At 72.3% G+C, this 57,671-nt stretch carries 12 protein-coding genes and 3 pseudogenes (1 of these 15 running past the window's edge); 7 read left to right on the top strand and 8 right to left on the bottom strand.

The annotated features are described in order from the left end of the window. Positions 1-484, top strand: partial view of a hypothetical protein gene (locus ABH935_RS30120; protein WP_370381321.1) — the 3' portion only. The gene continues 263 nt to the left of window position 1, outside the view; the window shows 484 of its 747 coding nt (coding positions 264-747); the start codon falls outside the window, past its left edge; its stop codon occupies positions 482-484. Here the strand turns inward: ABH935_RS30120 and ABH935_RS30115 are convergent. Beyond that, positions 471-1,571, bottom strand: coding sequence for a hypothetical protein (locus tag ABH935_RS30115; RefSeq protein ID WP_370381320.1), 1,101 nt, complete (start codon positions 1,569-1,571; stop codon positions 471-473). The genes ABH935_RS30120 and ABH935_RS30115 overlap by 14 nt on opposite strands. Positions 1,572-1,904: 333 nt before the next feature. Here ABH935_RS30115 and ABH935_RS30110 point away from each other — a divergent pair, with 333 nt between their 5' ends. The 3 genes from ABH935_RS30110 (at position 1,905) to ABH935_RS30100 (ending at position 4,783) form a co-directional block, all read left to right on the top strand. Beyond that, positions 1,905-2,960, top strand: coding sequence for a hypothetical protein (locus ABH935_RS30110; RefSeq protein WP_370381319.1), 1,056 nt, complete (start codon positions 1,905-1,907; stop codon positions 2,958-2,960). 354 nt (positions 2,961-3,314) lie between these two features. Then, entirely contained in the window at positions 3,315-4,025 is a 711-nt protein-coding gene (locus tag ABH935_RS30105) for a BTAD domain-containing putative transcriptional regulator (RefSeq protein WP_370381318.1), read from the top strand. A gap of 17 nt (positions 4,026-4,042) precedes the next feature. Next, on the top strand, positions 4,043-4,783 hold the full coding sequence (locus ABH935_RS30100) for a thioesterase II family protein (RefSeq protein ID WP_370381317.1): 741 nt from the start codon (positions 4,043-4,045) through the stop codon (positions 4,781-4,783). 354 nt (positions 4,784-5,137) lie between these two features. Here the strand turns inward: ABH935_RS30100 and ABH935_RS30095 are convergent, their stop codons facing one another. Both ABH935_RS30095 and ABH935_RS30090 read right to left on the bottom strand, forming a co-directional pair. Next, complete coding sequence (locus ABH935_RS30095; protein ID WP_370381316.1) at positions 5,138-6,679, bottom strand: FAD-binding oxidoreductase; 1,542 nt, start codon at positions 6,677-6,679, stop codon at positions 5,138-5,140. Between the two features lie 16 nt (positions 6,680-6,695). Continuing rightward, on the bottom strand, positions 6,696-8,663 hold the full coding sequence (locus ABH935_RS30090; protein ID WP_370381315.1) for an HAD-IIIC family phosphatase: 1,968 nt from the start codon (positions 8,661-8,663) through the stop codon (positions 6,696-6,698). A 544-nt stretch (positions 8,664-9,207) separates the two neighbouring features. On the opposite strand from ABH935_RS30090, the gene ABH935_RS30085 reads away from it, so the two are divergent. Beyond that, complete coding sequence (locus tag ABH935_RS30085; RefSeq protein ID WP_370381314.1) at positions 9,208-12,102, top strand: AAA family ATPase; 2,895 nt, start codon at positions 9,208-9,210, stop codon at positions 12,100-12,102. A gap of 86 nt (positions 12,103-12,188) precedes the next feature. Here the strand turns inward: ABH935_RS30085 and ABH935_RS30080 are convergent. From ABH935_RS30080 to ABH935_RS30060, 5 genes and pseudogenes are all read right to left on the bottom strand, one after another. Continuing rightward, positions 12,189-16,808, bottom strand: a pseudogene (locus ABH935_RS30080) (beta-ketoacyl synthase N-terminal-like domain-containing protein); the annotation flags it as partial. 41 nt (positions 16,809-16,849) lie between these two features. After that, entirely contained in the window at positions 16,850-23,416 is a 6,567-nt protein-coding gene (locus ABH935_RS30075; RefSeq protein WP_370381313.1) for an SDR family NAD(P)-dependent oxidoreductase, read from the bottom strand. A gap of 26 nt (positions 23,417-23,442) precedes the next feature. Beyond that, positions 23,443-30,078 (bottom strand): SDR family NAD(P)-dependent oxidoreductase, encoded by a 6,636-nt coding sequence (locus ABH935_RS30070; RefSeq protein WP_370381429.1) that lies wholly within the window; start codon positions 30,076-30,078, stop codon positions 23,443-23,445. A gap of 44 nt (positions 30,079-30,122) precedes the next feature. Next, a pseudogene (locus ABH935_RS30065) lies at positions 30,123-41,981 on the bottom strand (SDR family NAD(P)-dependent oxidoreductase); the annotation flags it as partial. A 30-nt stretch (positions 41,982-42,011) separates the two neighbouring features. Continuing rightward, complete coding sequence (locus ABH935_RS30060; protein ID WP_370381312.1) at positions 42,012-56,417, bottom strand: SDR family NAD(P)-dependent oxidoreductase; 14,406 nt, start codon at positions 56,415-56,417, stop codon at positions 42,012-42,014. A gap of 253 nt (positions 56,418-56,670) precedes the next feature. Here ABH935_RS30060 and ABH935_RS30055 point away from each other — a divergent pair, with 253 nt between their 5' ends. Both ABH935_RS30055 and ABH935_RS30050 read left to right on the top strand, forming a co-directional pair. Further along, a complete protein-coding gene (locus tag ABH935_RS30055) occupies positions 56,671-57,177 on the top strand; it encodes a hypothetical protein (protein WP_370381311.1) in 507 nt (168 codons plus the stop codon). Between the two features lie 4 nt (positions 57,178-57,181). Next, a pseudogene (locus tag ABH935_RS30050) lies at positions 57,182-57,671 on the top strand (cytochrome P450); the annotation flags it as partial.

The following is a 57,671-nucleotide window of genomic DNA, read 5'->3' as shown; positions in this document are numbered from 1 at the left end:
CGATCTGAACGCGGCCCGCGCCAACGCGTCAGGTCATATGCAGGACGGCTCGAACAAGTCGCTCGTGCCCGGACATCCTGTCATCGGTGCCTACTGCGACTACGTGTCCACTGTCACGGCGCCTATGAGGTCGTCGACCTCGCTGAAGAAATCCGGGACGTTGTCCGGGCCGGACTTCACCACTGTCCTCAGCGCCGTGCGCACGAAGCTGGTCGTCGGAGAGGTCGGCTGCGCGCCCACTCTGACTGGCGAGCACCTGCTGGTGCTGTTCCGATACGCATCCGGCCCTGATGTCACAGTCTCTTTGGACCTCCGCGGGTGCCCGGGGGTGAGCAACGGCGCTGTGAGCGGCATGTTCGCTCCGGCCGGTCAGACGCCGCCGGCGTTGGCGGCGCTGGGTGTCGACCCAGGGGCCACGAGCTCGCCGAGCGGCGGGCAGACCCCTGGATCGACTCCCCTTGGAGGGCCTTCTACAACGCCGTAGCGTGCCCGGCCGGTGAGAGATCCGGAGCGCTGTCCGTGATTCCCCAGTCGGTGACCTGCCCCGTCGCCGCACTGACCGTGACCGTCATGGTCGTACCGGTCGGCACGCGCCCCTTCGCCGCCAACCCCGCGTTCTTGGCGGCGAAGTGGCCCGTCATCTTGATCACGTAGACGGCGTTGTCGCCGGTCGTGGCCGTGTTGAGGAGTTTGTCCGCCTGGGCCCTCGTCGTCGTGACGAAGGAGATCGAGCTGGGCTTCGACTCACCCGAAATCTGGGCCTGGGCCAGACCTATGGTCCGCAGTGCCGACGGTGCCGCGGCCGCGGACAGCGGCTTCGCCGCGGGCGCTGCGACGGTCGTCGCGCTGGAACAGTTCCCTCCCCAGGCCATCATGCCCGAGTAGCCCGGGGTGCTGCCATCACTCGACAGACCCCCGTAGAGCGGACCGCTGTACTGGTCGAACAGCGACTCCGGGACAGGGTGCCATGTCCAGTTGGGGTCCGCGTACTCGAAGTTGTAGGCACGTGCTTGGAGTGCCAAGGTGTTGGTCGTGCTCTCGGCACCGACCTGACCACCCTCGGCCCAGTCGCCGTTGTAGGTCGACTCGCCGATGTACGACCCGGCACGGTAGACGTTCCAGTTGCCGTTCCCGAGCCACTTGAAGTAGACCTGGGTGTCGGTCGTCGTACCCCCGCTGATGTAGTGGCCGTGGTAGCCCCCGCCGTTGGGCCGGTTGTCGGCCCAGAACCAGTGCCAGCCGGCGGGCACGCCCTGGCTCTCTCCGGCCTGCAGGCCCTCCTCGACCCAGGTTCCGGCCCCGGTGTTGTCGTTCGTGTCCATCCACAGTTCGAAGTTGAGTTCGCTGTTGTTGACGTCGCCCACCTTGAGGCAGGGGGCGTGCAAGTCCGCTGCGATCTCGTTCAGTGGGTACGCGGGTCCTCCGAACCGCGGACCGAACACGGCTATCTCATAGCAGTGATACACGCCGTCCAACCCGCTGTACTCGCCCCCTGAGCAGCTCGTGAGTGCCGCCGCGGGGCTCGCGGAGCCCACACCCATCGCCGCCATCAGCGCCGCGAAGGCCGACAACGCCGCCAGCCGAGGCCGCAGGCGTCCTGTCCGAACGAGCGATTTACTGCGCCTCGATATACCAGACACAGGCCAAGTCCTTCCGTCCTGACGGAACGCCCCCCAAGGGCACCCCGCAGCCCCCGTCCGACGCCGGCCGGCATCGAATCGAAAATTAGTTCCCTGCGAAGGTATAGCAGTGGCCTGCTTTTGAGAAGATCTCAGCTTTCGCTCCGGCCGACCTGGTCGACGCGCTCGTCGAGTAACCCGCGTCCCTATCAGTCAGCGAGACGAGATCCGGGCCGTGGCCGGACAGGCCGGCGCGGCTCGACCCCTCCACGAAAGGGACCATCGATGACTCGCATCCGTCTGGGCGCGCTGGCCGCCGCGGCGGCGCTCGCCGCCCCAGCGTTCGCAGCACCCGCACATGCGGCGACGACGCCGCGGTACAAGCTGACTGTCGTCGGCGGTGCCGGCACGGAACTGTTCGGGATCGACAAGAACGGAGACGTCTTCGGCATCGCCGACGAAACGGGAGCCAGGGTGCAGGAGGGCTTCCTGCTGCGCGCCGGCACCACGAAGATGGTGTTCCTCGGCTCGCCGGGCGATCCGGCGAATTCGAACTCTGTCTCCAGCCCCGAGGCGATCAACAACAACGCGGCCGTCGTCGGTACGGCCACGTCGTTCACGACCGGCAACCAGGCCGCGGTCGAGTGGGCCGGCACCGCCACCCCGATCGACGTCGGCGCGAAGGTCGGGCTCCAGAACCTCGTCGCCACGCCCGCGTTGACGGCCATCAACGACAACGGCCTGATCACCGGGTTCGGCTCCAACCGGGGCGATGTCGGCTTCACAATCAGCGGGAGCACCGTCACCAGGCTGCCGGCGCTGCCGGGCGGCGGCGTGGACGTCGAGCCGATCGCCGTCAACGACTCGGGCCTGATCGTCGGCCAGGCCGACACCAGCACCTCGGACTTCCAAGCTGCCGCATGGCAGAACGGCACCGTCAAGACGCTCGGCATGCTGCCCGGCAGCTTCACCTCCGAGGCGCTGGCGGTCAACTCGGCAGGGCAGGCCGTCGGCGCCGATGTGGAGACCGCGGACACCGACGCGCACGCCGTGCTCTTCGCCAACGGCACGGTCACCGACCTCGACGCCCCGGGCACCGGAGCCGGCGACGCCGTGGCGCACGCGATCAACGACAGCGGTGTGATCGTCGGCGTCGGCGGCAACGGTCACGCGTTCGTCTACCAGGGCGGCCAGGCCGCCGACCTGAACGGCCTGATCGCCCCGGGATCCGGGTTCACGCTGCTCAACGCCGAGGGGATCAACAACGGCGGCGTGATCGTCGGGACCGCCTCCAACAGCGCCGGCCAGACGGTCGGCTTCGAACTCACCCCGATCGCGTAGGGAGTCTTTCGATACCGGGTTCGGCACCGTGGTCGGCCGGGCGCCGCGCATTTCACGGAATCGGGTGTGAGCTGCGCCACGCGGGTAGGCCGTTTGTGCCGGGCGCGGTGCCTCCGGGGCCGAGTATTCGCAGGTCAATGCTCTGTGATACTCGGCTTCGAGGTTGGGGGTGCGCGGGTATGTCCGAATTACCTATGCAATGCATACGCAGTTTTGCAGACGACACGGGAACTGCCGATTTGCGAGTGTGGCTTGGGCAAGTTACTTGCTCGCCACTACGGGTTGAGGGGGACATTCATGCGATTCGAAGTCCTTGGACCGCTACGGGTCATCGATCGTGGTGAGGCGGTGGTCATGACCGCCCGCAAGATCGAGACCGTACTCGCCACCTTACTCATCAAGTCCGGCCAGATCGTCTCGGTCGACCAGCTGGTCACCGAGATCTGGAGTCAGGATCCACCGCGGCGCGCCGTCAACAGTGTCTACGTATACATCTCACAATTGCGCAAGATGCTCGGGCGGCTCAGTGGGGAACCACGGATCCTGACGCACGCTCCCGGCTACTCACTCGACATCCACGACGAGGAGTTCGATCTCCTCATCTTCCAGCGGCTGCTCGCTCAGGGCCGCGAGCGGGCGCGCGCCGGGCGCCACGAGGCGGCCGACCGCTTGTTCACCGAGGCGCTCGGGCTCTGGCGGGGCCCGACGCTGTCCGGCCTCTACGACGGCCCGGTCGCCACCAGCTTCGCCGCGTGGACCGAGGCGATGCGCATGGAATGCACGGAGAACATGATCGACTCCCGGCTGGCCCTGGGCCGGCATCGGGAGCTGGTCGGCCTGCTGTCCAACCTGATCTCGGAGTTCCCGCTGCGCGAGGGGTTCTACCGCCAGCTCATGCTCACGCTGGAGCGCTGTGAGCGGCGGGCCGACGCGCTGGAGGTCTACCAATCCGCCCGGCGTACGCTGCGCGGCGAACTCGGGCTCGCACCCGGGCCCGCGCTGCAGGCCGTGCAGCTCAGCATCCTGCGTGCCGACGATCTCGTCGGCGCGCCCGTGGCGGCATGAGAGGACGGTGCCGCGCCATGCCTGATTCCCGTTGGTTCCGTACGTTCCACCCCGGCCCCGAGGCCGGCCCCCGGCTGGTGTGTCTGCCGCACGCGGGCGGCGCGGCCAGCGCCTTCTTCCCGCTGTCGACCGCGCTGGCCGGGCGGGTCGAGGTGCTCGCCGTGCAGTACCCGGGCCGCCAGGAGCGGCGGGCCGAACCGGCGATCGAGAGCATCCCGGGCCTGGCCGAACACCTCGCCGGGCTGCTCGAACCGCTCACCGGGCGGCCGCTGGGGCTGCTCGGCCACAGCATGGGCGCCTCGGTGGCCTTCGAGCTCGCGTCCCTGCTCGGCGACCGGGTCGCGGCCCTGTTCGTCTCCGCGCGCCGCCCGCCCTCGCGCGCACTGCCCGAGACCGTGCACATGCTCGACGACCACGGCATCCTGGCGAACATCAGGGAGCTGAGCGGCACCGACGCCCGGTTGTTCGCGAACGAGGACCTGGTCCGGCTGGCGATGCCGGCACTGCGGGCCGACTACCGCGCGCTCGGGGCCTACCGGCCGGACCGCCAGGCGCGGCTGGACGTCCCGATCAGCGTGCTGGTCGGCGACGACGACCCGCTCACGCCGGTGGACTCGGCCCGGGGGTGGGCCGCGCACACCGACGGCCCCTGCGACACCCATGTGTTCCCCGGCGGCCATTTCTACATCAACGGATGGACGACGCACGTGGCCGAGATCGTCGCGCGCACGCTCCAGACGGTGGCCGTCACGGCCTGAGGCGACGGCCGGCGGCGTTCGGCGGGGACCGGCTGGTCCCCGCCGAACACTGTCGACCGCTCGAACGCCGGAGTGCTCGAATACCGGAGCACCTGACACCGGGAGTGCTCGGACACCGGAGCACCGGAGCGCCTGGACACGGGAGCGCTCGAACACCGGAGCGCCCTAACGCCGGAGTGCCCGAATACTGGAGTGCCCGAGCACGGAGCACCGGAGCGCCCGAACGCCGGGACCGCCGCAGCACCGGAGTGCCCGAGCACCGGAGCACCGGAGCGCCCCAACGCCGGAGTGCCTGAGCACCGGAGCGCCCGAACACCGTCGAACGTGCGCTCCGGGCGCCGGTCAGACCGCGCGCTACTGCTGTGTGCTGCCGATGCTGCGGGCGAAGCTGAAGATGTTGTGCGGGTCGTAGGTGTTCTTGATCTCCAGCAGGCGCGGATAGTTGCCGCCGTAGTACGAGGTCTGCCAGTCCGTCAGGCGCATGTCCGGGAAGTTCAGGTAGGACTCGCCGGTGGAGACCGGGTCGAGGGTCGCGAAGCCGCGGTCGGACCAGGTGTCGAGCAGCTGCTGTTCGGCGGCGGGCGGGGCGGGGTTCAGGGTGTGGCCGGAGAAGATGGTGATGAACTGCGCGTCGCGATGCCAGTAGGCGGTGTCGGTCCGGCCGACCTCGTTGGCCACGCCGCCGGTGGCGGTGAAGGCGATGTAGCGCTCCTCGCCGGCGTAGCGGTCGGCGTCGAAGGCTTCGAGGGTGGCGGTGAGGGCGGAGCCCTGCAGCGGCTGGTTGAAGATGCGGTTGCGCTGGCTCAGCCAGCCGGTGCGGGGCAGCTGGGCGACCGGGTTCACCCCCACCCGGTGGCACTGGTCCACGCTCAGATCGCCGCAGCCGTAGTTGTTCATCATCACGTCCTGATACGGCATCGTCTGCACGTGGCTGCTGGTCGGCGTGGTGCCGGTGGCCGCGGCCATGGCGGCCAGGCCCTGCTCGATCTCGTCCTGCGCGCCCCAGTAGCCGCCGGACAGCACGACGACGGGGGTGTTCGCCGGCGCCGCGTCCGGAAGCAGCACGAGCATCGTCGAGCCGAAGTCGTGGGTGCTCTGGATGCTCCACTGCTGCCAGTACTCCAGCAGCGCCTGCGCCTTGTCCCAGCTCCACACGGTGCTGAAGTAGACCCCGGTGGGCTGGTCGATGGGTTCGACCTCGAAGTCGAGCACGACGCCGAAATTGCCCCCGCCGCCGCCGCGCAGCGCCCAGAACAGGTCCGGCTCCTCGGTCGCCGAGGTCCGCACGACCCGCCCGTCGGCGAGTACCACCAGCGCGGAGCGCAGCCGGTCGGCGCCGATGCCGAATTTGCGGGTCTGGAAGCCGACGCCGCCGCCGGAGATGAACCCGCCCGGGCACACGTCGGGGCACGCGCCGGTGACCACCTGCTTGCCGTACGGGGCCAGCGCGTTGAGCTCGTCCACACCGGGCAGGCCCGGGCCCAGGTGCACGGTGTCGCCGGTGACCTTCGCGTGGTTGAACTTCGAGGTGTCGATGATCAGGCCGGTGCAGGTCGACCAGCCGCACAGGTTGTGCCCGCCGCTGCGCACCCGGAACGGCACCGCGTTGTTCTGCACGAAGGCCAGACAGGTCTGGACGTCGGCGACGGTCTCGCAGTAGGCGATGCCGGCCGGGTTCACCGCGTCGTACTCGGCCAGATAGAGCTGTTTGGCCTGGGGATAGGCGGAGTCGCCGGGCAGCACCAGGGTGCCGGTCAGGCACGCCGCGAGCTGCTGCCAGACGCCCGTCGGCGGCGAGGCGGACGCGGTGGCCGCGAGCGAGCCGGTCACGGCGAGCGCCGACGCGCCGACGCCCAACTTGAGGACCTGCCTGCGGTCGAGTCGTGGGTTGAGCACTACTCCTCCTACGGTGTCAGGTGCCCGCGACGGGCACGGGACCGGAAACCTCGTCGGTGAGCCGCAGATGCGCGGGGATCGGGGGTGGATCGGCCAGGTCGTGCCGGAACGTCTTCGTCTCGGTCTTCGTTCCGGTCTTTGTTTCGGCCTTCGTTTCGGCCTCGGCCTCGTCCTCGGCGAGGACGGAGAAGCCGTTCGCTGGGTAGAAGCCGCTGAACGCGGAGTTCTTCGCGGTCGGCCGGTATTGCGCGAGCACCTGCCGGGCGCCCAGCCCGGGGGCCGTGTGCAGCAGCCAGGCCAGGACCGCCTGCTCGACGCCGCGGGCGAAGACCCGGCAGCTGAGCAAGAAGTTCTCCAACCGCAGCGTGTCCCCCTCGCGCCGGGCGAACACGGCGCCGACCAGCCCGCTGTCCCCGAACCTGTCGCCGACGTGCACGCCGAGGACGAGGTGATCGGGATCCTGCGCCCGCCGGGCCACCTCGGCCGGGTCGAGCCGGGCGCCGGTGAGGTTGAACTGGTTGGTGCGCAGGGTGATCTGCGAGATCCTGGGCAGCTCGGCGGCAGTCGGCCGGGCCACCCGGACGTGCAGCTGGAGCTGGTCGAGGTAGTCGTCCAGGCCGTCGAAGGACGCCCGGAAGTCCTGGCGGCTGACCTCCTCCCGGTACCTGGCGGGCCGCGCGTGGTCCTCGGCGGTCAGCTCGCGCACGTCGAACCAGCCCTCGCGCAGCAGCCGGCCGGCGTGCTCGGCCGGATCGGATCCGAGCTCGACGACGGCGACCTCGGGCAGCACGGTGCGGACCAGGCCGCACTCGGTCGGGCTGTCGTCGGCGAACACCAGGGCGTCCAGGCCGATGTTGAGCTCGGCGGCCAGGTCCCGCAGATTGCGCGGCTTGGCCGACCAGTTCGCCGTGACGCGCACGAAGTCCTGCTCGCGCAGCGTCATCCGGGGCCCGCGGAGCATGTCCAGGACGGGGTCGAGGTCGTTCTTGCTCGCGACGGCGAGCAGCACGCCCTGCGCGCCGATCTGCCGGGCCAGCCGCTGGAACGAGCTGAACGCCTCGCCGCGCAGGCCGTGCCCGACTTCCACGCCGTCCGGGCCGTCCTCGCCGAGCACGCCGCCCCACAGCGTGCCGTCGAGGTCGAGCACGAGGCACTTGCGGGTCCGCCCCGCCAGGTGCGCGCCGAGGTGGCCCAGTTCGCGGGCGAGCCGGCCGAGCAGCGCGTCGGACAGATGCGCCTTGGCGTAGGCGTCGAGCCTGGCGTCCTGGACCGCGACGCCTTCGGCGACAAGGGTGTCCAGGTCCAGGACGAGCACCGCGGGGTGCCGCTCGCTCAGCCGCAGCAGCCGGGCGTTGGCCTCGCGCCAGACGGCGCCGAGGCGGGCCCGCGAGCGGTGGTCGATCAGCTGTGCGGCCAGCGAGCGCGGCAGCGGCATCGTGGTGAGCGCCAGCGTCCCGGAGTTGCGCGCGGCGAACCGCTCGCAGAGGCCTTCGATCACGCCGAGCCGGCGCTCGAAGACCTCGGCGACGTCGTCCGGGCCCCACGGCAGAGGCAGCTCGTCGGCGATTACCGCGGCGTCCAGCACCGCCACGGTCAGCTGCGGCTCGGCGGCGTAGAGCCGGGAGTCCGGATCGCCGAGTTCGAAGACGTAGCCGTCGAAGGCCGCCTGGTAGGGCTCGATCAGCACGCCGTGCCCGGCCAGCCGCGCGCTGAGCGCGGGCAGGAGCGCCGGCAGGGTGCCGTGGCCGGTCAGGGCGACGCGCAGGGTCGGGGTGGCCGGATGCTCGGCGCGCACCTGCCGCGGATCGAGCCGGGTGAGCAGTCGGCCGGCCTGGAGCACCTGCTCGTCGGTCAGATCGCGCAACAGCGCGGGCAGGCGCGGGAAGGCGGCGGCCAGTGCGCCCTCGCGGTGCAGCGCGAGGAGTGCGGCCGGCGCGTCGGTGGCGCCGGCCAACGGGTCTGGGGATGCTGCTGTGGTGGTCACTTCCGCCCCTCGCCGGTGGATTCCTGGTGGCGGAAACCATCCTCGGCAGGGGTGCTAAAGCGGTCCTTGCGCCCGGGCACGCCCGCGGTACGCGACCGATATCGCACCGTAACAATAATCTGAGACGCTCAGCGGTGCGGGACGGAATCGTACAGTGATGACCGCAGCTCGCGAAGCTGATTCATCGTGCGTTCGCCCCGTCTGGACAGAGGGTTTGGTGTACGAACCAATACTGCTCTGTTGCGGTGGGTAAGCGAACGGCTGATAATAGGGCTATGACAGGGCCCTGACGGCCCTACGGGGACGGCGGCATAACGGGGTGCCGCCGGGGATGCGGTTCAGGCACGCCGACGCCGTGAACGGGAGACATACCCGGCGCCGATGGCGGCACAGCCCAGGCGAGCCGGGACTTCCGCTGCCGCCTCGCCGAACGGCGACGGCCGGCAGCCGGTTTCCCGACCCCGCGGCCGTATGCCGCGAGCGTGCCGCCTCGACCCGTTCGGCGGCTGCCCGCCGGGCGGGCAGCTGAGAGGACCGGGAGCTGATGACCGATTCACCGTCCGCCGCATCATGCCGCACCGCGACCCCATCCGAGGCCATCAGATCCGCCAGATCCGCGGAGAACGCCCGCCTGCTGGGCACGCTCGACACTCTGGTGCCCCACGGGGGCCGCATCGCGCAGCTCATCGGCGAGGCGGGTTCGGGCAAGAGCCGGCTGCTCACCGACCTGGCCCGGGAAGCCGACCGGCGGGGATTCAGGGTGCTGCGCGCACACTGTGCCGAGCCGACGCGGCAGGTACAGTTCGCGACGCTGCTCAGCGCCCTGACGAGCGCCGCGGAGGCGGACGTGCCGAACGACGGCGCGCCGCCGGCGATCTGCACGGTGCTGCGGGAGCTGACCGGGATCGCCACCGAGCGCACGGACCCGGCCGGCGTCGAGCACGCCGTGCTGGCCGTGCGCGCTCTGCTGCAGGAATGGGCCGAGGGCGACGGGGCGGGCCTGGTCCTCATACTCGACGACTTCCACTGGGCGGACGAGGCCTCGGTGGCCCTCATCGAGTGCCTGATCCAACGCCCGGTGACCGCTCCGCTGGTGGTCGCGCTCGGGCTGCGGCCGCGGCAGCTGTCCGCGCGGCAGGTCGGCGTGCTCGGCGAGGGGGTGAAACTGGGGCGGGTCGACGTGACCGAACTCGGCCCGCTCACCCTGGCCCAGTCCGCCGAACTACTCGAACTGCCCGAGACCGACCCGGTCCTGCGACGGCTGCACGAACAGGCCGAGGGTAATCCGCTCTATCTACAAACCCTGTGGGACCGGCGGACGGCCGACGGCGGACGGGACCGGGGCGACGCCTTCACCCAGCGGCTGCTCAGCGAGACCGCGCTGCTGTCCCCGCACGAGTCGCAGGTGGCCGCCGCGGCCTCGGTGCTCGGCGAGCGCTTCGACCCCGACGCCCTGGCCACGGTCGCGCAACTGGACCTGGAGCAGGTCGGAGTCGCCGTGGACGCGCTGTGCGGGCGGGACCTGCTGCGTCCGTCCTACCGCGGCTTCGAGCTGGCCTTCCGCCACCCGCTCGTCCAGCAGGCGTTCTACGACCAGACCGACTACCGCTGGCGCGCGCAGGCGCACCGCCGCGCCGTGCAGCTGCTGCGTGAACGGTGGACCCCCAGCACCGAGCTGGCCTGGCACATCGAGCACTCGGCCGACCCCGCCGAACCCGCGGACGAGGAGGACATCCAGGTCCTGATGCGGGCGGCGGCGGACGTCGTGGGCTACGACCCGTCCACCGCCGACCGATGGATGCGCTCGCTGCTCGGCCTGCTACAGAACGCCGGGGACGGACAGGCGGTGGCCGACCTCCGGGTGCGCGCCACCATCATGCGGACCACGGCCCTGACGGCCTCAGCCGGCGCGCCCGAGCTCAGCCGCCAGGTGCGTCTCATCCTCGGGCTGCTGCCCGGTGCCTCCGCGCGCGCCCGCGCCGAAGCGATCGTGTTCTGCTGCCTGCTCGAAGCCGCGCTCACCCGGCACGTGGAGGCCAGGACCCTGCTCTACCAGGAGCTCAGCGACCTGCGCGGCCTAGACCCGGCGGACGCGGGCCGGCTGATGATCACCCGGGCCACCGTGGAGGTCCTCACCGGACGGCTGCCGGACCGCGCGGGGCTGGCCGAGGCGCTGGAGCTCGCGCGGCGGCACGGGCTGACCGCGCTCCAGGCGGGGGCGCTGGCGCTGACCGGTCTGTGCGAGCTCTGGTTCGAGGGCTCGGCGGCGGCCGTGGCCACCCTCGGCGAGTGCGCCGAACTGCTCGACGGCCTCGCCGACGCGGACGTCGCCGCACACCCGGAGTTCCTCGCCCTGCTCGGCTGGTCCGAGGCGCTCGCGCTCCGGCTCCCGGCCGCCGAACGCCATCTGACCCGGGCGTTCTTCGTCGCGCGGCAGGCCGGTAACCGGCACCTGTTCCCGGTCGTGCTCAACGGCCTGTGCTTCACCTTCCTGCACGCGGGCCGGCTGGCCGAGGCCCGCCGGATCCTGGGATACATCGACCGGATGCTGGTCGACGTCAACCGGGGCACCCAGCGCGCGGTCACCCGGGCGCTGCGGGTGCACGGCGCGGTGCTGGCCGAGCCGGCGCAGCACGAAACCGACCAGGCGAACCCGTCCGCGCGGATCGCCGACGCCTTCGTGCCGCTGGACCTGGGCTGGGCCCAGATCGCCGCGCTGTGCCTGTCGCAGGCCGCGCTGATCGCCGGGGACGCCGAGCTGTGCGCCGCGCTCGTCTCCGGCGGCGGCGGTCCGGACCTGGCGAACATCCCCGCGGTGCGCCGGCCCGCCGCGTACGCCGAACTGGCCAGCGCCGAGGCCGCCGCCGGGCGCCCGCCGGGGCGCTGGGCGCGGCGCGCGGCGGAGGCGGCGACGCTGCCCGAGCACCGGCCCTATCCGCTGATGTGCGGCGGACTGGTCGCCCGGGAGCGGGGCGACCACGCCGCGGCCATCGAGTGCTTCCTGGAGGCGGCGGCGGCCTTCGGCGCGCTGGGCATGGGGGTCTGCCGGGCTTTCATGGTCGAGAGCGCCGCCGACTGCGCCGTCCGCCTCGGCCGCACCCGGCAGGCGGAGACGCTTTTCGGCGAGGCCAAGCAGCTCGCCCGGTTCTGCGGCGCTGAACGCGTCTACCGCAGGATCGACGCGGCGGCCGAAGGGCTGCTGCGAACCGAGCCCGAGGCCGGTGACGACCTGCTGGCCGCGCTCACCGAACGGGAACGGCAGATCGCCGCGATCGCCGGCCGGGGCAAGCGCACCCGGGAGATCGCCAGCCAGCTGCGGCTGAGTCCGCGCACCGTGGACGTGCACCTGAGCCGGATCTACCGCAAGCTCAACGTGAACTCGCGGGCCGCGCTCGTGGCCCGGCTCGGGACGATCGGCGGCGACTCGGCGGGGCAGTAGCTCGGCGGCTCGGTCTCTGTTTCTGTCTCGGTCTCGGTCTCGGTCTCGGCCGGGCCGGTCCCGGTTCCGGTTCCCCGCGCGGCTCGTCACAGCACCTCGTCGAGGTGGCCGATGAGCGCGGCGACGGTGGGGTGCTCGAAGAAGACCGCGGCGTCGATGTCGATACCGGAGCCGGCCAGCAGCCGGGTGCGCAGCTCCAGCGCGCCGAACGACGTGAGCCCGAGGTCGAGCAGGTGCTCTTCGGAGCCGATGCGCTCCGGGTCGGGCAGCGCGAGCACGGCCGCGATCTGGGCGCGCAGCAGCGCGCCGAGCAGTTCGGTCCTGGCCTCGGGCGTGGCGTCGGCCAGTTCGCGGCGCAGCGCGTCGAGGTCCACCGCGGGTGCCTGCTCGGGGCGTCGCGGGTCGGTGCCGTCGGCGAACAGGGCGGCGTCTCGCGGCGCACGCGCCGAGTCGGCGAAGGCGATGCCCGCAGCCGAGCGGTCCGTGGCGTGCGCGAGAGCCGCGACGATCGGTGCGTACGGCAGCGTTGCGGCCCCGTCCGGGGCGATGAGGTCCGCAGCCACCCAGAGGCCGGGCAGGCCAGCGGCGAGACGGCGGCGCACGATCGCGTCGGCGAGCGCGGCGAGTGCCGCGTCCGCACCGTCCTGCGGACCGGGAAGCAGGCCGCGCACCGGAACGAAGAGCACGAAGGCATCGAGATCGAGCCCCTCGGCTGCCTCGGCGAGGGCGGGCAGCGCGCGGCGCGCGGCCGCGGTGTCGCGCGCGGGGACGTAGATGAGCCCTGATACGCGATGTCCGTGCTCGGTGTCACCGAGCGCCTTGCCGAGCGCGGCGCGGTCCGCGAAATCGCAGGACAACACGCTGATCGCGGTGCCTTCGGCGGCCAGGCGCGCCGCGAGATCGCGCAAAGCTGCGCCGTCCGCGGTTTCTGCGGCTCCCACGGCTCCCACGGCTTCCACGGCTTCCACGGCTTCCACGGCTTCCACGGCTTCTGGGGCTCCTGCGGCTTCGGGCACGAGCAGCACGAGGTGCGCGGCGCCGGCGGCCGTCAGCCACCGTGCCGCGTGCGCGGTCAGGTCGACGTCTCCGCCGAGCAGCGCGACCGCGCCGCTCGGGCGCCACCGGCCGCCTGCCGGCCGGATCGGGGCGAGGTCGAGGCGCGCGGCGAAGGCCTCGGCGCCGCGGATCGCCAGCCGCTCGTCCTCGCTCGGGGCGGCGAGCAGGGAGCCGAGCCGTTCCCACGTCTGCCGGCCAGGCGCTGCGGGCAGGTCGAGGACCGTGGCCCGCGGGCCCTCGCACGCGGCCCTGGCGGCCAGCGCCGCGCCCCAGAGCTCGGCGCGTTCGGGTTCGGCCGGTGTGTCGTCGAGTCCTTCGACGCTCGTCGCGCCGCGGGTGATCAGCCACAGCGGCGCGTCGAGGCCCGCCAGGGCCAACGCTTCGATCACGGCCGGCGCCGTGTCCCGGCCGTCGGGGCCGAGCAGGTGCACGATGCCGCGCGGCGGCCGGTGCGCGGCGGCACGGATCGCGTCGGCCCAGGATTCCGGGTCCCGGCCTGCGCCGGTTGGTCGGAGCGAGAGGACCTCGGCGCCGCGGTCGGCCATCATGCGAGCCATCGCCTCGAAGTCAGCCTCGAAGTCAGCCTCGGAGCCAGTCTCGGTATCGGGCTGGCCGTTGATCTCCGTGTGGGCCAGGTCCGGCCCCGGCGCCCCGACGAGCAGCCAGGTCCCGTCCAGCCGCGGGTGCTGAGCGCCGCTCGGCAAGGGCCGCCACGTCGGTCGGCGGCGCAGCGCGAGCGAGCGCCGCCGGTCCTCGATCGCAGGTCCCAGCGCGGCCAGAGCCGCGCGCTCTCCCGCGTCGAGCCCGAGGTCGGCGACCAGACCGTCGAGCTCCGCGCCGAGCGCGGTGAGCGGATCGTGCGCCGTGTCCTTCGCCGCCGGCGCGGCGTGGTCGAGCCAGTAGCGCTCCCGGGTGAAGGGATAGGGCGGGAGGTCCACCCGGCGGGCCGGGCCCGGGCCGAAGGCCGGGGCCCAGTCGACCGGGACGCCCCGCGTGTGCAGCGCGCCCAGCGCGCTCACCACCGTATAGGCCTCAGGGCGGCGGCTGCGCAGCAGCGCGACGGCCGGCGCGGGGTCGTCGCGGCCTTCGAGGCAGGTGGCGACCATCGCGCTGAGCACGGGGTCGGGACCGAGTTCCAGATAGGAGGTGACGCCGAGGCGGTCGAGGGTGGCCACGCCGTCGGCGAACCGCACCGGATTCCTGATCTGCCGCACCCAGTAGTCCGGCGTGCACAACTGCTCGGGCTCGGCGAGGTGGCCGGTGAGGTTGGCCACGATGGGGATCGCAGGCCTGTGATAGGAGACCTGTTCCGCGGCGGCGCGGAACTCGTCGAGGATGCCGTCGGTGTGCGAGGAGTGGAAGGCGTGCCGGGTGCGCAGCAGAGTCGCTCGGCCGCCCTTCGTGCGCCACCGGTCGGCGACGGCGTCAAGCACCTCGGCGTCTCCGGCGAGCACGGTGTGGCGGGGGCTGTTGAACGCGGCGACGGACACCTCGTCCTCGATGCCTGAGAGCAGGCCGGCCGTGGACTCGGCGTCGGTGTTCAGCGCGAGCATGGCGCCGGGCGGCATCGTGTCCATCAGCCGGGCCCGCTTGGCGGCCAGGGCTGCGGCGTCCGGCAGCGAGAACACGCCGGCCAGATGCGCAGCAGTCAGTTCACCCAAGGAGTGACCGATCAAGTATCCGGGAGTCACTCCGTAAGTGCGGACCAGGGCATAGAGGGCGGTCTGCAGGGCGAAGAGCGCGGGCTGGGTGTAGAGGGTGCGGTCGAGAAGCCCGGCCTCGGGCGTGCCCGGCGCTGCGAACATGATCTCGCGCAGCGGCCGCGGCAGATGCTCGTCGAAGCAGGCGCACGCGTCGTCGAGCGCGCGGGCGAATACGGGTTCTGACGCGTAGAGCTGCTGGCCCATGCCGGGACGCTGGCTTCCCTGGCCTGTGCACAGGAACGCGGTCGTGCCCGCGCGCGAGCCTGTTCTGCTGTGCGCGCTGCCGCGCACGACGTGCGGGGACTGCTCCGCCTCGGCCAGTGCGGCCAGCGCGTGCCCGGCCACTGCGTTGTCCGTGGCCACCACCAGCGCGCGCTCGTCGAGTCGCGTGCGCTCGGCGAGCGCACGACCGATGTCGGTCAGATCGACGGTGCCCGCCTCGACGAGGTCGCGCAGCGCGTGGGCGATGCGGCGCAGCGAGGCGTCGCTCTTGGCGGACATGATCAGCGGTACGGCCTGCGGCTGTCGCCGGGGCTCAGGCGTCGGGGTCGGTTCGGTTGCCGGGGCTGGTGTGGGGGCTTCTTGCAGGATCAGGTGGGCATTGGTTCCGCTGATGCCGAAGCTGGAGACGGCGGTGGTGCGAAGCTTGCCGTCGGTGGTGGTCCAGGGGGTGTTCTCGGTCAGCAATTTCAGGGGCGTGTCGGTCCAGTCGTGGTGAGGTGTGGGCTCAGTGATGTGCAGCGTTCTGGGGTGTGTTCGGTGATTGATGGCGAGGGTCTGGGTGATGATGGCGGCGATGCCGGCGGCGGCTTGGGTGTGTCCGAGGTTTGATTTGACTGAGCCCAGATGGAGCGGCCTGGTGCGGGCGCGGTAGGCAGTGTGGAGGGCACCCGCTTCGATCGGGTCGCCCAAGGTGGTTCCGGTGCCGTGGGCTTCGATGGAGTCGATGTCGTCGGGGGTGAGGCCGGCGTTGGTGAGGGCCTGCTGGATGACGCGGGTTTGTGCGGGTCCGTTGGGTGCGGTGAGGCCGTTGCTGGCGCCGTCTTGGTTGATGGCGGAGCCGGGGATGATGGCGTGGATGTGGTGGCCGTGACGCTGTGCGTCGCTGAGGCGTTCCAGCAGAATCAGCCCTGCACCCTCTGAGAAGCCGGTGCCGTCGGCGTTGGCGGAGAAGGGTTTGCAACGGCCGTCCGGGGCCAGCCCGCGCTGCCGGCTGAACTCCATCAGCAGGCCGGGAGTGGCCATGACGGTGGCGCCGCCGGCGAGCGCGAGATCGCATTCGCCTTGCCGCAGTGCGTGGCTGGCCAGGTGGACGGCGACCAGCGAGGAGGAGCACGCGGTGTCGACCGTCAACGCAGGACCCTGAAAACCGAGGGTGTAGGCGATACGGCCCGAGGCGATGCTGCTTGCGTTCCCCGTCATCAAGAAGCCCTCAAGCTCGGGCGGGACCGCGTTCGCGAGCGGTACGTACTCCTCGGCCACCAGCCCCGCGAAGACTCCGGTGTTGCTGCCGCGCAAGGCGGCCGGGCTCAGGCCCGCGTGCTCGATCGCGTGCCACGCGACTTCCAGCAGCAGCCGCTGCTGCGGATCCATGGCCAGCGCCTCGCGCGGGCTGATGCCGAAGAACGCCGCGTCGAACTCGGCCGCGTCGTACAGGAAGCCGCCGTACCGGGTGGTGATGGTCCCGGGGTGGTCCGGGTCCGGATCGTAGAGCGCCGCCAGGTCCCAGCCGCGGTCGCCGGGCAGCGGGCCGACCGCCTCCCGCCCCTCGGCGACCAGGTCCCACAGGTCGTCCGGTGCGGCGACGCCGCCGGGGAACCGGCAGCCCATGCCGATGATCGCGATCGGCTCGCGGGCCGCGTCCTCGACCTCGCGCAGCCGCTCCCTGGTCCGGTGCAGGTCGGCGGTGACCCACTTGAGGTAGTCGACGAGTTCCTTTTCGTCCGGCATCGCGTTCGCTCTCCTCGGATCGCTCGGTGCGGGGGCGCTCAGCGGCCGGGCGTGCGGCCGAGTTCGCGGTCGATGAAGTCCAGGACGGCCGCCGCGTCGGCCGATTCGAGCCGCTCGGCGACGTCCGCCGCGGCGGCGTTCGGGGCCGCCGGGCTCTCGGCGGCGCCCCAGCGTTCGGCCAGGGACCGCAGCCGCCGGGCGAGTTCCGGCGCCGCGTCGTCCGCCGCGCCGAGACCGGCCAGGGCCTGTTCGAGCCCGGACAACGCGGCCAGCGCGGCGGCGGAGGTGTCCTGGCCGGGCGCCGGGGCGGGCGCGAGTTCCGCCGCGATCCGGGCCGCGACGGCTCTCGGATGCGGATGGTCGAACAGCAGCGTCGCGGCCAGCCGCAGCCCCGTCAGGGCATTGAGACGGTTGCGCAGTTCGAGGGCGGTGAGCGAGTCGAAGCCCAGGTCGTTGAACGCCTGGTCGTCGCCGATCGCCGCGCTCGAACCGTAGCCCAGGACCGCCGCCGCCTGCTGACGGACCAGCGGGAGCAGCCGGGCCGCGCGGCCGGCCTCGTCCAGCCCGGCCAGTTGCGCCGCCAGATCCTCCTGCGCCGGGTCGGCCGCCTCGGGTTCGGCGGCGGCGCGCGCGGACCCGCCGCCGACGAGGTCGCGCAGGGGCGCGGGCAGGAGTTCCGGGCTCGCGCCGCGGATCGTGCGCAGGTCGAACCGGATCGGAACGAGGGCTGCGGCAGGTCCCGCGATCGCCGCGTCGAACAGCGCCATGCCCAGCTCCGGAGTGAGCGGCAGCAGGCCGCCGCGGGCGAGCCGCTCCTGATCGGCGTCGGCGAGCCGGCCGGCCATCCCGCCGCCCTCCCACGGTCCCCACGCGAGCGAGACCGCCGGCAGCCCGTGTGCTCGGCGGTGCGCCGCGAGCCCGTCGAGGAAGGCATTGGCCGCCGCGTACGCCGCCTGCCCGGGACTGCCCAGCACACCCGCGGCGGAGGAGTAGAGCACGAAGGCGGCGAGGTCGAGGCCGGCGGTCAGCTCGTGCAGGTTCCAGGCCCCGTCCGCCTTGGCACGGAGCACGTTGTGCAGCCGTTCGGGTGTGAGCTCAGCCAGCAAGCCGTCATCGACGACACCGGCGGCGTGCACGACCGCGGTGAGCGGGTGCTGCACCGGGATCCGGCCCAGGACGGCGGCGAGCGCCGCGCGGTCGGCCACGTCGCAGGACTCGACGACCACCTCCACGCCGCGCGCCGCCAGCCGCTCGACCAGTTGGGCCGTCTCCGGAGCCGCCGTTCCTCGTCGGCCGAGCAGAATCAGCCTGCTGACACCGTGCTCTTCGGCCAGGTGCGCAGCCAGGGCACGGCCCAGAGCTCCGGTCCCGCCGGTCACCAATACGCTGCCTGCGGGGTCGAGGGCGTGCGGGACGGTGAGCAGCAGCTTTCCGATGTGCTTGGCCTGGCTCAGGTGACGCAGCGCCTCAGGGGCCTGACGCACCTCCCAGGCCAGCATCCGCGGCAGGGTGAGCGCGCCCCGGTCGAACAGTGCCAGGACCTCTCGCACCATCTGGGCGATGCGGTCGGGGCCGGCGTCCATGAGGTCGAAGGGGTGGTAGTGGATGTCGGGGTGTTCGGTGGTGAGGTCTGTGGGTTGGCGGATGTCGGTCTTTCCCATTTCGAGGAAGTGGCCGTGGTGGTTGAGGAGGCGGAGGGAGGCGTCGATGTAGTCGCCGGTGAGGGAGTTGAGGACGATGTCGATGCCGTGGTTTTGGGCTGCGGTGCGGAAGGTGTGTTCGAAGTCGAGGTTGCGGGAGGAGGCGATGCGGTGTGGGGGGATGCCTGCGGCGTGCAGGGCCGGCCACTTGCCCGGGCTCGCCGTCGCGAACACCTCCAAGCCGAGGTGGCGGGCCAGCTGCACCGCGGCCGAGCCGACGCCGCCGGCGGCCGCGTGGATCAGCACCGACTGGCCGGGCTGCGGATCGGAGAGGTCGGTCAGGGCGTAGTAGGCGGTGAGGAAGACGATCGGGACGACCGCGGCCTGAGCGAACGTCCAGCCCTCGGGAATCCGCGCGACCAGCCGGTGGTCGGTGACCGCGAGCGGGCCCGCACACCCGGCGAAGATCCCGCAGACCCGGTCGCCCACCGCGATCCCGGTGACCCCGGCGCCGACCTCGACGACGACGCCCGCGCCCTCCGAGCCGAGCAGCGCCTCGCCGGGGTACACGCCGAGCGCGATCAGGGCGTCGCGGAAGTTCAGACCCACGGCGCGCATGCGTACTCTGATGCTCCCGGGCAGCAGGGCGTCGGCTCCGCCCGCGTCGCCGGCACCCTGCGCGACGAGCGCGAGGTGCTCGAACGTGCCCGGCTGGACGGCCTCAAGCCGCCAGTGCTCGGTGTCCGGCGGGGCGCTGAGTGCCGCGCCCGCGCCGCCCGCGCGCTCCCGTCGCTGAAGGCGCGGGGCCAGCAGCGCTCCGTCGCGCACTGCGAGTTGCGGCTCGTCGGCGGCGAGCGCCTCCAGGATCAGGCGGGTGTCGGCACCGGAGCCCTCGTCCAGGTCGAGAAGGACCAGGCGGCCCGGGTGCTCCGACTGCGCGCTCCGGATCAGCCCCCAGATCGGGGCGGCGCTGAGATCGACGGACGCCGGTACGGCACCGGCGGCGACCGCGTTGCGGGTGACGAACACGAGCCGGGAGTCGGCGAAGCGGTCCTGCGCGAGCCACTCCTGGGTGAGTAGCAACGCGCGCTCGGCCTCGTGATGCGCCGCTTGCGCCCCGGCCGGCTCGTGGGGTTGTGCGAGCGCGGGTTCTTCGAAGCCTGCGAACACGAAGTCCGGAATCGGCGCCCCGGCGTCGACGGCGGCGCGCAGCGCGGCCGCACCCGGGTATCGGGCGCTGACGAATCCGAGCTCGGCGAACGCCGAGTCGAGCGCGGCGGCGTCGATCACGGCGCAGACCGGTGGCGCGGCGGGCGCCGGTCGCGTGGGAACGCTGCGCCAGCTGAGTTCGAACATCGCATCGTGGGCGACATCGGCACTCGACCTGCGATGCGGACGCAGCGTCAGCGTCGTGGTGAGGATCGTCTCGCCGTTCACATCGGCGTAAGTGATGTCCGTGGTGTGGGGTTCGGTACCCGGGGTCAGTTGGGCGCGCAGGGTGTCGACGCCGGTGGTGTCCGAGGCGTACAGGTGGGTGTCGGTGAGGGTGTAGGGCACGTAGACGGTGTCGTCGTCCGCAGGTTCGTCGTCGGTGCTCCAGGCGAGTGGGTGTAGGAGGGTGTCGGTGAGGGCCGGGTGGAGAGTGTGGCCGGTCGTAGGTGTTCCGGGTGGGAGGTGGGCTTCGGCGTAGTGGATGCGGGTTTGGGGGTCGGTGGTGTGGCGGGTGAGGTGGGTGAAGGTGGGCCCGTAGTCGTAGCCGCGCTGGTGGAGCTGGTGGTGCAGGGCTTCGGGGTCGTGCGCGGTCGTGTTGTGAGGCGGCCATGGGTCAGTGGTGGCCGGAGGCTCGGGGTGGGTGGTGGTCAGTGTCGCGGTGGCGTTGAGGGTCTGGTGCTCGGGGCTGTCGGGGTGGTGGGTGTGGACGGTGAGGGCGGCGGGTTGACCTGGTGCGTCGGTGTATGTGAGGAGGAGGTTCAGCGGCTGGTCGGTGAGGGTGACGGGGTGGTGCAGGGTGAGCTCGGGGATGTGGTTGTGTCCGTGGGTTTTGGCGATGTGTGCGGCGAGGTCGAGCACCGCGGTGGCGGGAAGCAGGGTGCTGTGATTGATGCGGTGGTCGCCGAGCCACGGGAGGGTGTTCTCGGTGAGTTGGGCGGTGTGCAGGGTGGTGTGGGTTTCGGGTTGGTGGATGGTGGTCGCCAGGAGGGGATGGCTGGCGGGTTGTTGCCCGAGCGGCGCGGGGTCGGGCGTTGGTGTGGGGGCGATGAGCCAGTGCGCGGTGGGTGTGAACGGATAGGTCGGTAGCGGGATATGGGTTGTCGGGGTTGCTGGTAGATGCGCGCGGTGGGTTTGGTGCAGGCGCGCCAGCGCGCGGGTGAGGGTTTCGGCGTCGGGTCCGGTGTGGAGCAGGGTGGGTCCGGCGTTGTTGGCCGTGGCGAGTGCGGTGAGGGTGGTGCGTGGGCCGAGTTCGAGGTAGGTGCCTGTCCCGTTGGTTTTCAGGGCATTGATTCCCGCGGCGAAGTGGACCGGCTGCCGGATGTGGGTGACCCAGTGTTCTGGGTTGGTGAGTTGTTCTGCGGTGGCGATTTCCCCGGTGAGGTTGGTGATGATGGGGATGGTTGGCGGCTGGTAGTTCAGTCCGGCGGCGACCGTACGGAACTGGTCGAGGACTGTGTCGGTGTGTCGGGTGTGGAAGGCGCGATTGACCTTGAGGGTTCTGGTGCGGATGCCGCGGGTGGTCAGCTGTGCGGCGTAGTCGTTGATCGCGGCGGGGTCTCCGGCGAGCACCAGGTGGGTGGGGCTGTTGACGGCGGCGATCTCGATGCCTGGCGGTAGGGCGGTGGTGTCGAGGGTGCCGGGTTCGGTTTCGACGGCGAGCATGGCGCCTTCGGGCATGGTCTGCATGAGGTGCGCGCGGGCCGTGACCAGGGTTGCGGCGTCGGGGAGGTCGAGCACGCCGGCCAGGTGCGCGGCGGTGATCTCGCCGAGGGAGTGGCCGATCAGGTAATCGGGCTGGATGCCGTGTTCACCGAGCAGTGCGGCGAGTGCGATCTGGTGGGCGAACAGGGCGGGTTGGGTGTAGAGGGTGTCGTGGACCAGGTTGGCCTCGGGGGCGTCCGGGCCGGCCAGCAGGATCTTGTCTAGGGGTTCCGGCAGGTGTGGGTTGAGGGCTTGGCAGGCATCTTCCAAGGCGGTGGCGTAGCCGGGGTAGGTGCTGTGAAAAGCGACGGCCATGCCGGGACGCTGGCTGCCTTGGCCGGGTAGCAGCCAGGCCAGGCGTCCGGCTTGGCTGCGTTGGCCGGTGTAGCGGGGGAGTGCTGGGTCGCGGAGTGCGACGGTGAACTGGTCCAGGGTGTGCCCGATAGCTGTGGCGTGGTGGGCGTGCGCCGGACGTGCGGCCAAGGTCGCGGCCACGGCACTGGGCTCCAGGTCGGGGTGGCTGTCGAGGAAGTCGGCGAGGTTGCGTGCCTGACGGGTGAGCGTGTCAGGGCTCTTCGCCGACAGCACCAGGGCGAGCGGCCCGGGACGCGGCGTAGGTGCCGGTATGGCTTCGGTTTCCGGCGTCGGGGGTTCCTGGAGAATCAGGTGTGCGTTGGTGCCGCTGATACCGAACCCGGAGATGGCGGTGGCGCGAGGTTTCCCATCGGTGGCGGGCCAGGGGATGTTCTCGGTCAGCAACCTCAGGGGACTGTCGCTCCAGTCGTGGTGGGGCGTGGGTTCGCTGATGTGCAAAGTTCTCGGGTGGATGTGATGGGTCAGCGCTTGGGCTTGGGTGATGATCGCGGCGATGCCGGCGGCGGCTTGGGTGTGTCCGAGGTTTGATTTGACCGAGCCGAGATACAGGGGCCTGTTCCGGTTGCTGTAGGCGGCATGGAGAGCACCCGCTTCGATGGGGTCGCCCAAGGTGGTTCCGGTGCCGTGGGCTTCGATCGAGTCGATGTCGTCGGGGGTGAGGCCGGCGTTGGTGAGGGCCTGCTGAATGACGCGGGTTTGTGCGGGTCCGTTGGGTGCGGTGAGGCCGTTGCTGGCGCCGTCTTGGTTGATGGCGGAGCCGGGGATGATGGCGTGGATGTGGTGGCCGTGGCGTTGGGCGTCGCTGAGTCGTTCGAGCAGGATCAGCCCTGCGCCTTCGGCCCATCCGGTGCCGTCGGCGTTGGCGGAGAAGGGTTTGCAGCGTCCGTCCGGGGCCAGGCCGCGTTGCCTGCTGAATTCGATGAAGATCGACGGCGTGGCGATGACGGTGGCGCCGCCGGCCAGCGCGAGATCGCACTCGCCCTGCCGGAGTGCCTGTCCGGCCAGGTGCACGGCGACCAGCGAGGACGAGCACGCCGTGTCGATCGTCAACGCAGGACCCTGAAACCCGAACGTATACGCGATGCGACCCGAAGCCAGACTCGAAGTGTTTCCCATCGCGAGATAGCCTTCGACATCCCGCAGCAGTTCGACGTGGTCGCGAGGTGCGTAGTCCTGTGAGATCACACCTGTGTAGACCGCGGTCTTGCTGCCGTGGAGGGTGTCGGGGTTGATGCCGGCGTATTCGAGGGTTTCCCAGGCGATTTCCAGGAGCAGCCGCTGCTGGGGGTCGATGGCCAGTGCTTCGCGGGGGCTGATGCCGAAGAAGTCGGCGTCGAAGGCGTCGGCGTCGTGCAGGAACCCGCCTTCGCGTGCGTAGCTGGTTCCGGGGTGGTCTGGGTCCGGGTGGTAGAGACCCGCCAGATCCCAGCCGCGGTTGCCGGGCAACGGCCCGACCGCGTCCCGGCCCTGGACCACCAGCTCCCACAGCTGCTGCGGCGAGCGCACCCCGCCGGGAAAACGACACCCCATCCCGACCACCGCGATCGGCTCCGAGGCGGACTCCCGCATCACGCGGTTCTGCCGACGCAGGAGTTCGGTCTCCTTGAGGGAGCGGCGAAGCGCCTCGACGAGGCGGGCGTCCTCAGAGTTCGTCGTCTTGTTTCCGTCGCTGCTCATGATCTGTCCGCTTCCCGCTCGACCGTTCACGACCGATCCGCCGCCTTCGCGTCCCCGCCGTCGTCGGATCCGTGCTCGTCGGATCCGTCCTCGTCCTCGCCCGCACCGGCGAACGCGGCGTTGATCAGGTCGTCGACACCCATGTCGTCGACGGACGGCTGTTCCCCGGCTCCCGCGAGCTCGCGCAGCAGGCCGAGGATCCCGGCGGCGCGCAGCCGCTCGGCCGGTATCGCCGCGAGCAGGCTCCGCACCTCTTCGCTGAGCGCCCCGGAGCCGTTTTCGTCCGTGCGCGGAACGCTGTCAGCCTTGTTCGCGCCGACCGCCGTCGCGGCGGCCTGCGGGGCGAGCAGCGGGCGCAGGTACTCGGCCACGGCCGCCGGCGTCGGATGGTCGAACACCAGCGTCGTCGGCAGTCGCAGGCCACTGATCAGGCCGAGCCGGTTGCGCAGCTCGACCGCCGTGAGCGAGTCCAGGCCGAGCTCCTTGAAGGCCCGGTCGCGGTCGACGGCTTCGGTGTCGGCGTGGCCGAGCACCGCGGCGGCCTGTGTGCGCACCAGGTCGGTCAGCAGCCGCTCCTGCTGGTCTTCCGTCAGGCCGCTGAGCTCCCGCACCAGGGCCTGCGGGCCGCCGGCCGGCTCGGCCGCGTCGCCGGTCGCGGCGGCCGTCCGGCGCGTCGGAGGACGCCGGCGCACCAGCGGATCGAACAGCCGCGGAAGGGTGCCGGACGCGGCCCGCCGACGCAGTTCCCGCTCGTCGAGCCGCACCGGTGCGAGCACCGGTTCGCCGAGGGCGAGCGCGAGATCGAACAACGCCAGCCCGTGCGCCGAGGTGAGCGGGCGGATGCCGGCCTTGCGCATCCGCGAGATGTCGGCCTCGGACAGCCCGCCGGTCATCGTGCTGCTCTCGGCCCACAGCCCCCACGCCAGGGAGAGCGTCGGCCGGCCGAGACGCGTCCGGCGGTACTCGGCGAACCGGTCGAGGAACGCGTTGGCCGCCGCGTAGTTCGCCTGCCCCGGGGTGCCGACCATCCCGGCGAACGAGGAGAAGAGCACGAACACGGCCGGGTCCAGGTGCGCGCTCACCTCGTGCAGAGCGAGCGCCGCGTCGGCCTTGGCGTGCAGGACCTTCGCGAGCCGCTCGTCGGTGAGCGAGTCGAGCACGCCGTCGTCCAGGACTCCCGCGGCGTGCACGACCGCGGTCAGCGGCCGGTCCGGCGGGATCTGCCGCAGCGCCTCGGCCAGGGCCGCGCGGTCGGCGGCGTCGCAGGCCGCGGTCGCCACCCGCGCGCCGGCGGCGGTGAGTTCGGCGACGAACTCCGGATCGATCGGCCGGCGGCCGATCAGCAGCAGACTGCGAAGCCCGTGCCGGGCCACCAGGTGCCGGGCGATCAGCCGGCCCAGGGTGCCGCCGGCCCCGGTGACCAGCGCGGTGCCGGCCGGGTCGAGCGGCACCGGCAGGGTCAGCACGACCTTGCCGACGTGCCGCGCCCGGCTCAGGTGGCGCAGCGCCTCGGCCGCCTCGCGCACGTCCCACGCGGTCAGCGGCAGCGGGCGCACCCGGCGGGCCCGGCCGAGCCGGGTGAGCTCGGCCAGGATCTCGCGCACCCGCTCCGGTCCGGGGTCCATCAGGTCGTAGGCGTGATACCCGGTGATGCCGGGGTGTGCGCGCACGACCTCGGCGGCGTCGCGGATGTCGGTCTTGCCCATCTCCAGGAAGCGGCCGCCGGGCCGCAGCAGCCGCAGCGAGGCGTCGGTGAACTCTCCGGACAGCGAGTTGAGTACGAGGTCGACGCCTGCGGCGAAGTGCTGTTCGAACTCCAGCGTGCGCGAGGAGGCGATGTGCCGTTCGTCCAGGCCGAGCCCGCGCAGCGTCTCCTGCTTGGGCGGACTGGCCGTGGCGAACACCTCCAGGCCGAGTTCCGCAGCCAGCTGAAGGGCGGTCAGGCCGACCCCGCCGGTCGCGGCGTGGATCAGCAGCGACTCGCCGGGCTTGGCCCCGGCCAGGTCCACCAGGCCGAGGTAGGCGGTGAGGAAGGCCACCGGCAGCGTGGCCGCCTCGGCGAAGCTCCAGTCCTCGGGGATCGCGGTGAGCAGATCCCGCTCGGTGACGGTGGTCGGTCCGACTCCGCCGGAGAGCAGCCCCATCACCCGGTCCCCGACGCGCAGGTCCTCGACCCCGGGCCCGACTTCGAGCACCACCCCCGCTCCCTCGCCGCCCAGGGCGCGGGTGTCCGTGGTCACCAGGCCGAGGGTGACGATCACGTCGCGGAAGTTCAGGCCGGCGGCCCGCAGCGCGAGGCGCACCTGTCCGGGGCGCAGCGGCGCGTCGGCCTCCGGATACGGCAGCAGCGCGAGCTGGTCGAGCGTGCCCGAGGCGGTGGCGGCCAGCCGCCACGGCCCGCCGTCCGTGCCGGGCGTGAGCACGCCCCGGGAACGCTGATCCGCTTCGAGTCGGTCGAGCCTCGGCACGTACACGGCGTCGCCGCGCACGGCCGCCTCCGGTTCGCCGAGTGCCACAGCGGACGCGATCAATTCCTCGCCGGCCTCGGTGGCGTCCAGATCGAGCAGCACGAAGCGGCCGGGATTCTCGCTCTGCGCGGTGCGGATCAGACCCCTGACGGCCGCACCGGCCACGCGGGCCGGCCCGGTCGGCGGCTCGCCGACGTGCACGGAGACGGCGTTCCTGGTCAGCACGACGAGGCGGGCGCCGTCCAGCCGCGGTTCGGCGAGCCAGGTCTTCGCGTGCGCCAGCGCACGACGTGCCTCCGCGTGCGTCACAGCGGCCGCGTCCGCGCTCTCACCGGATGCCTCGGCCGGCCCGGTGAGTTCGAGCACGACGACGTCCGGCACGGCGGCGCCGTCGTCCACAGCGGCGAGCAGCGCCGGCAGGTCGGGGTACCGCGCGGCGCCGACCGGCCCGGGCGCGCCGCCCAACAGCGCCCACACCCTGCCGACCGCGTCGTTGGCCGTGTCGTTGGCAGGGAACTCGGCCACAGCGGCGGGCCGCCAAGTCGGCACCAACAGCCCGTCATGCTGCCTCGGGCTCGCACCGATCCGGGCTCGCGGCACGGAACGCACCGTCAGTGTCTCCACGAGCAGCACCGGCGCGTCCTGCGCGTCGAAGAGTTCGACGCGCACGGTCTGCGGACCGGTGTGGGTCAGTCGGGCTCGCGCGGCTTTCGCCCCTTCGGCGAAGCACTCCACTCCCTCCCAGGAGAACGGAAGAGACACGGCATCCCGCGTGTCGGCGTGCGTGTCACCAGCCGTCTCCAGCGCCAGCGGGTGCAGTGCCGCGTCGAGCAGTGCCGGATGGAGCAGGAACCCGGCCGGGTCGACTCCGTCCGGCAGCGCGAGGTCGGCCAGCAGCACGCCGTCGTGCCGGTGCAGGCCGCGCAGGCAGCGGAAGGACGGGCCGTACCGGTAGCCCCGTTCGCCGAGTTCCCGATACGCGGTTTCAAGATCGACGGGATCCGCGCCCTGAGGGACCGCGGCTCCGGTCGGGTCGGCCGCCGGCGCGGGATCCGACACGCCCAGCACGCCGGCAGCGTGCCGCGTCCATGCCGTCTCATCGGCCGCCGGAGCGTCGGGATCCTCGTCCTCGGCCCGGCTGTGCACCTCGATCGCCCGCTCGCCGTCGAGTTCCGGGCCGAGCTGCACGCGCAGCAGGACGGCGCCGTCGGCCGGCAGCACGAGCGGCGCCTGGAGCGCGAGCTCCTCGATCCGTCCGCAGCCCGCACGCCCACCCGCGGCGAGAACGAGCTCGACGAAGGCCGCGCCCGGCAGCAGCGTCGTGTCGTCGACCGCGTGGTCCGCCAGCCAGGCCTGATCGGCCAGGGCGAGGCGGCCGGTGAACACGGTGGAGCCGTCCGCGAGGTCGACGCGGCCGCCGAGCAGCCGGTGCCCGCCGTCCGCGAGACCGGCGGCGCGCACGTCAGGGGCCTCGGACGGCGCGTCGATCCAGTATCTGGTCCGGGCGAAGGGATAGGTCGGCAGCGGCACGGTGCGCGCGCCGTCCCCGAAGCAGGACGACCAGTCCACGTCCACACCGCGCTCGGCGAGCCGGCCGGCCGTGGCCAGCACCTGCCGCGGCACGTCCTCGTCCCGCCGCGCCGTGCCGCACACGAAGACGGACGGCTCGTCCTCGAAGGTCTCCTGCAGCCCGAAGGCGAGCACCGGGTGCGGGCTGACCTCCAGGAAGATCTCGTTCCCGGCCGATCGCAGACTCCTGACAGTCTTCTCGAACAGCACGGGGCGGCGCAGGTTGCGGTACCAGTACCCGGCATCCAGCACCGCGTCCGACACCGCTTCGCCGGTCACGGTCGAGTGGAACGCGATCCGCGGCGCGCGCGGCCGGATCGGCGCCAGCGCGGCCGTCAGATCGGCCTCGATCCGCTCCACCTGCGCGGAGTGCGAGGCGTAGTCCACCGCGATCGTGCGCACACGGGCCCCGCCGCGACGCACGGTTTCCAGCACCTCGGTCATCGCCGCGGGCTGTCCGGACAGGACCGTGGTCGCCGGGCCGTTGATCGCCGCGACCTCCACCTTCCCGTCCCACGGGGCGATCAGCGTACGCAGCTCGTCAGCGGGCAGCGGGACCGAGGCCATCATGCCGAGTCCGGACAGCGCCGTGATCGCCTTGCTGCGCAGGGCCACCACGCGCGCCGCGTCCTGGAGATCGAGCGCGCCGGCGACGTAGGCCGCGGCGATCTCGCCCTGCGAATGCCCGACCACCGCGTCCGGCCGGACGCCCAGCGACGACCACAGCGCGGTCAGGCCCGCCATCATCGCGAACAGCGCGGGCTGCACCACGTCGACGCGTTCCAGATCGGCCGCGCCCGGCTCGGCGAAGAGCACATCGGTCAGCGACCAGTCGAGGTACGGCCGCAGCGCCTGGTCGCAGGCCTCGATCTCCTTGGCGAACGCCGGGGACCAGGCGGCCAGCTGCTTGCCCATGCCGATCCACTGGGATCCCTGCCCCGGATAGGCGAACACGATCCCGCCGCCGGCTGCCGGACGCGGCGCCGCCGCGTCCGGGTTCGTCCCGGCGACCAGAGCCTGCAGTTCGGTGAGCAGTTCCCCGCGTTCGCGGGCGACCAGGACCGCCCCTTGCGGGAACCAGGTCCTGCCGGTGGCCAGGGAGTGGCCGAGGTCCGCCGGTTCGAGATCGGGTTCGCCGGTGAGCAGATCGACGAGCCCGGCCGCCTGGGCCCGCAGCGTCACCGAGTCCCGGGCGCCGATCGGTACCGGCACCGGGTACTCCGACGGCGGCGACGGCGGCGACAGCGGCTCCGGCCGGGCTCCGGACGGGACCGGTGCGTCCGGCGCCTCTTCGAGGATCACGTGCGCGTTCGTGCCGCTGATCCCGAAGGAGGACACGGCCGCGCGGGCCGGGCGGCCGAGCCCGTCCAGCGGCACCGGCTCCGTCAGCAGCCTGACGGTCCCGGAACTCCAGTCGACGTTCTCGGTCGGCCGTTCGGCGTGCAGGGTCGGCGGGAGCGTCCGGTGCCGCAGCGCCTCGACCATCTTGATCATCCCGGCGACGCCGGCGGCGGCCTGGGTGTGCCCGAGGTTCGACTTCACCGAGCCGAGCCACAGCGGCCGGTCCGGCGACCGGTGCGCGCCGTAGGCGGCGAGCAGCGCGTTCGCCTCGATCGGGTCGCCCAGCGAGGTCCCGGTGCCGTGCGCCTCGACCGCGTCGACGTCGGCCGGCTCCAGCCCGGCCAGATCGAGGGCGCGGCGGATCACCCGCCGCTGGGCCGGGCCGCTCGGCGCGGTCAGCTGGCTGCTGGTCCCGTCCTGGTTCACCGCGGAGCCGCGCACCAACGCCAGGACCCGGTGGCCGTTGCGGCGGGCGTCGGAGAGCCGTTCGAGCAGCAGCAGCCCGACTCCTTCGGACCAACCGGTGCCGTCGGCCGCCGCGGAGAAGGACTTGCAGCGTCCGTCCGGCGCCAGTCCCCGCTGCCGGCTGAACTCGATGAACAGGGTCGGCGTCGCCATCACGGTGACCCCGCCGGCCAGCGCCAGTGTGCAGTCGCCCGAGCGCAGGGCCTGGCAGGCCTGGTGTACGGCGACCAGTGAGGAGGAGCAGGCCGTGTCTACGGTCACCGCCGGCCCCTCCAGGCCGAAGGTGTAGGCCACCCGCCCGGACGCGACGCTGTAAGCGCTGCCGACGCCGAGGTAGCCCTCGAACTCCTCCGGCATCCGGTGGTAGAGCCTTGATCCGTAGTCGCCGTGCATGACGCCGGTGAACACCCCGGTGCGGCTCTCGCGCAGGGTCGCCGGCGCGATGCCGGCGTCCTCGAACGTCTCCCAGGCGGTCTCCAGCAGCAGCCGGTGCTGCGGGTCGGTGGCCGCGGCTTCGCGCGGCGAGATGCCGAAGAAGCCGGCGTCGAAGTCGGCCGCGCCGTTCAGGAAGCCGCCATGCCGGGTGTAGCTGGTGCCGACGGCGCCGGGATCCGGGTCGTGGAGCCGGTCCAGATCCCAGCCGCGATCGGCGGGGAACGGGCCGATCGCGTCGGTGCCCGAGCTGACCAGGCGCCACAGGTCGGCCGGGGAGTTCACGTCCCCGGGATAGCGGCAGGCCATGCCGATCACCGCGACGGGTTCGCGCGGGGCTTCGCTCAGCCGCCGGTTCTCCTGCCGCAGCCGTTCCTGGTCGAGCAGCGCTGCGCGCAGCGCGGCGGCGAGTTGCTCCGGTGTCGCCATCTTCAGTGCTGCCTTTCGTGGTCGGCGTCGGCGGCGGGGCCGCTGTCGGCAACGGCGGGGGACTCGGCGCCCGCGAGGGCGAGGCTGACGAGCTCGTCGACGTCGGCGGCCTCGATCGCGGCCGCGGCGTCGCCTTGGTGGTCCGGGTCTGGGACTGTGCTCGGATCTGAGCCCGGGACGGCGGCGGCCAGTCGCAGCATTCCGTCGAGCAGGCCGGCCGCGCGCAGGGCCGGGATCGGGATCGCGGCGAGCAGCTGGCGGATCGCGGCGTCGTCTGGCGGTGCCGGGTCCGGTCCGGCCGTGTCCGAGGACCCGGCTGAGGACCTGTTGGAAGATCCGTTTGAGAACCCGGCCGAGCCGCCGTTGAGCTCGCCGGCCAGATAGCGGGCGGCCGAGCGCGGCGTCGGATAGTCGAACAACAACGTCGTCGGCAGCGCCAGGCCGGTCTCGGCGGCGAGCCGGTTGCGGAACTCCAGCGCGTTGAGCGAGTCGAAGCCCGCGTCCATCAGCCCCCGGTCGACCGGCACGGCCGTGATCGAGCCGTGCCCGAGCACCCGGGCGGCCAGCGTCCGGACCAGCCCGCGCAGCAGCTCCTCCCGGGCCAGCGCGTCCAGCCCGGCCAGCCGTCCGCGCAACCGCCGCGCCGCGTCCGGGCCGGAGCCGGCGCGCGCCCGGCCGGGCCGGCGGGCCAGGCCTCGCAGCGGCGGGGCGATCGCGTGGTCCGGCGCCGCGCGCAGCGCCGCGAGGTCGAAGGCCGCCGGGACGAGCGCCGCGTCCGGCGCCGCGAGCGCCGCGTCGAACAGAGCGAGCCCCGCTTCCTCGGACAGCGGCAGCACTCCGGAGGCCGCCAGCCGGGCCGCGCCCGCGCCCGCGTCGAGCCGTCCGGCCATGCCTGTCCGGCTCGCCCACGGACCCCAGGCCAGGGCGAGCGCGGGCAGGCCGAGCGCCCGCCGGTGCTCCGCCAGCGCGTCCAGGAACGCGTTGGCCGCGGCGTAGTTGGCCTGCCCCGCGGTGCCCGCGACGCCGGCGATCGAGGAGAAGAGCACGAAGGCGGACAACGGCAGCTCGGCGGTCAGCTCGTGCAGCGCCCAGGCGGCGTCGGCCTTCGGCCGCAGCACCGCGTGCAGCGCGGCGGCGTCGAGGCCGGCGACGGTGGCGTCGTCCAGGACGCCGGCCAGATGCACCACGGCGGTCAGCGGCCGATCGGCGGGCACCCGGCCGAGCAGCGCGGCCAGCTCGGCCCGGTCCGCGACGTCGCAGGACTCGAAGACCGCGGTCGCCCCGAGCCGGGCCAGATCCGCGGCGAGTTCGGCGGCGCCGGGCGCCTGGTCACCGCGGCGCCCGGCCAGCACCAGGCGGCGCACGCCGTGCCGTTTGGCCAGCCGCAGCGCGACCAGCCGGCCGAGCGCGCCGGTCCCGCCGGTGATCAGTACGCTGCCTTCCGGATCGAACGCGGTGTCGGCGTCGCCGCCGGTGGCCGCGCGCACCAGCCGCGGCACGTACAGACCGTCGGCGCGCAGCACGATCTCCGGCTCCGCGCGGCTGACGGCCTCGGCCGCGGCGCTGCGCAGCAGCTCGGGCCGTGCGCGGAGTGCGGGATCGGGCAGGCCGAGCAGCACGACGCGGCCGGGATGCTCGGTCTGGACGGAGCGGACCAGCCCGCGTACGGCCGCGTCGGCGAGGCCGGCGGGGTCCTTCGGAGCGGCCTGCGGATCACCGGCGACCACGACGAACCGGGTGTTCGGGGCCTGCTCGGCGGCCAGTCGCTCCTGCACCAGGCTCAGGATCCGCTCCGTCTTCGCGTGGGCTGCGGCTGCGGGGTCGGCCGCGAGGTCCGTCACGGCGTCGGGCTGCGTGTCGGCGAAGAGGAATTCGAACTCTGCCTCCGCACCTTCGGCCTGCGGCGATCCGTCGGCCGGCAGCGGCTCCCAGGCGAGTCGATGCAGGGGATACGCCGTCCCGGCACCCGTGCCGGAGTACGGCCGCAACAGCAGGGAGGCGATGCGTCCGACCGGTGCGCCCGCCGGATCGGACAGCGTCACGCGGACCCGGTCCGCCGCCGTCCTCGACAGGTGCACGCGCAGGGTCCGGGGTGGGGTCCGGTCGAAGCTGACGCCGTGCCAGGAGAACGGGACCAGCGTGTCCGGCCGGTGTTCGTCTCCCGGCGCGAGCACCAGCGCGTGCAGCGCGGCGTCGAGCAGGACAGGGTGCAGTGCATAACCTGCGGCGTCCCCGGTGTCGGCGGCCTCCGGCAGTTCCACCTCCGCGTAAACGTCCGCACCGTCGAGCCATGCCGCACGCAGGCCGCTGAAGGCGGGCCCGTAGTCGTATCCGCGCTCGGAAAGCAGCGCGTAGGGGGATTGCGGACCGTCGGTCGGCACGGGGACTGCCTGCGCGGGCGGCCACTGTGCGGGAGCGTCGGTAGCAGGGTCCTGTGTTTCCTCGAAGCCGTCCTCGGGCCCGTCCGCACTCGCGGCCAGGAGCCCGACGGCGTTCCGGACCCACGGCTCGTCGGCCTCGGCGCTGACCGGCCGGGAGTGGACGGTGACCTCGCGCGGCTCGGACCTGTCTGCGGTCTCGGCCGGGCCGGCCACGGAGACCTGGATCTCCACGCCGCCGAGGGCCGGCACCGACAGCGGACTCTCCAGCGTGAGCTCGGTGATCTCCGGCAGCCCGCTGCGATCACCGGCGTGCCGCACCAGTTCGACGAACACGGCGCCCGGCAGCACGACCGTGCCCGCGATGACGTGATCGGCCAGCCAGGGCTGCGCGGCCAGGGAGAGTACGCCGCTGTGGATCGCTCCGCCGTCTCCGGCCGGCCGCACGACCGAGGGCAGGAGCGGATGACGGTCCGCGCGGGAGTCTCCCACCCGGCCGGAGATCGGCCGCACCCAGTAGCCGCGGTGCTGGAACGGATACGTGGGCACCTGCGGGGAGCGGCCGTTTCCGGTGGCCTCGGCGTCGCCGGACGCCGGGCCGTCCCAGTCGACCTCGGCTCCGTGCACGGCTGCGGCGGCGAGCGCCGCGCGCACCGTACGCGCCTCCTGCGCCGGCCGGTTGCGGTGCAGCAATGGGGCGAGGACTTGCGAGTCTGTCTGACGGCGCGCGGCAGCGGACAGGACCCCGGATCCGAGTTCGAGGTAGGTGCCGGCGCCGTTGTTTTGCAGGGTATTGATTCCGTCGGCGAAGTGGACCGGCTGCCGGATGTGGGTGACCCAGTGTTCTGGGTCGGTGAGTTGTTCGGTGGTGGCGATCTCACCGGTGAGGTTGGTGATGATGGGGATGGTCGGCGGCTGGTAGTTCAGTCCTGCGGCGACGGCACGGAACTGGTCGAGGACGGTCTCGGTGTGCTGTGTGTGGAAGGCACGGTTGACGTTCAGGGCTCGGGTGCGGACGCCGTTCTCGGTCAGCAGCGCGGCGTATTCGTTGATCGCGGCGGGGTCTCCGGCCAGCACCAGGTCGGTGGGGCTGTTGACGGCGGCGACTTCGACGTGGTCGGGGAGTGGGGGAAGTTCTTCGGTGCTCAGGTGGGCGGCGAGCATGGCGCCTTCGGGCATGGTCTGCATCAGTCGGGCGCGCGCCGTGACGAGGGTGGCGGCGTCGGGCAAGCTGAGGACGCCGGCCAGGTGCGCGGCGGTGATCTCGCCGAGGGAGTGGCCGATCAGGTAATCGGGGTGGACGTTGAAGGCCTGTAGCAGCCGGGCGAGGGCCACTTGTACTGCGAACAGTGCGGGTTGGGTGTAGAGGGTGTCGTGGATCAGTGCGGCGTCGGCGCTGTCGGGGTCGGCCAGCAGGATCTCGCGCAGGGGGCGTGGCAGGTGCGGGTCGAGGTGGTCGCAGACCTCGTCGAGAGCGCGCGCGAACACCGCTTCGTCGGCATATAGGGCGCGGCCCATGTTCGGGTACTGACTGCCCTGACCCGGAAGCAGGAACACCGTCTTCCCCGGCGCGCTCGACTCGCCGATGACGAGGTCCGGCGAATCGGTTTCGTCGGCGAGCGCGCGCAACGCCGCGACGATCTCGGCGCGCTCGGTGGCCAGGACGACCGCCCGTTGCTCGAAGCGTGCGCGGCCTCGGTGCAAGGTGCGCCCGATGGCTGCGAGATCCGCGTCGGCGTCGGAGTCGAGATACCGCCGCAGGTTCTCGGCGTGTTGGCGCAGGGCCTGAGGGGTCTTCGCGGTGAGGATCCAGGGGACCGGACGCGGTGCGGGTGGTGGCGTGGTTTCTGGTGTGGGGGGTTCTTGCAGGATCAGGTGGGCGTTGGTTCCGCTGATGCCGAAGCTGGAGACGGCGGTGGTGCGGGGTTTGCCGTCGGTGGTGGTCCAGGGGGTGTTCTCGGTCAGCAACCTCAGCGGCGAGTTGTCCCAGTCATGGTGTGGGGTGGGTTCGGTGACGTGCAGGGATTTCGGGTGGACCTGATGGGCCATGGCCTGCGTTTGGGTGATGATGGCGGCGATGCCGGCGGCGGCTTGGGTGTGTCCGAGGTTTGATTTGACTGAGCCGAGATACAGGGGCCGGTTCCGGTTGCTGTAGGCGGCGTGGAGTGCGCCTGCTTCGATGGGGTCGCCGAGGGTGGTGCCGGTGCCGTGGGCCTCGATGGAGTCGACGTCGTCGGGGGTGAGGCCGGCGTTGGTGAGGGCTTGTTGGATGACGCGGGTTTGCGCGGGTCCGTTCGGCGCCGTAAGGCCGTTGCTGGCGCCGTCTTGGTTGATGGCGGAGCCGGGGATGATGGCGTGGATGTGGTGGCCGTGGCGCTGTGCGTCGCTGAGGCGTTCGAGCAGGATCAGCCCGGCGCCTTCGGCCCATCCGGTGCCGTCGGCGTTGGCGGAGAAGGGTTTGCAACGGCCGTCCGGCGCCAGGCCGCGTTGCCTGCTGAACTCGATGAAGAGCGATGGGGTGGCCAGCACAGTGGCGCCCCCGGCCAGCGCGAGATCGCATTCGCCCTGCCGCAGTGCGTGGCTGGCCAGGTGGACGGCGACCAGCGAGGAGGAGCAGGCGGTGTCGACTGTCAACGCAGGACCCTGAAGGCCGAGGGTGTAGGCGATGCGGCCGGACGCGACAGCGATCGCTCGGCCGGTGAGCAGGTAGCCCTCAAGTTCGGGCGACGTCTCGTGCGGCCGCGGCGTGTAGTCCTGCGCGATGACACCGGCGAACACTCCGGTGTTGCTGCCGTGGAGGGTGTCGGGGTTGATGCCGGCGTGTTCGAGGGTTTCCCAGGCGATTTCCAGCAGGAGTCGTTGCTGGGGGTCGATGGCCAGTGCCTCGCGCGGGCTGATGCCGAAGAAGTCGGCGTCGAAGGCGTCGGCGTCGTGCAGGAACCCGCCTTCGCGTGCGTAGCTGGTTCCGGGGTGGTCCGGATCCGGGTGATACAGACTCGCCAGATCCCAGCCCCGGCGCTCCGGGAAGCCCGAGGTCGCGTCCGTGCCGTTGAAGACCAGCCGCCACAGGTCCTCCGGTGAGGCGACACCGCCGGGGAACCGGCAGCCCATGCCGACGATCGCGATCGGCTCCTGTACCGCCGAACTCGTGGTGGTGCTTGGCCTCCGCCGCGCCGCGAGGGGTTTGGCGGCGGACTCGTCGGTGTCCGGACCGCACAGGCGTGTCCACAGCAGGTCGGCCACCGCCGTGGGCGTCGGATGATCGAACACGAGCGTGGTCGGCAGGGTGAGCCCGGCGGCCGCGTTGAGCCGGTTGCGCAGTTCGACCGAGGTGAGCGAGTCGAAGCCGATGTCCTTGAACGGCCGGTCCGTCTCGATCACGTCCGCGGCGGCATGGCCGAGCACGCGCGAGACCTCGCCGAGGACCAGGTCGAGCAGCACGGCGCGCTGGTCCGCCGCGCTCGCCGCGGTGCGCAGCCTGGCCGCCACCGCGCCGCCGCCCGCGCCTCGCGCGCCCGCTGTGGCCGATGCGGCGGACGCGGATGGCCGTCCCCCGGCTCGGGTATGCCGCGCGGCCAGGTCGGAGAGCACCGGGGCGAGGTTCCCGGCAGCCGCCTGCTCGCGCAGCGCGGCCGGATCGATGAGCGCCGGCACGCAGTGGCTCAGCCCGCTTTCCAGCGCGGTGTCGAACAGGCGCAGTGCGCGCTCGGTGGACAGCGCGGGGAATCCGCTGCGGGCCAGGCGGCCGAGATCGGACTCGGACAGCCGCGCCGTGATGCCGCTCGGTTCCGACCACAGCCCCCAGGACAAGCTGGCGCCCGGCAGACCGTCGGCCTGCCGCAGCCGGGCGAGCGCGTCGAGGAACGCGTTGCCCGCCGCGTAGTTCGCCTGCCCGGACGAGCCGACGATCCCGGCGATCGAGGAGAACAGCACGAGCGCCGCCGCGTCCGGGCCTTTCGTGCGCTGATGCAGGTTCCAGGCGGCGTCGATCTTCGCCCGCAGCACCGCGTGCAGCCGGTCGGGCGTCAGCGAGTCGAGTACGCCGTCGTCAGTCAGGCCCGCGCAGTGCACGGCCGCGCCGAGTGGCCGATCAGCCGGAATCGCGGCCAGGAGCGCGTCGAGCGCGCCCGCGTCCGCCACATCGCAGGCCACGAATTCCGCCTGCGCGCCGAGCCCGGCGAGCTCGGCAGCCAGTTCGTCCGCGCCCGCGGCGGCGGCCCCGCGCCGCCCGGCCAGCACGAGGTGCCGCACGCCGTGTTCGGCGACCAGGTGCCGGGCCACGGCGCGGCCCAGAGTTCCGGTGCCGCCGGTGATCAGCACGGTGCGCTGCGGATCCCAGCCGGCGGGCAGGGTCAACGCGAGCTTTCCGATGTGCCTGGCCTGGCTCAGGTGGCGCAGCGCCTCAGGGGCCTGACGCACATCCCAGCACGTCACCGGGAGCGGCCGCAGCCGCCCGGCTTCGAACCACTCGGACAGGTCGGCCAGCATCTGGGCGATGCGGTCGGGGCCGGCGTCCATGAGGTCGAAGGGGTGGTAGTGGATGCCGGGGTGTTCGGTGGTGAGGTCGGTGGGTTGGCGGATGTCGGTTTTTCCCATTTCGAGGAAGTGGCCGTGGTGGTTGAGGAGGCGGAGGGAGGCGTCGATGTAGTCGCCGGTGAGGGAGTTGAGGACGATGTCGATGCCGTCGTGGTTCTCGGTGGTGGTGCGGAAGGTGTGTTCGAAGTCGAGGTTGCGGGAGGAGGCGATGCGCTGTGGGGGGATGCCTGCGGCGTGCAGGGCCGGCCACTTGCCCGGACTCGCCGTCGCGAACACCTCGGCTCCCCACATTTCGGCCAGCTGCACGGCCGCCGAGCCGACGCCGCCGGTGGCCGCGTGGATCAGCACCGACTGGCCCGCGCACAGGCTCGCGAGGTCGGCGAGTCCGTAGTAGGCGGTGAGGAACACCACGGGAACGGCCGCCGCCTGCGGATAGCTCCAGCCGGCGGGCATCGGGGCCACCATCCGGGCATCGGTGACCGCCGTCGGCCCGCCGCCGTCCGGGAACAGGCCCATCACCCGGTCCCCGGCACGCAGCCCGTCCACCCCGGGCCCGGTTTCGAGCACCACGCCCGCGCCCTCGCCGCCGAGCCGGGCCTCGCCCGGGTACATGCCGAGCGCGATCATCACGTCCCGGAAGTTCAGGCCGACCGCGCGGAGCCCGACGCGCACCTGGCCGTGCTCCAGCGGCGCGGCGTAAGCCGGATGCTCGGCCAGGACGAGGTCGTCCAGACTGCCCCGGCGGGTCAGGTCGAGCCGCCAGGGCCGGCCTCCCGGCGGCACCGCCAGCCGGCCGCTGGGTTCGGCGCGGGTCAGCCGGGGCCGGTACCCGGCGCCCGCCCGCAGCGCCGACTGCGGTTCGCCGGAGGCCAGTGCGGCGGCGAGCGCCTCGTCCGAAACGGACCGGGCATCGCTGTCGATCAGTACGAAGCGGTCGCGGTGTTCGGACTGCGCCGCGCGGACCAGCCCCCAGATCGCCGCCCCGGCCGGGTCCGTGATCCGTTCGCCCGGATCGACCGCCACCGCGCCGCGGGTGAGGACGGCCAGCCGGCAGCCCTCCAGCCGTGGCTCGCGCAGCCAGGCCTGGAGCGCCGTGAGCACGGCTGCGGTGCGAGCGTGTGCTGCGGCGGCCGGGTCCACCGGGGAATCCTCGTCCGGTACCGTCGCCATGAGCACGGCGGCGGGTACCGGCTCGTCCTCGTCCAGGGCCCGGCACAGGGCTGCCGGATCGGCGAAGGTGCGTAGGTCCCGGCCGGGCTCCTCCGTGCTCAGTTCGAAAGGACGCCAGGACTCGACATAGAGCGGATCGCTCTGGGCGCTGTTCTCCGGCAGCGCCCGGAGGGCGAGGGACCGTGCGCCGCCGATCACCGATCCGTCGTCGCCGAAGAGCGTCACGGCGTACTCGTCCGGCCCGATGTGCGAAAGCACGACGCGCAGCCGTCGGCCGGCCTCCTGCGGCAGGCTGACGCCCTGCCAGGAGAAGGGAAGCAGCACGCGTCCGCCCTGCTCGTCCAACGCTGCGAGTACCAGCGGGTGCAACGCGGCGTCGAGCAAGGCCGGATGCACGGCGAAGCCCTGGTCGACGGCCTCTGATTCGTCGAGCTCGACCTCGGCGTAGAAATCGGATCCGCTGCGCCACACGTTGCGCAGGCCTTGGAAGACCGGGCCGTAGTGGTACCCGGCGTCGGCGAAGCGTTCGTACACGTCGGTCAGGTCGACGGGCTCCGCGCCGACGGCCGGCCACTGATCGAGCGGGTCGAACAGATCGACGGCCGACGGCCTGGCATCGGCGGCGAGCGTGCCGCTGGCGTGGCGCACCCACGGCTCGTCGTCGCCGACGGAACCGCGCGAGTGGATCACGATGGAACGTGTGCCTTCACCGTCCTCCTCCGCAGCACCGACGGTGATCTGCAGGGTCCGGCTCCCCGGTTCGCTCTCGTCGAGGACGAGAGGACTGGCCAGCACCAGTTCGCCGACCGCGTCGCAGCCGAGCACGCGGGCCGCGTGGGAGGCGGCTTCGAGCAGGGCGGTACCCGGAAGGAGCAGGCGCTCGCCGATCCGGTGCTCGCCGAGCCACGGATGGGCGTGCTGGGAGAGCCTGGCCGTGAACACGGCGCCGCCGTCGGCCAGATCGGTGCGCGCGGCCAGCAGCGGATGCCCGGTTTCCGCGAGCCCCGCCGCGGTCACGTCCGCGTCCGCCGGCGCGTCGAGCCAGTAGCGCCGTCTCTGGAAGGGATAGCCGGGCAGCCCCGCTACGTGCGCGGACGTGGCAGGCGTCGCAGCGGTCCCGGGCTCGGCCAGGGACGCGGACCAGTCGACGTCGGTCCCGTGCCGGTAGAGACCGCCGAGCGCCGCGAGTACGCCGCGGACCTGCGCGGCGTCCGGCAGCCCGCGGCGCAGCAGCGGGAAGCAGGCCGCGGCGTCCTGCCGCTGGCGGACCGCCGCGGCCAACACCGGCGGTCCGAGTTCGACGTACCCGGTGATGCCGAGTTCGACGAGGGTGTTGATTCCGTTGGCGAAGTGGACGGGTCGGCGGATGTGGGTGACCCAGTGTTCTGGGTCGGTGAGTTGTTCGGCGGTGGCGACGTCACCGGTGAGGTTGGTGATGACGGGGATGGCCGGTGGCTGGTAGTTCAGCCCGGCGGCGACGGCGCGGAACTGGTCGAGGACCGTGTCAGTGTGCTGCGTGTGGAAGGCGCGGTTGACGTTGAGCACCCGCGTGCGGACGCCGTTTTCGGCCAGCAGTGCGGCATAGTCGTTGATCGCGGCGGGGTCTCCGGCGAGGACCAGGTCGGTGGGGCTGTTGATGGCGGCGATTTCGACGTGGTCGGGGAGTGGGGGGAGTTGGTCGGTGCTCAGGTGGGCGGCGAGCATGGCGCCTTCGGGCATGGTCTGCATCAGTTGGGCGCGGGCCGTGACGAGGGTTGCGGCGTCGGGGAGGTCGAGCACGCCGGCAAGGTGTGCGGCGGTGATCTCACCGAGCGAGTGGCCGATCAGGTAGTCGGGCTGGATGCCGTGTGCGCTGAGTAGCGCGGTGAGCGCGACTTGGTGGGCAAAGAGTGCGGGTTGGGTGTAAAGCGTGTCGTGGATCAGTGCGGCGTCGGCGCTGTCGGGGTCGGCCAGCAGGATCTCGCGCAGGGGGCGTGGCAGGTGCGGGTCGAGGTGGTCGCAAACCTTGTCGAGAGCGTCCGCGAACACCGGGAACCGGTCCGCGAGCGGACGAGCCATACCAGGGAACTGACTTCCCTGGCCGGGAAGCAGGAAGGCCGTGCCGCCTCGCGTCCGTCGGCGTTCGTCGATCGTGTCGCTGTCGGTCTCTGTCTCGTTCAGCAGAGCCTTGAGTTCTGCTTGGAATCCGTCGCGATCCTGTGCCACGACGACCGCCCGGTGCTCGAACCGCGCTCGTGCGGTGAGCAGGGCGCGAGCGACGGCATCCGGGTCCGTGTCCGGGTTCTGTTCCAGGTAGTGCCGCAGGTTCTCGGCGTGTTGGCGGAGGGCCTGCGGCGTCTTCGCGCTGAGGATCCACGGGACCGGTCGCGGGGCGGATGGTGGCGTGGGTTGTGCTGTAGGCGGTTCTTGCAGGATCAGGTGGGCGTTGGTTCCGCTGATGCCGAAGCCCGAGATGGCGGCGGTGCGAGGTTTGCCGTCGGCGGTGGTCCAGGGGGTGTTCTCGGTCAGCAACCTCAGGGGGCTGTCGTTCCAGTCGTGGTGCGGCGTGGGCTCGGTGACGTGCAAAGTCTTCGGGTGGATGTGGTGGGTGAGTGCCTGGGTCTGGGTGATGATGGCGGCGATGCCGGCGGCGGCTTGGGTGTGTCCGAGGTTTGATTTCACCGAGCCCAGATAGAGCGGCCTGGTGCGGGCGCGGTAGGCGGCTTGCAGGGCTCCTGCTTCGATGGGGTCACCCAACGTGGTTCCCGTGCCATGGGCCTCGACCGAGTCGACGTCGTCGGGGGTGAGCCCGGCGTTGACCAACGCCTGGTGGATCACCCGGGTTTGCGCGGGCCCGTTCGGTGCCGTGAGTTGCCCGCTTTGCCCGTCCTGGTTGATGGCGGAGCCCGGGATGATCGCGTGGATGTGGTGGCCGTGGCGTTGGGCGTCGCTGAGGCGTTCGAGCAGGATCAGCCCCGCGCCTTCGGCCCAACCGGTGCCGTCGGCGGTGGCGGAGAAGGGTTTGCAGCGTCCGTCCGGGGCCAGCCCACGCTGTCGGCTGAACTCGATGAAGACCGAGGGGGTGGCCATCACGGTGGCACCGCCGACGAGTGCGAGATCGCACTCGCCTTGCCGCAGCGCCTGCCCCGCGAGGTGGACCGCGACCAGCGAGGAGGAACACGCGGTGTCGATCGTCAACGCAGGACCCTGAAACCCGAACGTATACGCGACACGGCCGGAGGCGACGCTGCCCGCGCTCCCGCTGACCAGATAGCCCTCGAATCCCTCCGGCGCCTGAGCCCTGGTGTGCAGCCGCGCGCCGTAGTCGTCGTACATCACACCGGCGAAGACGCCCGTGTTGCTGCCGTGCAGGCTGTTCGGATCGATGCCCGCGTCCTCAAGCGCCTCCCACGCGATTTCGAGCAGCAGCCGCTGCTGCGGGTCGATGGCCAGCGCCTCGCGGGGGCTGATGCCGAAGAACGCCGCGTCGAACTCGGCGGCGTCGTACAGGAAGCCGCCCTGGTTCACGTACGACGTGCCGGGATGATCCGGATCGGGGTGGAAGAGCCGGCCCAGATCCCAGCCGCGGTCGGCGGGGAACTCCCCGATCGCGTCCCGGCCCTCGACGACGAGGCGCCACAGGTCCTCCGGGGAGGCGACACCGCCGGGGAACCGGCAGGCCATCCCGATGATCGCCAGCGGTTCGCGCTGCGCCGCGGTCGTCGCGTCCAACTGCCGGCGGGCCTCGCGCAGGTCGGTGGTCGCCCGCTTGAGGTAGGTCCGCAGCTTCTCCTCGTTCACGGTCGCGTCGTTCGAGGTCATGAGGCGTCAGCTCCCCTGCGGCAGGCTGTCGCGGCCCGCGCGGTCGTGATGGTCGTTCTCGGGACTCAGTTCTCGATCGAGGGCGGCGAACAGCTCGTCGTCCGTGGCGTCGTCGAGTTCTGCCACGGCGTCCGGCGCGGACGGCGCGTCCTCGGCCGGGGCGGCGCCGGCCAGCGCACGGTTCAGCAGGACTCGCAGTCGCTGGGCGACGTCAGCGGCTCGCCGGTCGCCGAGTGCGAGGGCGCCGTCCGCGGCGAACCGCGCCTCCAGCCGGTCGAGTTCGGCCAGCAGAGCCTGGCCCGGTTCGGCCTCGGCAGGCGGCGCGAGCGCGGCGCCGAGGTGCGCGGCGAGCGCGGTCACCGTCGGATAGTCGTAGACCAGGGTCGTGGGCAGCCGCAGCCCCAGCGCGCTCGCCAGCCGGTTGCGCAATTCCAGTGTGGTCAGCGAGTCGAAGCCCAGATCGAGCAGGCCGCGGCCGTCGTCGATCGACGAGGCGTCGGCGTGGCCGAGCACTTCGGCCACGAGATCGCGGACGAACTCGGTCACCGCCGTCGGCCGCTGCGACGCGTCGAGGGCGGCCAAGCGCGCCAACGGAGTCTGCGTCGGGTCCTCGACATGCCCGTTCGATGTTCGCGGTTCGGCGATCGGGGCCTGCTGGGACGCCAGCAGAGCGAACAACCGCGGCACCGAGCCGTCCGGCCCCGGCGCTGGCGGGCCCAGCCGTGCTGGGATCAGTGCCGCGTCGGCGGCCAGGGCGTTGACGAGTGCGGCGTCGAACCAGGCGAGCGCCTGCGCGACCGGCAGCGGCAGGATGCCCGCCCGAGCCAGCCGGGCACGACCCGCCCGGCCCAGCGTTCCCGCCATGCCGGTGCCGTCGCCGGGAACGGCGGGCGCCGGATCTTGATCCTCCTCGTCCTCCCACAGGCCCCAGGCGAGCGAGACCGCCGGCAGTCCGTCGGCGCGGCGCAGTGCGGCGAGCGCGTCCAGATAGGCGTTGGCGGCGGCGTAGTTGCCCTGTCCGGCGGTTCCGATGCTGCCGGCGATCGAGGAGAAGAGCACGAAGGCGGACAGCGGCAGGTCGCGGGTGAGCTGGTGCAGGTGCCACGCCGCGTCGGCCTTCGGCGCGAACACGGCGTCGACCGCGTCGGGAGTGAGTGCCGGAACGGTGGCGTCGTCGAGGACGCCCGCGACGTGCACGACCGCGGTGAGCGGATGCTCGGCGGGGATCGCGGCGAGCAGTTTCGCCCATTGCTCGCGGTCGCTCGCGTCGCAGGACGCGTAGGTCACCGTCACCGCGGCATCGAGTTCCGCGAGCTCGGCGGCCTGGTCCTCGTCCCGGCCGCGCCGGTTGACGACGAGCAGGTGCCGCACACCGTGCCGGGTGACCAGCCGCCGCGCGAGGAGCCTGCCGAGCCGTCCGGTCCCGCCGGTCAGGAGCACGGTGCCGCCGACGTCGATCCCGGGCGCGGTCCCGGGTACGATCTCAGGTGCGGCCGCGTCCTCGGCTGTCGCGGCGGAACGCGGTGGCGTGAGGCGGCGCTGTTCCAATCGGGCCGCCAGGACGGCCTCCCCACGGATGGCGAGTTGTGGTTCGCCGCCGGCGAGGGCCTGGAGGAGCAGCGGAGCCGTCGGATTGGTGAGGTCCGTGTCCTGATCGAGGTCGAGCAGGATGAATCGGCCGGGGTTCTCGGTCTGCGCGCTGCGGATCAGACCCCAGACGGCGGCGCCGGCGAGGTCCGGGGTTTCGGACTTGGCTGAGTCGCGCGTCGCCTGGACCGCGTTGCGGGTCACGAGCACGAGCCGGGAGTCGGCGAACCGCTCGTCGGCGAGCCATTGCTGCGCCAGCAGCAGGGTGCTGTGCACGCCGTGCCGCGCGGCCTCCGACGAGGCGTCGGGTCCGTCGACGTGGCAGAGCACGAATTCCGGTACGGGACCGTGCTGCGCCAGCGCTTCCAGACCGCCGGTGCCGAGCTGTGCGGCCCGCGCCGAGGACGCCTCGCCCGACCCGCCGGACGTCTGGAGCGGTGCCGGAACCCACGAGACAGCGAAGCCTTCGAGCGCGGCGGATGGCCGGAAGGGCCGCAGGACGAGCACTGCGGTCGCGATCGTGTCGCCGTTCGCATCGGTGTAGGTGATGTCGGTGGTGTGGGGTTCGGTGCTGGGGGTGAGCTGGGCGCGCAGGGTGTCGAGCCCGGTGGTGTCCGAGGCGTGGAGATGCACGTCGCGGAACGCGTACGGGACCAGCAGCGCTTCGTCGTCTGTGTCCTGATTCTCGGCGTTCCAGGCGAGTGGGTGCAGGAGAGTGTCGGTGAGTGCTGGATGCAGGGTGTGGCCGGTGGTGGGTGTGCTCGGCGGGAGGTGGGCCTCGCCGTAGTGGGTGTGGGTTTGGGGGTCGGTGGTGTGGTGGGTGAGATGGGTGAAGGCGGGTCCGTAGTGGTAACCGCGCTGGTGGAGCTGGTGGTGGAGGGTTTGAGGGTTCTGAGACCGGGTGTTCTGGGGCGGCCACGGGTCGGTGGTGGCCGGAGGCTCGGGGTGGGTGGTGGTCAGTGTCGCGGTGGCGTTGAGGGTTTGCTGGTCGGGGGTTTCGGGGTGGTGGGTGTGGATCGTGAGGGTGGCGGGCTGGCCGGGCGGGTGGATGTGGGTGAGCGTCAGGTTCAGCGGCTGGTCGGTGAGGGTGATCGGGTGGTGCAGAGTGAGTTCGGGGAGGTGGTTGTGTCCGCCGGCACGGCCGATGTGGACGGCCAGGTCGAGTACTGCGGTGGCCGGCAGCAGCGTCGTGTGGTTGATCTGGTGATCGGTCAGCCACGGGAGGGTGTTCTGGGTGAGTTGGGCGGTGTGCAGGGTGGTGTGGGTTTCGGGCTGGCGGATGGTGGTGGCCAGCAGGGGATGGTTGGCAGCGTGCTGTCCGAGCGGCGCGGGATCGGGTGTCGGGGTGGGCGCCTTGAGCCAGTGCGCGGTCGGTGCGAAGGGGTAGGTCGGCAGTGGGATGTGGGTGGTGGGATTGGCCCGCAGGTGTGGGCGATGCGTTTGGTGCAACCGCGCCAGCGCGAGGGTGAGGGTTTCGGCGTCGGGTCCGGTGTGCAGGAGGGTGGGTCCGGCGTTGTTGGCGGTGGCGAGCGCGGTCAGCGTGGTGCGTGGGCCGAGTTCGAGGTAGGCGCCGGTGCCGGTCTGACGCAGGGTATTGATTCCATCGGCGAAGTGGACCGGCTGCCGGATGTGGGTGACCCAGTGTTCTGGGTCGGTGAGTTGTTCGGTGGTGGCGATTTCCCCGGTGACGTTGGTGATGATGGGGATCGCCGGTGGGTGGTACTTCAGTCCGGTGGCGACCGCGCGGAACTGGTCGAGGACCGTGTCAGTGTGCTGCGTGTGGAAGCCGCGATTGACGTCGAGCATCCGGGTACGGACGCCGTTTTCCTTCAGGCGCGTGGCAAGAGCTTGGAGTGGTTCGGGGTCTCCGGCGAGGACCAGGTCGGTGGGGCTGTTGATGGCGGCGATCTCGACGTGGTCGGGGAGCGGAGGGAGTTGGTCGGTGCTCAGGTGGGCGGCGAGCATGGCGCCTTCGGGCATGGTCTGCATCAGTTGCGCGCGGGCCGTGACGAGGGTTGCGGCGTCGGGGAGGTCGAGCACGCCGGCCAGGTGCGCGGCGGTGATCTCGCCGAGCGAGTGGCCCATCAGGTAATCGGGCTGGATGTCGTGTTCGCCGAGCAGCGCGGCCAGTGCGACTTGGTGGGCGAACAGCGCGGGCTGGGTGTAGAGGGTGTCGTGGATCAGCGCGGCCTCGGCGCTGTCGGGCTCGGCCAGCAGGACCTCGCTCAAGGGCCTGGGCAGGTGCGGATCCAGAGCCTCGCAGGCCTGTTCGAGCGCGGTGGCGTAGCCGGGGTAGGTGCTGTGGAAGGCGGTGGCCATGCCGGGACGCTGGCTGCCTTGGCCGGGTAGCAGCCAGGCCAGGTGTCCGGCTTGGCTGCGTTGGCCGGTGTAGCGGGGGAGTGCGGGATCGCGGAGCGCGGCGACGAACTGCTCGACGCTGTCGCCGATGGCGGTGGCGTGGTGGGTGTGCGCCGGACGTGCGGCCAAGGTCGCGGCCAGGTCGTGCGGTTCGAGCTCGGGGTGAGCCTCGATGAAGTCGGCGAGGCTGTGCGCCTGACGGGTGAGCGCCTCAGGGTTCTTCGCCGACAGCACCAGCGCGAGCGGCCCGGGACGCGGTACAGGCTGTGGCGCGGGTTCTGTTGTGGGGGGCTCTTGCAGAATCAGGTGTGCGTTGGTTCCGCTGATACCGAATCCAGAGATGCCGACGATGCGGGGCTTGCCGTCGGCGGTGGTCCAGGGCGTGTTCTCGGTCAGCAGCCTCAGAGGCGTGTCGGTCCAGTCGTGGTGGGGCGTGGGTTCAGTGACGTGCAGAGTTTTCGGGTGGATGCGGTGGGTCAGCGCCTGGGTTTGGGTGATGATCGCGGCCACGCCTGCGGCAGCTTGGGTGTGTCCGAGGTTCGATTTGACCGAGCCCAGATACAGAGGTCGGGTGCGCTGGTTGTAGGCGGTGTGCAGCGCGCCGGCTTCGATGGGGTCGCCCAACGTGGTGCCGGTGCCGTGCGCCTCGATCGAGTCGATCGCCTCCGGAGTGAGCCCGGCATTGGCCAGCGCTTGTTGGATGACGCGGGTCTGTGCGGGTCCGTTGGGTGCCGTAAGGCCGTTGCTGGCGCCGTCTTGGTTGACGGCGGATCCGGGGATGATGGCGTGGATGTGGTGGCCGTGGCGTTGGGCGTCGCTGAGTCGTTCGAGCAGGATCAGCCCCGCGCCTTCGGCCCATCCGGTGCCGTCGGCGTTGGCGGAGAAGGGTTTGCAGCGTCCGTCCGGGGCCAGGCCGCGCTGCCTGCTGAATTCGATGAAGATCGAGGGCGTGGCCATCACGGTGGCGCCGCCGGCCAGTGCCAAGGCGCACTCGCCCTGCCGCAGCGCTTGGCTGGCCAGGTGGACGGCGACCAGCGAGGAGGAGCACGCGGTGTCGATCGTCAACGCAGGACCCTGAAACCCGAACGTATACGCGATACGACCCGAAGCGACGCTGCTCTGATTCCCGGTCAACAGGAATCCCTCCACGCCATTGGGTGCGGAGCCCGGCAACAACCTTGAGCTGTAGTCGCCGCCGTACATCAGCCCCACGTAGACGCCGGTCTTGCTGCCGTGGAGGGTGTCGGGGTTGATGCCGGCGTGTTCGAGGGTTTCCCAAGCGACTTCCAGGAGCAGCCGCTGCTGGGGGTCGATGGCCAGTGCTTCGCGCGGGCTGATGCCGAAGAAGTCGGCATCGAAGGCGTCGGCGTCCTGCAGGAACCCGCCTTCGCGCGCGTAGCTGGTTCCGGGATGGTCTGGGTCCGGGTGATACAGGCCCGCCAGATCCCAGCCGCGGTTGCCCGGCAACGGCCCGACCGCGTCCCGGCCCTGGACCACCAGCTCCCACAGCTGCTCCGGCGAGCGCACCCCGCCGGGAAAGCGACACCCCATCCCGACCACCGCGATCGGCTCGTCGAGCGTCTCGGTGCCCTGCGAAACGGATCGTCCGCGCGGTCGCGTCTGTGCGGCCGGTCGGCGGCCGGCCTCCGGCCCCTCGCCCCCGAGCGCGTCGAGGATCTGCTCCGCCAGGAACGCGGCCAGCACCGCCGGGGTCGGCTGATCGAAGACCACGGTCGTGGGCAGCCGCAGGCCGGTGGCCCGTTGCAGCCGGTTGCGCAGTTCCACCGAGGCCAGCGAGTCGAAGCCCAGCTCCCGGAACGCCCGCGTGCCCTCGACCGCTCCGCCGGCGGGCAGCCCGAGCACCGTCCTGACTCCTCCGGCGACCAGTTCCTCCAACGCCCGCGTCCGCTCGGACTCGGACAGCGCGGCCATCCGGTCCGCCCAGGAGCCCGCACCACCGCCGTTGGCCGTGACGTCCTCGCTCTTCGCCGCCCGGGGCACCGGGCGTCGGATCAGGGCCCGGAAGACGGCGGGCAGCGCACCGGGCTCGGCGGCCTGTTCGCGCAGAGCGGCCAGGTCCAGACGGGCCGGCACCAGGTGCGCGTGCCCCGCGGCCGCCGCCGACAGGGCCGCGTCGAACAAGCCGAGCCCCTGCTCCTCGGTGAGCTGCGCCAGGCCGCTGCGGCCCATCCGAGCCACGTCCGCGCGGCCGAGCCGGCCGGTCATACTGCTCGCGTCGCCCGCCCACAGACCCCAGCCCAGGGAGAGTGCGCACTGGCCGAGGTAACGCCGATTCGTTGCGAGCGCGTCCAGGAACGCGTTGCCCGCCGCGTAGTTCGCCTGCCCGGCGTTGCCCAGCACCGCGACCGCGGAGGAGAAGAGCACGAACGCGGCGAGCGGGGGACGGTCCGGCCGGGTCGTGAGTTCGTGCAGGTGCCAGGCGGCGTCGATCTTCGGCCGCAGCACCCGGTCGAGCTGATCCGCGGTCAGCGAAGCGGCGACCGCGTCGTCCAGGACGCCGGCCGCGTGCAGTACGGCGGTCAGCGGATGCGCGGCGGGCACGGCGTCGAGCACCACGGCGAGCGCCTCGCGGTCGGCGGCGTCGCAGGCGGCGAGCGTGACCCGTCCGCCGTCTCGCTCCAGCTGTTCGACGAGTTCGGCGACGCCGGGCCCGGCCGCTCCGCTTCGGCTCAGCAGCAGCAGGTGCCTGATTCCGTGGTGACGGACCAGATGCCGGGCGAACAGCGCGCCGAGCATGCCGCTCGCGCCGGTGATGAGCACTGTCCCCTCGGGATCGAGTGGTGCGGCGGCCTCGGTGTGGGCCACCTCGGCGCGGGTCAGTCGCGGGGCGAGCGCCGCTCCGGCGCGCAGCGCGAGCCGGGGCTCGCCAGCCGATGCGGCGGCGGGCACGAACGGCAGCGAGGCGTCGTCGAGGTCGAGCAGGACGACCTGACCGGGGTATTCGGTGCCGACGGAGCTGAACAGGCCCCACAGCGGTGCGACGCTCAGGTCGACCGCCTCGTCCGGGTCCACCGCGACCGCGCCGCTGGTGGCCAGGACCAGGCGGGTCATTGCGAGCCGTTCCTCGGCGAACCAGGCCTGGACGAAGGCCAGAGCGCGCTGCGCGAGCTCGTGTGTCGCGGTCGGTAGCGTCGGTGTGTGCGTCCCGTCGGCGCTGCCGACGCTGTCGTCGGGCAGCGCTCTGGCGAACCGGACGAGGACCGCGTCCGGAGCGGGAGCGCCCTGCTCCAGGGAGCTCACGAGCGCGGCGAGGTCCGGGTGCTGTCCCGTCAGCTCGACACCGTCGCCCTGGAGCGCCGGTGCGTCCGGACCGGTGTCGCCGACGACGGCCCAACGCTGTGCGGCGGGCCTTTCCGGCAAGCCGATCGCGACGCGCTGCCAGCTCACCTCGTACAGCGGTGCGGACCCCGGCCCGGCCGCCTGCTGGAGCCGTTCGGGATCCACCGGACGCAGCGTCAGCCGTCCGACCGTCGCGATCGGCCCTCCCGCGCCGTCCGCCAGGTGCAGCGTCACCGAGTCCGCGCCGGACGGGGTGATCCGTACCCGAAGCCGGGCCGCACCTGCGGCGTGCAGCCGCACGTCGGACCAGGCGAACGGCAGCAGCGGCGGTCCGTCGGCGGCGGGCTCGGCCGGATTGGCCGGATCCGCCAGGCCGAGCACGACCGGGTGCAGCGCGGAATCGAACAGCGCGGGATGCACGCCGTAGCTCTCGGCGGACTCCCGCTGCTCCTCGTCGAGCGAGACCTCCGCGTACAGCGAGCCGTCCGAGCCGCGCCAGGCGGCGTCGAGACCGCGGAACGCCGGACCGTAGCCGTAGCCGATGCGCGCGAGCCGTGCGTAGGCGCCGGAGAGGTCGACCGCGGTCGCGTCCTGCGGCGGCCACGCGTCGGACTGCTGCGCGCCGTCGTTCGCACCGAGCGCGTCCGTACCGGGCTCGGCTTCGTCGGCGAGAACGCCGTGCGCGTGCCGCGTCCACGGCGACGCCGGCTGCCCGGCATCCGCTGTGGCGGGCCGCGAATGCACTGTGACCTCGCACCGGCCCGCCGCGTCCGGCTCGTCGACCAGCACTTGCAGGTCCGCCTCGAATCCCGCGTCGAGTACCAGCGGCGCTTCTAGGGTGAGCTCCGCCAGGTGCGGGTGATCGCAGCGGGCACCGGCCTGCAGAGCCAGCTCCACGAACGCGGTCCCGGGCAGCAGCACCGTCTCGCCGACGGCGTGGTCCGCCAGCCAGGGCAGCCGTGCCGGCGAGAGCCGCGCGGTGAACACCGTCCGCCCCCGGTCCGCGAGCGTCACGGCCGCGCCGAGCAGTGGGTGCCGCACCGGGTCCAGACCGAGGTGCGCCGGGTCGCCTGCCGCTGTCGCCGCAGCGTCGGCCAGCCAGTACCGCTCGCGCTGGAACGGATACGTCGGCAGGTCGACGGGGCGGGCCGGGGGGAGCACGGCCGACCAGCGCACGTCCGCGCCGGCGGCGTCGGCTTCGCCCGCCGACAGCAGCAGCCGCGTCCAGCCCTCGTCGCGGCGCAGCGTTCCGGTCGTCACACCGGCCGCGCCGACGTCCTCGAACACGTCCTGGACCGACGCGGCCAGCACGGCGTGCGGGCTCACCTCGATGAACAGCCGGTGGCCCGCGGCGATCAGACCGCGGCAGACCTCGTCGAAACGCACCGTCTCGCGTAGGTTCCGGTGCCAGTAGGCGGCGTCGAGCCCCGCGGTGTCGAACGGGCCGGCGGTGAGCGTGGAGTGGAAGGCGGTCGGTGCGGAGCGCGGGGCGACGTCACCGAGGGTTTCGAGCAGGCGTTCGCGCAGCGCGTCCATGTGCGGGGTGTGCGAGGCGTAGTCGACCGGGATCCGCCGTGCCCTGATATCGGCGTCCGCGCAGGCGGCGAGCAGCTCGTCGAGCGCCTCGGTCTCGCCCGCGACGACCGTCGCCGCCGGGCCGTTGACCACGGCGACATGGACGCGCCCGGCCCATCGTTCGATCAGCCGAGCCGCCTCCTGGGCCGGCCGGGCGATCGAGACCATCCCGCCGGCCGGAGCGAGCTCGGCGATGGCGGCGCTGCGCAGCGCCACCACCTTCGCCGCGTCCTCCAGGCTCAGGGCGCCGGCGACGTACGCGGCGGCGATCTCGCCCTGCGAATGCCCGACCACGGCGGCCGGCTCCACCCCGAGGCTCCGCCACACCTCGCCGAGCGAGACCATGACCGCGAACAGCGCCGGCTGAACCACGTCCACCCGGTCCAGGCCCGGTGCCCCGGGCACGCCAAGCAGCACGTCGATGAGCGACCAGTCGGTGTGCGGGGCGAGCGCTTGCGCGCACTCGCTCAGCTTGCGGCGGAACACCGGCGACCGCTCCCACAGCTCGACCGCCATACCGGCCCACTGCGACCCCTGACCGGGGAAGACGAACACCGGCTTGGGATCGGCCGTGGTCACGCCCTGGACGAGCCGCGCGTCCGGCTCGTCCGCCCCGAGCGCGCGCAGCCCTTCGAGCAGGTGCGCGGTCGAGTCGGCCGCGATCACGGCGCGGTGACCGAGCCGGGCCCGGCCCTCGGCCAGGGTCCGCGCCACGCCTGCCAGGTCGGCCTCGGTGGCGGCACCGGAGTCAGTACCGGAGTTAGTACGGGAACCAGTACCGGAACCGAAACGGTCGAGCAGCCGCGTTGCCTGCGCGCGCAGTGCCGGTGCCGAACGGGCTGAGAGCACGAACGGCAGCGCGGCGCCGGCGGACTGCGGGCCACTGTCGGCGGCTATGTCGGTGCCGGCGCCACTGCCAGCGCCACTGTTGGCGGCGATGTCCGTGCCAGCGCTACCGTCGGCGCTACTGTCGGCGGCGATGTGGGTGCCAGCGCCATTGTCGGCGGCGGCGCCGATGCCACTGTTGGTGTTCGTGCTGGTGTTGGTGCCACTGTCGGCGGCGGCGCTGGCCGCGGTACCAGTGTCGGTGCCGGTGCTACTGCCGGTACCGGTGCCGGCGGCGCCAGTCTCGGTCTCGGCCGGTTCGGGCTCCGCCTCCTCCAGCACCACGTGCGCGTTGGTGCCGCTGATCCCGAACGAGGAGACCGCGGCTCGGCGCGGATGCCCGGCGCGCGTCCATTCCCGCTCGTCCGTCACCAGCTCCACCGTGCCGGCGGACCAGTCGACGTGCGGGCTCGGCCGCTGTGCGTGGAGCGTGGCGGGCATCCGTCCGTGGCGCATCGCCAGCACCATCTTGATCACGCCGCCGACGCCCGCGGCCGCCTGCGTGTGTCCGATGTTCGACTTCAGCGACCCGAGCCACAGCGGGCGTCCGTCCTCGCGGTCGCGGCCGTAGGTGGCCAGCAGCGCCTCCGCCTCGATCGGATCGCCGAGCGCGGTGCCGGTGCCGTGCGCCTCGACCGCGTCCACCCCGGCCGCGGACAGGCCGGCGTCGGCCAGCGCGGCCCGGATCACCGCCTCCTGCGCCGGGCCGCTCGGGGCGGACAGCCCGTTGCTGGCACCGTCCTGGTTGATCGCGGATCCGCGCAGCAGCGCCAGCACCCGGTGTCCGTTGCGGCGGGCGTCGGAGAGCCGTTCGAGCACCACGAGGCCGACGCCCTCCGCCCACCCGGTCCCGTCGGCCTGCTCGCCGAACGCTTTGCAGCGGCCGTCCGCGGCGAGGCCGCGCTGGCGGGAGAACTCGACGAACATGCCAGGGTTCGACATCACCGTCGCCCCGCCCGCCAGCGTCAACTCGCATTCGCCCGAGCGCAGGGCCCGCGCCGCGAGGTGCAGCGCGACCAGCGATGAGGAGCACGCCGTGTCGACGGTCACCGCTGGCCCGCGCAGCCCGAGGGTGTAGGCGATCCGGCCCGAGGCGACGCTCGCCGTGGTGCCGGTCAACAGATAGCCGCCGGCGTCCCCGTCCGCCTGGTGCAGCCGGGGTCCGTAGTCCTGCGCCGTGGCCCCGACGAACACGCCGGTGGACGAACCGCGCAGCCCTTCGGGATCGATACCCGCGCCCTCGACCGCCTCCCACGCGGTCTCCAGCAGCAGCCGCTGTTGCGGATCCATCGCGGCCGCCTCGCGCGGGCCGATGCCGAAGAAGGCCGCGTCGAAGCGGTCGGCGCCGTCCAGGAAGCCGCCCTCGCGCACATACGTGCGGCCCGGCTTGCCCGGCTCCGGATCGTAGATTCCGGCCAGATCCCAGCCGCGGTCGGCCGGGAACGGTCCGATGGCGTCCCGGCGCTGTTGGACCAACCGCCACAGGTCGTCCGGCGAGGCCACCGACCCGGGGTACCGGCAGGCCATGCCGACCAGCGCGATCGGCTCCCGGTCGTCGACGGCCGCGGCGGGTGCCGACGGCGGCGGATCGCTCTGCGTGCCACCGTCCGCGAGGAACTCGGCCACCGCTCGTGGGGTCGGGTGGCTGAACACCAGCGTCGGCGCGAGCGCGAGCCCGGTGGCCTCGGCCAGCCGGCCGCGCAGGTCGACGGCGCCGAGCGAGTCGAGCCCGAGCCGCTTGAACGATCGCTGGAGATCCAGCGTCTCCGGATCGTCATATCCGAGCACTGCGGCGACGCAGTCCCGCACCAGCCGCTCGGCCCGGTCCAGGTCGAGCCGGCCCGGCCGCTCGTCCGCGGGCTCGACGGCGCGACCGGAGTCCGCCGTCTCGACCGTGTTCGCAGGATCCTGTGACGTCCGTGGCACGGCCACCGCGGCGGCGTCGTGCCAGTACCGCCGCCGCTGGAACTGGTAAGTGGGCAGGTCGACGAGCCGCGCCTGCTCATCCCCGGCCTGGGCCGCCCAGCGCACCGGAAACCCGCGGGTGTGCGCCCAGCCGACGGCCGCGGCGAAGGACTCGGGCTCCGGCCTGTCGCGTCGCAGCAGCGCGGCCGCCTCGGCCGGGCCGCCCTGCGCGGCCAGGGTCTGGACCGCCATCGGGACCAGGGCCGCATCGGGACCGAGCTCCAGCTGCGCGGTCACGCCGAGGCCCGACAGGGTCCTGACAGCCGCCTCGAACCGGACCGGCCGTCGGGCGTGCTCGACCCAGTAGTCGGCGTCCCACACGGCGCCGTCCGCGGTGAGCTCGCCGGTTACTGTCGAGACCGCCGGGATCCGCCCGGGGGAGTAGGACAGCCCGGCCGCCACCTGGCGGAACTCCTCCAGCATCGGGTCCATCAGCGCGGAGTGGAACGCGTGGCTCACCCGCAGCCGGTTGACCCGCCGACCGTCCGCGCGCAACTGCGACTCCAGAGCGTCCACCGCCGTCGCGGAGCCGGAGACCACTACCGCCTGGGGCGCGTTGACCGCAGCCAGGTCCAGTCCCTCCGCGGCTGCGAGAAGCGGCGCGATCTCCTGCTCGGTGGCCTCGACGGCGAGCATCGCCCCGCCGCCCGGCAGCTGCTGCATCAGCCGGCCGCGTGCGGCGACCAGGATCGCCGCGTCCGTGAGCGAGAGCATCCCGGTCACGTGCGCCGCGGCGATCTCGCCGACCGAATGGCCGGCGACCGCGTCCGGCCGCAGCCCCCAGTGCTCGGCGAGCCGGAACAGCGCCACCTGGACGGCGAACAGCGCGGGCTGGGTGAACTCGGTGCGGTGCACGAGGTCCGGATCCGGATCGGCCAGCAGGGCGCGCAGCGACCGGCCGAGCAGCGGGTCGAGCGCCGCGCAGGCCTCGTCCAGCGCCGCGGCGAACACCGGATGCGCCGCCGCGAGCTGCGTTCCCATGCCCGGCCGCTGGCTGCCCTGTCCGGAGAACAGGAACGCCAGCTTGCCCGGCGTCTCGGGCGCGCTGCCGCGGATCACGCGGGCCGAGGAGCTGCCGGCGGCCAGTGCGGACAGGCCCCGCAGCAGCTCGTCCCGGCTCCGGCCGAGCACGACGGCCCGGTCCGGGAAGGCGGTCCGGGTCACCGCCAGCGATCGGGCGAGATCGAGGTCTGAGACGTCATCAGGACTCTGCCGCACATGGTCGGCCAGCCGGGCCGCCTGCGCGCGCAGCGCGGCCTTTCCGCGGGCGGACAAGGGCCAGGCGAGGACCGTGTCGGGCCGCGCCGCATCGAGCTGTGCTGTGACGGGCTGCGCCACATCGGGCTGCGCCAAATCGGGCCGTGCCGTATCAGGCTGGGCTGTATCCGGCCGTGCCGTATCGGTCTGCTCAGCGCCGGATTGCGCCGGCAGCCGGGAGTCCGGCCCAGGCCCCGCGCCGGTCGTCGTCGGCACCCCAGCCAGCACCAGGTGGCAGTTCGTGCCGCCCATGCCGAAGGAGCTCACCCCGGCCACCGGCACCCGGTCCGGCTCCGGCCACGGCTCCAGCTCGGTCAGGACCCTGATGTTGAGCTCGTCCAGCGGGATCCGCGGGTTCGGGGTGCGGAAGTTCAGGCTCGGCGGGAGCTCGCCGTGCCGGATCGCCAGCGCCGTCTTGAGCAGTCCGACGATGCCGGCCGCGCCTTCGAGGTGGCCGACGTTCGTCTTGGCCGAACCCACCGCCAGCGGTACCCGCGCGCCGTGCGCCCGGCCGAGTGCCTCGGCTTCCACCGGATCGCCGATCCGCGTTCCGGTGCCGTGCAGCTCCACGTACAGGATGTCCTCGGCGCGCACTCCGGATCGCTGCCACGCCGAGCGCAGCACGTCGTACTGCGTCCGCGGGTTCGGCACCGTCAGTCCGTCGGACGCGCCGTCGTTGTTCACCGCTCCGCCGAGGATGACGCACGCCACCGGATCGCCGTCGGCCAGCGCCGCGCCGAGCGGCTTGAGCACCACGGCGCCGCCGCCCTCGCCGCGCACATAGCCGTCGGCGCGAGCGTCGAAGGTGAAGCACTCGCCGCGCTCGGACAGCCCGCCGAAGCCGGCCGTCGCCAGGGTGCTCTCCGCCAGGATGTTGAGATTCACGCCGCCGGCCACGGCCAGGTCGGCCTCGCCGCGGCGCAGCGCCTCGCACGCCGCGTGCACCGCCACCAGCGCCGAGGACTGCCCGCTGTCCAGGGTCAGGCTCGGCCCGGTGAGCCCGAGCACGTACGAGACGCGGTTGGCGATGATGCCGCGGTGCGTCCCGGTGACGGTGTGGCCGCCGATCAGCTCGGCGCCGTGCTGGTACACCAGGGTCGCGTAGTCGTCCCAGATGCAGCCCACGAACACCCCGGTGCGGCTGCCGGCCAGCCGGCCCGGCTGGATCCGCGCGTCCTCCAGCGCCTCCCAGGCGAGTTCGAGCATCAACCGCTGCTGCGGATCCATCGCCGCGGCCTCGCGCGGGGAGACGGAGAAGAAGTCCGCGTCGAAGCCGTCGATCCGTTCCAGGAAGCCGCCGCGCGAGGGCAGCCGCGGATCGCGCGGCAGCCAGCGGTCGGCCGGCACGTCGGTGATCGCGCTGCGGCCCTCGCGCAGCAGGCTCCAGAACGCGGCGGGGTCCGCGGCCCCGGGAAGCCGGCAGGCCAGACCCACGACGGCGATCGGCTCCTCGGGAGCAAGGCGTGCGGGCGGTTGCTTGGACACGCTGGGTTCTCCTTGACGCACCGGTGGGCGGGCTCGTCCCTAGAGCTTCGACGGCTGATCGAAAGTCGGACTTAAAACGGGCTAAAGCCGTCGCGGCCCGCGAAACGCCTCCGTCGGCCACACCGCGCGGCCGTCGTTTAATGCGGCTTTAGACCGTCGGCCGAGGATTTCCGGGACTGACCGATCGGGACTGACCGAGCACACGTCCGGCACAGATCCGCCCGCGAGAACCCGTTCACAGGAGGCAGGTTTCATGAACACCAGTCCGCGTATCGTCCGGTACATCGCCGCCGTAGCTCTGGCGGGCTCCGGGGTCGTGGCCACCGGCGGGACCCCGGCCGAGGCGGCCCAGTCGCCCGCCGCCACCCTGGAGAATCTCAACGAGCTGATCGCCAGCTACCAGATCGACCCCGTGAGCGGGCCGTATCCGTCGGTGGGCGACACCGTCCACTACGTCGACTACCTCGAAACCCCCGACGGACACCGCGTCGGCACGGTCTACGGCTACCTGAACGTGATCGAGAAGGACCCGTCCACCGGGCACTACATCGACTTCGCCGCCGAGCGGATCGTCCTGGCCGACGGCACCATCGTGGACGCCGGCCTGTTCGACCTGAACGAGGCCTTCGGCCACGCCTGGGAGACGCTGCCCGCCTGGGGTGTCTGCGGCGCGTACGCGGGGGAGTACGGGCGCCGCGACTTCCAGATCGTCAAATCAGGGGTCTCGCTCAACGCGCGCATCGCGCTGAGCGGACGGTAGCCCCGTGAGCACGACGACCCCGGAGTCGCAGCTGCCGTCGTTTCCGATGCCGCGGGGGTGTCCGATGGCGCCGCCGGCGAAGTATGCGCAGCTGCGGCAGGAGGCGCCGGTCACGCGGGTCCGGTTGCCGACCGGCCGGGTGACGTGGCTGGTGACCGCGCACGCGCTCGCCCGGCAACTGCTCGCCGACCCCCGGTTGAACAAGAACCGCACCCTGCCCGGCTTCCCGGTCCTCGGCGCCGCCCCGGAGCGGGTCGCCGATCAGATCAGGGGATTCCTCGCGTCCATGGAGCCCGACGAGCACGCAGTGCATCGTCGTTTGGTGGTGTCGGAGTTTACGGTGCGTCGGGTGGAGGGGTTGCGGGGGCGGGTTCAGGAGATTGTGGATGGGTGTGTTCAGGGTTTGTTGGAGGGTGGGCGGCCGGGGGATTTGGTGGGGTCGGTGTCGTTGCCGGTGCCGTCGTTGGTGATTTGTGAGTTGTTGGGGGTGCCGT

Source organism: Catenulispora sp. GAS73 (assembly GCF_041262085.1).
Lineage (GTDB): Bacteria > Actinomycetota > Actinomycetes > Streptomycetales > Catenulisporaceae > Catenulispora.
This window is presented reverse-complemented; position numbering and strand designations above follow the sequence as displayed.

Bases quoted from the DNA above. Each gene is read 5' to 3' on its own strand.
- ABH935_RS30110 (WP_370381319.1), top strand. From the start codon at position 1,905: ATGACTCGCATCCGTCTGGGCGCGCTGGCCGCCGCGGCGGCGCTCGCC.
- ABH935_RS30105 (WP_370381318.1), top strand. From the start codon at position 3,315: ATGACCGCCCGCAAGATCGAGACCGTACTCGCCACCTTACTCATCAAG.
- ABH935_RS30100 (WP_370381317.1), top strand. From the start codon at position 4,043: ATGCCTGATTCCCGTTGGTTCCGTACGTTCCACCCCGGCCCCGAGGCC.
- ABH935_RS30085 (WP_370381314.1), top strand. From the start codon at position 9,208: ATGACCGATTCACCGTCCGCCGCATCATGCCGCACCGCGACCCCATCC.
- ABH935_RS30075 (WP_370381313.1), bottom strand. From the start codon at position 23,416: ATGAGCAGCGACGGAAACAAGACGACGAACTCTGAGGACGCCCGCCTC.
- ABH935_RS30055 (WP_370381311.1), top strand. From the start codon at position 56,671: ATGAACACCAGTCCGCGTATCGTCCGGTACATCGCCGCCGTAGCTCTG.